The 56,746-nt window shown below is 71.3% G+C and carries 51 protein-coding genes and 5 tRNA genes (1 of these 56 cut by a window edge); 37 read left to right on the forward strand and 19 right to left on the reverse strand.

Going from position 1 to position 56,746, the window contains the following annotated elements; translation table 11 throughout:
• Positions 1–235, forward strand: the end of a protein-coding gene (locus tag ACZ6C1_RS02300; protein WP_469236862.1) for a hypothetical protein. Its footprint begins 1,106 nt before the window's first position; only the last 235 of its 1,341 coding nucleotides appear in the window; its start codon lies beyond the left edge, outside the window; it ends in the stop codon at positions 233–235.
• Between the two features lies 1 nt (position 236).
• On the forward strand, positions 237–617 hold the full coding sequence (locus ACZ6C1_RS02305) for a nuclear transport factor 2 family protein (RefSeq protein WP_469236864.1): 381 nt from the start codon (positions 237–239) through the stop codon (positions 615–617).
• Here the strand turns inward: ACZ6C1_RS02305 and ACZ6C1_RS02310 are convergent.
• Complete coding sequence (locus ACZ6C1_RS02310; protein ID WP_469236866.1) at positions 595–1,344, reverse strand: transglutaminase domain-containing protein; 750 nt, start codon at positions 1,342–1,344, stop codon at positions 595–597. The genes ACZ6C1_RS02305 and ACZ6C1_RS02310 overlap by 23 nt on opposite strands.
• Between ACZ6C1_RS02310 and ACZ6C1_RS02315 the strand changes: the two genes are divergently transcribed.
• Complete coding sequence (locus ACZ6C1_RS02315) at positions 1,343–2,578, forward strand: acyltransferase family protein (protein ID WP_469236867.1); 1,236 nt, start codon at positions 1,343–1,345, stop codon at positions 2,576–2,578. The genes ACZ6C1_RS02310 and ACZ6C1_RS02315 overlap by 2 nt on opposite strands.
• Here the strand turns inward: ACZ6C1_RS02315 and ACZ6C1_RS02320 are convergent.
• Both ACZ6C1_RS02320 and ACZ6C1_RS02325 read right to left on the reverse strand, forming a co-directional pair.
• The gene (locus tag ACZ6C1_RS02320) at positions 2,562–4,052 is read right to left on the reverse strand and encodes a D-glucuronyl C5-epimerase family protein (RefSeq protein ID WP_469236868.1); all 1,491 of its coding nucleotides are present in this window, start codon (positions 4,050–4,052) and stop codon (positions 2,562–2,564) included. The two genes, ACZ6C1_RS02315 and ACZ6C1_RS02320, sit on opposite strands and share 17 nt — an antisense overlap.
• 661 nt (positions 4,053–4,713) lie before the next feature.
• Entirely contained in the window at positions 4,714–5,193 is a 480-nt protein-coding gene (locus tag ACZ6C1_RS02325) for an Imm1 family immunity protein (RefSeq protein WP_469236871.1), read from the reverse strand.
• 162 nt (positions 5,194–5,355) lie between these two features.
• Here ACZ6C1_RS02325 and ACZ6C1_RS02330 point away from each other — a divergent pair, with 162 nt between their 5' ends.
• Positions 5,356–6,129 (forward strand): class I SAM-dependent methyltransferase, encoded by a 774-nt coding sequence (locus ACZ6C1_RS02330; RefSeq protein ID WP_469236872.1) that lies wholly within the window; start codon positions 5,356–5,358, stop codon positions 6,127–6,129.
• Here ACZ6C1_RS02330 and ACZ6C1_RS02335 read toward each other — a convergent pair.
• Positions 6,113–6,718: a YceI family protein gene (locus ACZ6C1_RS02335; RefSeq protein ID WP_469236873.1), complete on the reverse strand. Its 606-nt coding sequence runs from the start codon at positions 6,716–6,718 to the stop codon at positions 6,113–6,115. The genes ACZ6C1_RS02330 and ACZ6C1_RS02335 overlap by 17 nt on opposite strands.
• A 224-nt stretch (positions 6,719–6,942) precedes the next feature.
• Between ACZ6C1_RS02335 and ACZ6C1_RS02340 the strand changes: the two genes are divergently transcribed.
• The 4 genes from ACZ6C1_RS02340 to ACZ6C1_RS02355 all read left to right on the forward strand — a co-directional run bounded on the left by ACZ6C1_RS02340 (position 6,943) and on the right by ACZ6C1_RS02355 (position 12,870).
• Positions 6,943–8,307 (forward strand): serine/threonine-protein kinase, encoded by a 1,365-nt coding sequence (locus ACZ6C1_RS02340; protein ID WP_469236875.1) that lies wholly within the window; start codon positions 6,943–6,945, stop codon positions 8,305–8,307.
• 208 nt (positions 8,308–8,515) lie between these two features.
• Entirely contained in the window at positions 8,516–9,751 is a 1,236-nt protein-coding gene (locus tag ACZ6C1_RS02345) for an AAA family ATPase (RefSeq protein WP_469236877.1), read from the forward strand.
• A gap of 362 nt (positions 9,752–10,113) precedes the next feature.
• Complete coding sequence (locus ACZ6C1_RS02350) at positions 10,114–11,319, forward strand: vWA domain-containing protein (RefSeq protein ID WP_469237164.1); 1,206 nt, start codon at positions 10,114–10,116, stop codon at positions 11,317–11,319.
• Between the two features lie 117 nt (positions 11,320–11,436).
• Positions 11,437–12,870: a hypothetical protein gene (locus ACZ6C1_RS02355; protein ID WP_469236878.1), complete on the forward strand. Its 1,434-nt coding sequence runs from the start codon at positions 11,437–11,439 to the stop codon at positions 12,868–12,870.
• A gap of 18 nt (positions 12,871–12,888) precedes the next feature.
• Here ACZ6C1_RS02355 and ACZ6C1_RS02360 read toward each other — a convergent pair whose 3' ends face one another.
• Positions 12,889–14,130: a glycoside hydrolase family 64 protein gene (locus tag ACZ6C1_RS02360; RefSeq protein WP_469236880.1), complete on the reverse strand. Its 1,242-nt coding sequence runs from the start codon at positions 14,128–14,130 to the stop codon at positions 12,889–12,891.
• A 224-nt stretch (positions 14,131–14,354) separates the two neighbouring features.
• Here ACZ6C1_RS02360 and ACZ6C1_RS02365 point away from each other — a divergent pair, with 224 nt between their 5' ends.
• The 5 genes from ACZ6C1_RS02365 to ACZ6C1_RS02385 all read left to right on the forward strand — a co-directional run bounded on the left by ACZ6C1_RS02365 (position 14,355) and on the right by ACZ6C1_RS02385 (position 22,718).
• Entirely contained in the window at positions 14,355–18,185 is a 3,831-nt protein-coding gene (locus ACZ6C1_RS02365) for an endo-alpha-N-acetylgalactosaminidase family protein (protein WP_469236881.1), read from the forward strand.
• A gap of 49 nt (positions 18,186–18,234) precedes the next feature.
• Positions 18,235–18,357: a hypothetical protein gene (locus ACZ6C1_RS02370; RefSeq protein ID WP_469236882.1), complete on the forward strand. Its 123-nt coding sequence runs from the start codon at positions 18,235–18,237 to the stop codon at positions 18,355–18,357.
• 14 nt (positions 18,358–18,371) lie between these two features.
• On the forward strand, positions 18,372–20,771 hold the full coding sequence (locus tag ACZ6C1_RS02375; RefSeq protein ID WP_469236883.1) for a polysaccharide lyase 8 family protein: 2,400 nt from the start codon (positions 18,372–18,374) through the stop codon (positions 20,769–20,771).
• Positions 20,772–20,924: 153 nt separating this feature from the next.
• Positions 20,925–22,508, forward strand: a complete 1,584-nt coding sequence (locus ACZ6C1_RS02380) for an acyl-CoA carboxylase subunit beta (RefSeq protein ID WP_469236885.1) — start codon at positions 20,925–20,927, stop codon at positions 22,506–22,508.
• Positions 22,509–22,520: 12 nt separating this feature from the next.
• Entirely contained in the window at positions 22,521–22,718 is a 198-nt protein-coding gene (locus ACZ6C1_RS02385; RefSeq protein WP_469236886.1) for an acyl-CoA carboxylase subunit epsilon, read from the forward strand.
• A gap of 140 nt (positions 22,719–22,858) precedes the next feature.
• Here the strand turns inward: ACZ6C1_RS02385 and ACZ6C1_RS02390 are convergent, their stop codons facing one another.
• The 8 genes from ACZ6C1_RS02390 to ACZ6C1_RS02425 form a co-directional block, all read right to left on the reverse strand.
• On the reverse strand, positions 22,859–23,440 hold the full coding sequence (locus ACZ6C1_RS02390; protein ID WP_069978110.1) for a GTP-binding protein: 582 nt from the start codon (positions 23,438–23,440) through the stop codon (positions 22,859–22,861).
• Positions 23,421–23,999 carry a DUF742 domain-containing protein gene (locus ACZ6C1_RS02395; protein WP_469236888.1) on the reverse strand — a complete coding sequence of 193 codons (579 nt, stop codon included), beginning with the start codon at positions 23,997–23,999 and terminating at the stop codon, positions 23,421–23,423. Before ACZ6C1_RS02395 ends, ACZ6C1_RS02390 begins: the two co-directional genes overlap by 20 nt.
• A gap of 96 nt (positions 24,000–24,095) precedes the next feature.
• The gene (locus ACZ6C1_RS02400) at positions 24,096–24,509 is read right to left on the reverse strand and encodes a roadblock/LC7 domain-containing protein (RefSeq protein ID WP_006127847.1); all 414 of its coding nucleotides are present in this window, start codon (positions 24,507–24,509) and stop codon (positions 24,096–24,098) included.
• A 10-nt stretch (positions 24,510–24,519) separates the two neighbouring features.
• Positions 24,520–27,732 (reverse strand): sensor histidine kinase, encoded by a 3,213-nt coding sequence (locus ACZ6C1_RS02405; RefSeq protein ID WP_469236890.1) that lies wholly within the window; start codon positions 27,730–27,732, stop codon positions 24,520–24,522.
• A gap of 340 nt (positions 27,733–28,072) precedes the next feature.
• Positions 28,073–28,660: a GTP-binding protein gene (locus ACZ6C1_RS02410; protein ID WP_469236891.1), complete on the reverse strand. Its 588-nt coding sequence runs from the start codon at positions 28,658–28,660 to the stop codon at positions 28,073–28,075.
• Positions 28,641–29,048, reverse strand: a complete 408-nt coding sequence (locus ACZ6C1_RS02415) for a DUF742 domain-containing protein (RefSeq protein WP_064070345.1) — start codon at positions 29,046–29,048, stop codon at positions 28,641–28,643. The genes ACZ6C1_RS02410 and ACZ6C1_RS02415 overlap by 20 nt, the downstream gene beginning before the upstream one ends.
• A gap of 119 nt (positions 29,049–29,167) precedes the next feature.
• The gene (locus tag ACZ6C1_RS02420) at positions 29,168–29,581 is read right to left on the reverse strand and encodes a roadblock/LC7 domain-containing protein (RefSeq protein WP_064070344.1); all 414 of its coding nucleotides are present in this window, start codon (positions 29,579–29,581) and stop codon (positions 29,168–29,170) included.
• Between the two features lie 9 nt (positions 29,582–29,590).
• Entirely contained in the window at positions 29,591–33,232 is a 3,642-nt protein-coding gene (locus ACZ6C1_RS02425) for a sensor histidine kinase (RefSeq protein ID WP_469236893.1), read from the reverse strand.
• A 559-nt stretch (positions 33,233–33,791) separates the two neighbouring features.
• On the opposite strand from ACZ6C1_RS02425, the gene ACZ6C1_RS02430 reads away from it, so the two are divergent.
• The 10 genes from ACZ6C1_RS02430 to ACZ6C1_RS02475 all read left to right on the forward strand — a co-directional run bounded on the left by ACZ6C1_RS02430 (position 33,792) and on the right by ACZ6C1_RS02475 (position 38,531).
• Positions 33,792–33,974 carry a hypothetical protein gene (locus tag ACZ6C1_RS02430; RefSeq protein WP_469236894.1) on the forward strand — a complete coding sequence of 61 codons (183 nt, stop codon included), beginning with the start codon at positions 33,792–33,794 and terminating at the stop codon, positions 33,972–33,974.
• Positions 33,975–34,054: 80 nt separating this feature from the next.
• A complete protein-coding gene (locus tag ACZ6C1_RS02435) occupies positions 34,055–34,843 on the forward strand; it encodes a fumarylacetoacetate hydrolase family protein (protein WP_469236895.1) in 789 nt (262 codons plus the stop codon).
• A complete protein-coding gene (gene gltX, locus ACZ6C1_RS02440) occupies positions 34,836–36,308 on the forward strand; it encodes a glutamate--tRNA ligase (RefSeq protein WP_469236896.1) in 1,473 nt (490 codons plus the stop codon). The genes ACZ6C1_RS02435 and gltX overlap by 8 nt, the downstream gene beginning before the upstream one ends.
• Positions 36,309–36,435: 127 nt before the next feature.
• A complete protein-coding gene (locus ACZ6C1_RS02445; RefSeq protein WP_469236897.1) occupies positions 36,436–37,113 on the forward strand; it encodes a DUF4241 domain-containing protein in 678 nt (225 codons plus the stop codon).
• A gap of 108 nt (positions 37,114–37,221) precedes the next feature.
• On the forward strand, positions 37,222–37,941 hold the full coding sequence (locus ACZ6C1_RS02450) for an HAD family hydrolase (protein WP_469236899.1): 720 nt from the start codon (positions 37,222–37,224) through the stop codon (positions 37,939–37,941).
• An 89-nt stretch (positions 37,942–38,030) separates the two neighbouring features.
• Positions 38,031–38,102: transfer RNA gene (locus ACZ6C1_RS02455), tRNA-Gln, on the forward strand.
• A gap of 39 nt (positions 38,103–38,141) precedes the next feature.
• Positions 38,142–38,214 (forward strand) — tRNA-Glu (locus ACZ6C1_RS02460).
• 60 nt (positions 38,215–38,274) lie between these two features.
• A tRNA-Glu gene (locus ACZ6C1_RS02465) sits at positions 38,275–38,350 on the forward strand.
• Between the two features lie 18 nt (positions 38,351–38,368).
• A tRNA-Gln gene (locus ACZ6C1_RS02470) sits at positions 38,369–38,440 on the forward strand.
• Positions 38,441–38,458: 18 nt separating this feature from the next.
• Positions 38,459–38,531, forward strand: a tRNA-Glu gene (locus ACZ6C1_RS02475).
• Positions 38,532–38,667: 136 nt separating this feature from the next.
• On the opposite strand, the gene ndgR is transcribed toward ACZ6C1_RS02475, so the two are convergent.
• The gene (gene ndgR / locus ACZ6C1_RS02480) at positions 38,668–39,384 is read right to left on the reverse strand and encodes an IclR family transcriptional regulator NdgR (RefSeq protein ID WP_017947593.1); all 717 of its coding nucleotides are present in this window, start codon (positions 39,382–39,384) and stop codon (positions 38,668–38,670) included.
• A gap of 188 nt (positions 39,385–39,572) precedes the next feature.
• Between ndgR and leuC the strand changes: the two genes are divergently transcribed.
• The 4 genes from leuC (at position 39,573) to ACZ6C1_RS02500 (ending at position 43,003) form a co-directional block, all read left to right on the forward strand.
• The gene (leuC, locus tag ACZ6C1_RS02485) at positions 39,573–40,997 is read left to right on the forward strand and encodes a 3-isopropylmalate dehydratase large subunit (RefSeq protein ID WP_469236900.1); all 1,425 of its coding nucleotides are present in this window, start codon (positions 39,573–39,575) and stop codon (positions 40,995–40,997) included.
• 6 nt (positions 40,998–41,003) lie between these two features.
• Positions 41,004–41,597 carry a 3-isopropylmalate dehydratase small subunit gene (gene leuD, locus ACZ6C1_RS02490; RefSeq protein ID WP_469236901.1) on the forward strand — a complete coding sequence of 198 codons (594 nt, stop codon included), beginning with the start codon at positions 41,004–41,006 and terminating at the stop codon, positions 41,595–41,597.
• A 366-nt stretch (positions 41,598–41,963) separates the two neighbouring features.
• Entirely contained in the window at positions 41,964–42,191 is a 228-nt protein-coding gene (locus ACZ6C1_RS02495) for an SCO5555 family protein (RefSeq protein WP_469236903.1), read from the forward strand.
• Positions 42,192–42,331: 140 nt separating this feature from the next.
• The gene (locus tag ACZ6C1_RS02500) at positions 42,332–43,003 is read left to right on the forward strand and encodes an HU family DNA-binding protein (RefSeq protein WP_469236904.1); all 672 of its coding nucleotides are present in this window, start codon (positions 42,332–42,334) and stop codon (positions 43,001–43,003) included.
• Positions 43,004–43,089: 86 nt separating this feature from the next.
• Here ACZ6C1_RS02500 and ACZ6C1_RS02505 read toward each other — a convergent pair whose 3' ends face one another.
• Together ACZ6C1_RS02505 and cofC are read right to left on the reverse strand one after the other, a co-directional pair.
• Entirely contained in the window at positions 43,090–43,293 is a 204-nt protein-coding gene (locus ACZ6C1_RS02505; RefSeq protein ID WP_351820428.1) for a hypothetical protein, read from the reverse strand.
• A 10-nt stretch (positions 43,294–43,303) separates the two neighbouring features.
• Complete coding sequence (cofC, locus tag ACZ6C1_RS02510) at positions 43,304–43,942, reverse strand: 2-phospho-L-lactate guanylyltransferase (RefSeq protein ID WP_469237167.1); 639 nt, start codon at positions 43,940–43,942, stop codon at positions 43,304–43,306.
• Positions 43,943–44,179: 237 nt separating this feature from the next.
• On the opposite strand from cofC, the gene ACZ6C1_RS02515 reads away from it, so the two are divergent.
• The 3 genes from ACZ6C1_RS02515 to ACZ6C1_RS02525 all read left to right on the forward strand — a co-directional run bounded on the left by ACZ6C1_RS02515 (position 44,180) and on the right by ACZ6C1_RS02525 (position 47,178).
• Entirely contained in the window at positions 44,180–44,932 is a 753-nt protein-coding gene (locus ACZ6C1_RS02515) for a lysophospholipid acyltransferase family protein (protein WP_469236906.1), read from the forward strand.
• On the forward strand, positions 44,929–45,966 hold the full coding sequence (locus ACZ6C1_RS02520; RefSeq protein WP_469236907.1) for an NAD(P)H-dependent glycerol-3-phosphate dehydrogenase: 1,038 nt from the start codon (positions 44,929–44,931) through the stop codon (positions 45,964–45,966). The genes ACZ6C1_RS02515 and ACZ6C1_RS02520 overlap by 4 nt, the downstream gene beginning before the upstream one ends.
• Positions 45,967–46,029: 63 nt before the next feature.
• On the forward strand, positions 46,030–47,178 hold the full coding sequence (locus ACZ6C1_RS02525) for a D-alanine--D-alanine ligase family protein (protein WP_469236910.1): 1,149 nt from the start codon (positions 46,030–46,032) through the stop codon (positions 47,176–47,178).
• 34 nt (positions 47,179–47,212) lie between these two features.
• On the opposite strand, the gene ACZ6C1_RS02530 is transcribed toward ACZ6C1_RS02525, so the two are convergent.
• A complete protein-coding gene (locus ACZ6C1_RS02530; protein WP_469236912.1) occupies positions 47,213–47,704 on the reverse strand; it encodes a DUF3515 domain-containing protein in 492 nt (163 codons plus the stop codon).
• 20 nt (positions 47,705–47,724) lie between these two features.
• Positions 47,725–47,958 (reverse strand): Lrp/AsnC family transcriptional regulator, encoded by a 234-nt coding sequence (locus ACZ6C1_RS02535; protein ID WP_028802415.1) that lies wholly within the window; start codon positions 47,956–47,958, stop codon positions 47,725–47,727.
• Between the two features lie 203 nt (positions 47,959–48,161).
• Here ACZ6C1_RS02535 and ACZ6C1_RS02540 point away from each other — a divergent pair, with 203 nt between their 5' ends.
• Both ACZ6C1_RS02540 and thiD read left to right on the forward strand, forming a co-directional pair.
• Positions 48,162–49,124, forward strand: a complete 963-nt coding sequence (locus tag ACZ6C1_RS02540; protein WP_469236913.1) for a thiamine-phosphate kinase — start codon at positions 48,162–48,164, stop codon at positions 49,122–49,124.
• Positions 49,121–49,915, forward strand: a complete 795-nt coding sequence (gene thiD / locus ACZ6C1_RS02545) for a bifunctional hydroxymethylpyrimidine kinase/phosphomethylpyrimidine kinase (protein WP_469236915.1) — start codon at positions 49,121–49,123, stop codon at positions 49,913–49,915. The genes ACZ6C1_RS02540 and thiD overlap by 4 nt, the downstream gene beginning before the upstream one ends.
• Before the next feature lie 123 nt (positions 49,916–50,038).
• Here the strand turns inward: thiD and rpmB are convergent, their stop codons facing one another.
• A complete protein-coding gene (rpmB, locus tag ACZ6C1_RS02550) occupies positions 50,039–50,224 on the reverse strand; it encodes a 50S ribosomal protein L28 (RefSeq protein WP_064070327.1) in 186 nt (61 codons plus the stop codon).
• Positions 50,225–50,465: 241 nt separating this feature from the next.
• On the opposite strand from rpmB, the gene ACZ6C1_RS02555 reads away from it, so the two are divergent.
• The 5 genes from ACZ6C1_RS02555 to ACZ6C1_RS02575 all read left to right on the forward strand — a co-directional run bounded on the left by ACZ6C1_RS02555 (position 50,466) and on the right by ACZ6C1_RS02575 (position 56,726).
• Positions 50,466–52,055, forward strand: coding sequence for a DAK2 domain-containing protein (locus tag ACZ6C1_RS02555; RefSeq protein ID WP_469236916.1), 1,590 nt, complete (start codon positions 50,466–50,468; stop codon positions 52,053–52,055).
• 117 nt (positions 52,056–52,172) lie between these two features.
• Positions 52,173–54,362 (forward strand): ATP-dependent DNA helicase RecG, encoded by a 2,190-nt coding sequence (gene recG / locus ACZ6C1_RS02560; protein WP_469236918.1) that lies wholly within the window; start codon positions 52,173–52,175, stop codon positions 54,360–54,362.
• Between the two features lie 112 nt (positions 54,363–54,474).
• On the forward strand, positions 54,475–55,059 hold the full coding sequence (gene rsmD / locus ACZ6C1_RS02565) for a 16S rRNA (guanine(966)-N(2))-methyltransferase RsmD (RefSeq protein WP_469236919.1): 585 nt from the start codon (positions 54,475–54,477) through the stop codon (positions 55,057–55,059).
• A 26-nt stretch (positions 55,060–55,085) separates the two neighbouring features.
• The gene (gene coaD / locus ACZ6C1_RS02570) at positions 55,086–55,565 is read left to right on the forward strand and encodes a pantetheine-phosphate adenylyltransferase (protein WP_469237169.1); all 480 of its coding nucleotides are present in this window, start codon (positions 55,086–55,088) and stop codon (positions 55,563–55,565) included.
• Positions 55,566–55,664: 99 nt separating this feature from the next.
• Positions 55,665–56,726: an ATP synthase F0 subunit B gene (locus ACZ6C1_RS02575; protein WP_469236920.1), complete on the forward strand. Its 1,062-nt coding sequence runs from the start codon at positions 55,665–55,667 to the stop codon at positions 56,724–56,726.
• Positions 56,727–56,746: the final 20 nt, after the last annotated feature.

Consider the following 56,746-nt stretch of genomic DNA (forward strand, 5'->3'; position numbering starts at 1 on the left):
GGCCGGCGGGTACTACGGCGGCGGTCTCCTGCCCGGCCTGCTGATGGGCACCATGCTCGGCTCGATGCTCGCCACCCCGGCGTACGCGTCCGAGTACGGCGGCGCCGGTTACGAGGGCGGCGACTACTCGGGCGGCGACTTCAACGCCTCGGACTTCGGCGGCGGCGGAGACTTCGGGGGCGGCGACTTCGGCGGAGGCGGGTTCGGCGGAGGCGACTTCGGCGGCGGGTTCTGAGGTGCCCGCCGATCCGGGCGACGAACTGGCCGACGTCGTCGCCGAGTGGGCGGCCGCGATCGTCGCGAACGACGCCGAGCGCATCGGCGCGTACATGGCGGACGACTGGGTCATCGTGTCCGGCACGGGTGTCTCCACGCGCGAGCACTTCCTGACCCTCGTCGCGTCCGGGGACCTGACCCACTCGGCGATGGAGCTGGTCGGCGAACCGCGTGTGCGGATCCACGGCGACACGGCGCTCTTCACCGGGCGGATCACCAACACGGCCCACTACCGGGGCGAGCGGTTCGACGCCGACGAGTGGACGACGGACGTGTTCCTGCGGCGGGGCGGCCGCTGGCGGTGCTCGCTCACTCACATCACGCCGGCGTCACCCGACTGAGGAGCACGCCGCCGACCATCCGGGCGGGCGGGCACAGCGTCTGGCCGTGCGTCGCGAACAGCTCGTCACGGGACGAGTACCGGCCGAGGTCGCGGCGGACCATGGCGGACAGGTCGTAGGACGCGCAGCCGTCCGTGCCGCACACCGAGCCGTCCCAGTCCACGGCGGTGGAGGACAGGGCCTCGAACAGTGTCTGGGAGCCGGTGTTGGTGAAGCCCCCCGGATCACGGGCGCCGAGGACGTCGAGCGGGGCGTACAGCTCCGAGACGTTCACCCACTCCCCGTCGATGCGGAACTCGGGCCACGCCAGGACGACCGCCTCCGGCACCAGGCGGCGCAGGCGCGGGAAGCGCGGGTACCAGAACGCGCCGTCGACCAGCAGACCGCGTACACGGGTGGCGACCCCACCCGCGCGGGCCACGGCCTCCAGGACCGCCAGCCGCTGACTGCACGAACCACGGCCACGGGCCAGGGTGCGCGAGGCCGGCTGGGCGTCGTTCATCGCGTACACGGGCCGCACCCGCTCGCTGATGAGACGGTGGGCGGAGAGCACGAGCGCGCGGTCCCCGGCGCCCTCGGCGGCGGCGTACGCGTCCGTCAGCAGGCGCTGGATCCCGGCGTGACGCCAGTCGAGGATCCGGGTCGCCGACAGGGAGCCGGGATCGTCGGACCCTCCGGGCCGCGGGCGCCGGTTTCGCCACCACGGAGTCAAGACGGTGCTCGTCATGGCCGGATGCTACGGCACCCGCCGTGCGGGAGCGGAGGAGATGTCCGTCACCTGCCCCGGAGCCCCGTCCGGGAACGCGGACGCCCCGCATAATCGCCGGATGCGCCCCACCACTCCCCGCGACCACCTGAGCAGCAGGGACCGCCTCCCCTCCCTCACCGGGCTCCGCTTCTGGGCGGCCCTGCTCGTGGTGCTGTACCACCTGTCCCGGCAGGCGGGGGAGATCGCCGGGGTGAGCGAGGTCGTCCGGTACGGCCGCAGCGGGGTGACGTTCTTCTTCGTCCTGTCGGGCTTCGTGCTGGCGTGGACGTACGACGGGAAACACATCCCGGCCAAGGTGTTCCTCTGGCGGCGCTTCGCCCGCATCTGGCCGCTCCTGGCCGCCACGACGGTGCTGTCGGTGGCGGCCTGGCTCGCCCTCGGCAAGGACGTGTCCGCGAAGGCCGTCGCCGCCTCGCTGTTCCTCGTGAACGCCTGGACACCCGACCCGGTGATCCTCCGGGGCGGCAACCCGGCGGCCTGGTCGCTCAGCGACGAGGCCTGGTTCTACCTGATCTTCCCGCTGCTGATGGCGCTCCCGGCCGTGCGCTCGGCGCGCGGCCGGCGCTGGATCGCGGTCGCGGCCTGCGCGGGTGTGGTGCTGCTGTGGCTGGGCGGCTCATTGATCGCGGACGGCGGTACGCGGGCGTGGGCGCTGGACTACTTCCCGCTGACGCGGACGCTCCAGTTCCTGCTCGGGGCGGTGACGGGCCTGGCGGTGGCGCGGGGATGGCGGCCGCCGATCGGGCTGTGGCCGGCGGTCGCCCTGGTGCTCGGCTGGCACCTTGCCCTGGTGCCGTGGTCGGCCGCCGTACCGGACGCGCTCTGGTACGGCCCGTACCAGGCCTCGCAACTGCTCGCCACGCCCCTGTTCGCCCTGCTGGTGGCGGCTGCCGCACGGGCCGACCTCGACGGCCGGGCGACCGGCCTCGGCGGTACGTGGGCGGTACGGCTGGGGCACTGGTCGTACGCCTGGTACCTCGTGCACGAGATCGTCATCCGCGTCCTCGTGGGCCGCGCCGACGACACGGCGACGGCCTGGGCGCTGGTGCTCGTGACGAGCCTCGCCCTGTCGGCGTGCGCGTACCACTGGCTCGAGCACCCGCTGGAACGGTGGCTGCGGGCGGTGGGGCCGGGGGCCCCGGGGCCGGCCATGAGGCCGGCCCCGGGGCGGTGGTTCAGCGGCCGTCGGTGAGGACCTGGTTCGCGGGGAGCCAGTAGCCCGCGAGCTCGCCGGCCGAGATGCGGCACATCGCCCGGCCGTTGACGACCGCGCGGCGGTCGAACTGGAACAGCTGCGCCGCCTCGGACTTCAGCGTCTTCGTGGTGCCCGTGGCGTTGTTGGTCCCGAAGTTGTACGCCAGGACCTCACGGCCCGCCGGAATCGTCAGCGTGCGCTGCACGCGGTAGGTGAACGGCTGGTGCTCGCCGCGCAGGAACACGTTCGGCCACGCCTCGCCGATCCACATGCCCTTGTAGGCCCCGGCGCTGATCCGGTACCAGATTCCGGCGCCCTGGATGCGGCGCCGCTTGTCCACCGGTGCCTGGGTGGCCTTGGTGAAGGTGACCTTCTTGGTGCCCAGGATCTTGTCGCTCCCGGCGCCGGTCTTGGAGTTCTCGTAGTACTCGCCGGTGTCTTCCTTGGTCCCGTTCGCGAGCGTGACGACCTTCGTGTCCACCCGGTAGAGCGTGTACGTGCCCGGGGCGATGGCGACGACCGATGCCGCCTTCACGCCCGACGCCGGGGCGTCGTCGATGAGCATGTCCAGCTGGTGGGCGAAGACGGAGCTGTTGGTCTGCCAGTGCAGCTGCATCCACAGCGTGATGTGGTGGTGGTGGTACGTGGGCGCCGGGATGCGGTGGGTCTGGCAGTAGTACGAGAACTTGCGCTCGTTGCGCAGCAGCGGGAAGTAGCGGGCCATGGTGGTGCAGGCGCCGTCGTAGAGCTGCGCGGCCAGTTCATTGCCCGTGAGCTGGTAGTAGTCCCACAGGCCGAACATGGCGAAGATCATGCCGTTGTACGTGTAGTCGCCGGTGCCCGGCGTCTTGAACGGGTACTCCTGGATCCACAGGTAGTCCGAACGGTCCTTGTTCACGACCCACGGGTAGGCGTTGTCGGCCCGCAGCAGCGAGGAGAAGGCGCCGTTGGCGGCGGTGGTGTAGAGGGTACGTTCCTGCTCGGTGATGCCGTCCAGCATCGCGAGCTGGGCGAACAGGCTGATCGCCTCGCCCTGCGCCATTCCCGAGTACCACGGTGCCTTGTAGTCGACGCCGCCGTGCTCGGCGTGCTTGTAGTCCCACGGGTAGGGGAAGTACCAGGCGCCCCGGGTCTGCACCCGCTTGGTGATCAGGCGGTTCGCCTGGTCCTTGGCCCGCTTGAGGAACAGGGCCTTGCGGGTGGGGTCCGTCTCGGTGCGGTAGCTGGTGATGCAGCCGAGACCGAACTGGATCTGGCCCACCGGGTGGTCGTAGCCGACCCCGCCCGGCTTGGTGCTGCCGGGGGCGGGCTTCCAGTACATGTACACACCCTGCGTGTTCAGGTGGTACACCGACGACAGGGGAGGCGTCACGTTCGCCCACGCCGTGGGCCGGTTGCGCCACGGCCGCAGGGACTCGGGGAGGTCCTTGATGATCTTGTAGCCGTTCCGCTTGAACTCGAACGGCAGCACGGTCGGTATGTCCTTCTCGACCGCACGGGGGTCCGGACTGCCGTCCGCATACGGAATGCGCCGCGGCGAGCTCGGTATCGAAGCAGTGCCCTCGTCTAGCGGGTCGGGCAATGGCGGCATGTCTATATCATAAACTCCGCCCACCTGACCAGGCACGCTGAGAGCGAGCGAGCGAGGCATGTTCCCGAACGGGTCGGGCGTGGGCTTGTCGAAGACCCCCGTGGCCACCGCGGTGAAGGTCCCGCCCCCCACGACCGCCGCACCGGCGGCGGTGCCGCCCGCCAGGCGTATGAACCGTCTGCGGCCGACAGCGGCGCGCCTCTTACCGGACATGACTGTGTACCCCCCCAAGGGCATGAGCGATGGTGAATGTGGATCGTATGTGAAAGGTGGGAAGATCCCATAGTCGGTATGGCCTCGCACAACTGCGCTGCCCCGATGGGTACCTGACGGTGCCTCCGATGGCGCGCCACCGCCGCCGGCCGGCCGGGCGCACCATGACCGGCCGCGCGGCCGACCTGAGTGCCGTGCCGGCCCTCACCGGCTCAGCGCTGCGAACCCAGCATCTGAGCCGGCCTGAAGGGCGTCGCCCCCTCGTAACCCGCCATAAGAAAAAGCGGGGCAGAACCTGCCCCGCTTCCTTTGTGGCTTTCCTTGCTGCCTAGGTGTGAGATCCAGCGGATGTCGAGTCCCAGACGCCGGGATCGTCCCACTCCACACATGCAGGGCGCTTCCCGCCGGATGCCACGAATTCCTTGACGGCTTGTCGCACCTTATCGATGGGGATCTCTGCAAAGAGCGGAAAGTCGTATACCGATCTGGCCACAGAGTAGTGCACAGGACCTCGGCCGCGTTCGCGGTGGCCGACGGACACGACGTGACCCACGGGATCGCAGTTGGCGTCCATCGAGGACAGGACTCCGGCCTGCCTGTCCTTGCGTACGCCCGCGATGAGCTCATGGTCGGGCCACCCGGAGGGCAAATTTGGCCGATTCAATGAGAACAGTTGCACCGCCGACTCGCCGACTCCGCTTTCCAGAAGGATGTCGAACAGATCGTCGACATCGTCCGGGGTGTCGATGATCCGCGGATTTTCGAAATGCTCGGTCCGGTAGGTTGCTTCGACTCCGCGTCTCGTCATTTCCGGCCCCTCCTGTTTGGATTGCCTTCGACGCCAAGGCGTCGGCCGCGGCACAGATGCGGGCCATCCTCCAGCTCGGCGAGGAACCGTACGTCCACCATCGACAGCCGCACCCGGCTGCGGGAACCGCGTCCTTCTGTGCAGGGTTCGTAGAGTGACGATATGTCACGAACGTTCGAGGAACTTGTCGCCGAGGCCGACGCGGTCGACGTCTCCGGCTGGGACTTCTCCTGGCTGGAGGGCCGGGCCACCGAGGAGCGGCCCTCGTGGGGGTACCAGCGGTTGATGGGTGAGCGCCTGGCCGCCGCGTCCGCCGGGCTGGACATCCAGACGGGCGGTGGGGAGGTCCTGGCGGGAGTGGAGGCGTACCCGCCCGCCATGGTGGCCACCGAGTCCTGGCCGCCGAACATCGCGCGTGCCACCGAGCTGCTGCACCCGCGCGGGGTCGTCGTGGTCGCGGATCCGGACGAGCCGCCGCTGCCGTTCGCGGACGGGGCGTTCGACCTGGTCACCAGTCGTCATCCGGCGACGGTGTGGTGGCCCGAGATCGCCCGGGTGCTCCGGCCGGGTGGGACGTACTTCGCGCAGCACGTGGGGCCGGAGACCGTCTTCGAACTGATCGAGTTCTTTCTCGGGCCGCTGTCCGGCGATCTACGCCGCAAGCGCCACCCGGAAGAGGAGGCGGCGGAGGCGCGGGCGGCCGGCCTGGAGATCGTCGACGTACGCATGGAGCGGCTCCGGATGGAGTTCTTCGACGTCGGCGCGGTCGTCTACTTCCTGCGGAAGGTGATCTGGACCGTGCCGGGCTTCACGGTGGAGGAGCACCGGGAACGACTGAGGGACCTGCATGGCCTCATCGAGGCCGAAGGTCCCTTTGTCGCTCACTCGTGCCGGACGCTCATCGAGGCCCGTAAGCCCCTTACTCAGCGTTCTTGATCGCGGAAATCTCGAACGTCAGCTTGATCTTGTCGCTGACCAGGACGCCGCCGGTCTCCAGCGCGGCGTTCCAGGTCAGGCCCCACTCGGAGCGGAGCAGCTCGGCCTTGCCCTCGAAGCCGACGCGCTCGTTGCCGAAGGGGTCCGTGGCGGCGCCGTTGAACTCCAGGTCGATGGTGATCGGCTTGGTGACGTCCTTGATGGTCAGGTCGCCGGTGATCCGGTAGTCCGTGCCGCCCAGTGCCTCCGCGCTCGTGGAGCGGAAGGTCATCAGCGGGAACCGCTCGGCGTCGAAGAAGTCGGCGCTGCGCAGGTGGCCGTCGCGGTCGGCGCTGCCGGTGTCGATGGAGGCGATCTTGACGTCGATGGAGGCGCCGGAGGCCGCCGGGTCGCTGCCGTCGAGGTCCAGGGTGCCCTCGTACTCGGTGAAGGCGCCCCGCACGTTGGTGACCATGGCGTGACGGGCGGTGAAGCCGATGCCGCTGTGGGACGGGTCGATGGTGTACGTCCCGGTCAGGGCGGCCAGGGCCGGGTCCACGGGGGCGGTGACGGTCGCGGTGGCGGTGCTGGTGCGGCTGAAGAGACCCATGATGACGTGCTCCTTTTGATCGCTTTGGTTGAACCTTCAACGACTCCGACTGTAGCCCTATTCCGTTCAACTTTCAACCATCGCGACGCATGAGCCCGAACGAGGTGGTTGCCGCTCGCCGCAAAACAGCACTGACAGATCACCACCGGCGTGGTTAGGATCTCCGCGATGATGAACAACTCCTCGTACGGATTGGGGGAATCGTTCGCCTCGGGTGAGTGCTGATGGCACACCACTCCGCGAACGGGATTCCGCCCCACCTGTTGATGTGGCAGCGCGTGCGCGAGTACGCCGTGCCACCGTCCATGATCGAGACCGCGACCGCACGACGTGCGGTCGGTGACTGGGCGGGGGCCTGCGCCGCCGCCCGGATCGACGTCGATCTCGATCTGCGCGCCGTGCGCGACCGCCACGGCACCGATCTCGTCACCCGCCTCCGCGCGGACCTGCGCCGACTGGCGCCGGATCTGCTCCGCTGGCACATGCCCCGGATCGCCCCCGACGGGCGGCTCCGCCCCGGCCTCACCCTGACGCTGGCCCGGTATCCGGGTCGCCCCGGCAGCACGGTTCACCTCGTCGTGCGGACGCCGCCCGCCCGGGCGGACGCCGGACAGCGGATGTCCCTGGCCCTGTGGGACGGGTCCGGCGGTGACGCCCCCGGGCAGCACCCCCACCCGCATCCCGACCGGCGTTTCCGGCTCGACCTGCACCGGCACCTCTGGGACGCCGGGCGGAGCGACGAGCTGGCCCAGCGGTGCGGCGGTGACCGCGACGGACCCTGGGCCGTGACGCGTTGGGCCGCCGAGGCCGAGCTGCTGCTACGGGCCGAGGGCCGCCCTCGTGGGGCCTTCGCCGTGCGGCTCGGCGCACGGAACCTCGCCCCGCTGGAGCTCGTCGCCCCCGACGACAGCCACGCCCCGGTGTTCCGGCCGCTGCCCGAGGCACTGCCACCGCAGGACGTCGCCGCGCTCCCGGTGCTGCCGGAGGCGGCGGCCCGGGTCCTCCCGGACCTGGCGCTGCTCCGTGAGGGGCTCCTCACCGCCGGGCGGCTGCATCCGCTCGTCGCCGCGGCGCTGGAGTCGTCCGGTCCGCCACCCGTGGCCGCCCTCGTGCCCGAACCCAATGATCCGCACCGGGTGGAGTGCCGGGGCGAGATCCACCGGATCGCCCTGCGCGACGGCGTACTGACGGCGGTCGACCACGACCCGGACCAGCTACGGCGGGAGGACCTGCTGGTGGCGCTCGGCGGGCCGCCGCTGCCCTGCCTGCGGGCCATCGATGCGGTCCACCGCAGCCCCGAAGCCCTGCCCGCGGTCCGGGAACGGCTCCGCCATGGCGACGTCACCGGCGCGCTGGACGTCGTCGAGGGACTGCTCGGTCCCGGCGCCGTCCTGCGCGACGGGCCGCTCCGGGACGTACTGGAGACGGCCGCGACCCGCCGAGTCGACCACGGGCTGTTCCGCTCCGGGCTGCTCGACGTGCACCCGGGCGCCGGTGGTCACCGTCCGCGGCTCGACCGCCGTACCCCTCTCGTCATCCGCCGCAAGCGCGGCAACCGGTCCCGGCCCCGCAGCGGCCTGAGCACCTGACCGCGTCCGCAGACGCGCGACGGCCGGGGCGGGGCCGTGCAGGGTCGCCCCCGCAGAGGTTGGCGGCGACGCTCGGCTCCCCTGACGGGTCGGGCACCCCGCCGACCTCGAGGAGGCGAGCCCGGAGGGGCCACGCCCACACCCACCGGCTGCCGCGTCCCGCGCCGTCCCGTTCCGTTCCGTCATCCCACACACCCAGGTGATGCTCATGACTTCCCAGACCCAACTCGCCCTCGCCGAGGGCCTGCTCACCCTCCTGCGCACGACCACCACCGAACCGCGCCCCGACGAGCAGCTCGAAGCGCTCACCCTCGCCGTCGCCGCCGACCTGCCCGTACTGCTCTGGGGTGAGCCGGGCATCGGCAAGACCGCGGCCCTCACCCAGCTCGCGACTTCCCTCGACCTGCCGCTGACGACCGTGATCGCCAGCGTTCACGAGCCGTCCGACTTCTCCGGGCTGCCCATCGTGGGCGACGACCCAGCCACGCAGGGCGTACCGATGGCTCCGCCACAGTGGGCCGTGGAGCTGGTTCGGGCCGGGCGGGGCCTGCTGTTCCTCGACGAGCTGTCCACCGCCACCCCGGCCGTCCAGGCCGCACTCCTCCGAGTCGTCCTGGAGCGCAAGGTCGGTGCGCTGCAACTGCCCCCCGGGGTACGGATCGTGGCCGCCGCCAACCCGCGCGCGTCGGCGGCGGACGGGTGGGAGCTGAGCCCGCCGCTGGCCAACCGGTTCGTGCACCTGTACTGGGTGCACGACCGGGAGGTGGTGGTGCGAGGGCTGGGCGGCGTATGGCCCCGGGCGGAGCTGCCCCGGCTGGACCCGGAACGGCTCCCGGACGCGGTCGCCCTCGCCCGGCGCGCGGTCTGCGGCTTCCTGAAGGCCCGGCCGACGCTGATCCACCGGCTGCCGAGCAGTGAGACGCGGCGCGGCGGTGCCTGGCCCTCGCCCCGGAGCTGGGAGGCCGCGCTGACCCTGCTGGCCTTCGGCACGGCGGCCTCCGTCTCCCGGGACGTGCTGGCCCTGCTGGTGCGGGGCGCGGTGGGTGACGGGCCGGGCCTGGAACTCCTCGCCCACCTGGACCGGATGGACCTGCCCGACCCGGAGTCGCTGCTGGCCGACCCGGCCGCCGCCGAGCTGCCGGAGCGGGGCGACCTGCGGCAGGCGGCTCTGGAGGCGGTGGTCGCCGCCGTCGGCGCGCGGCCGGAGCGCGAGCGGTGGGAGGCGGGCTGGGCGGTGCTCATCCGGGCGCTGGAGACCGGCGCCCCCGACCTGCTGGTCGCCCCGGCGACGGCACTGGCCGGGCTGCGGCGCGACGACTGGGAAGTGCCGGAGGCGGTGGAGCGGCTGACCGGAATCGTCGGCCTCGCCCGGCGGGCGGACCGGTCGGTGGGACGGGTCACCGCGGCGGCCGGCGCCGGGCGGACGACGGGAGCGGGCCGATGACGGGAGCCGTACGTCAACCCGCGCCACCACGCCCGGAGCCGAGCCCGCCGCCGGGTACGACGTCCCAGCCGCCGCCGCAGCAGCCCCAGCCGCAGCCGCCGCCGGGCCCGACGCCCAGGCTCGCGCCACCGCGCCCCCTGCCCCGTCCGATGGCCCCGCCCGCGCCGCCGCGCCCGGTGCGGGTCACCCTGCCGGAGCCCCAGGGCGGCACCGGCACCACCCATGGCGCCCACCCCGGCCGCCCCGACAGCGGACCCGCCCACCCCGCCCGCCCCGACAGCGGACCCGCCCACCCCGCCCGCCCCGACAGCGGACCCGCCCACCCCGGCGAGGCGTCCGTCCGTCCCGTACTCCGGCTGGACATGGAGAAGCTGCTGGCCGCCCGGTTGCACGCGGTGAAGGTCCGCCCCTACCTGGCCGACGCCCTCTTCGCGCTGCACGTCGTGGAGGACCGGTCGGTGCCGACGATGGCCGTGGACGCGTACTGGCGCTGTTACGTCTCGCCCGGCTTCGTGGCGCGCATGCCGGTGGAGGAGCTGGCCGGCGTCTGGGTGCACGAGGTCTCCCACCTGCTGCGGGACCACCACGGGCGGGGCGAGCGGTATGCGCGGGAGCACGAGGAGTACGGGCCGGGTCAGAGGCTGCGGCGGAACATCGCCGCCGACTTCGAGATCAACGACGACATCTACGGTGACGGTCTGCCCCGGCCCAAGGGGGTGGTGCTGCCGTCGCTGCTGCGGCTGCCCGAGGGGCTGCTGATGGAGGAGTACCTGCGCAGGGCGTCGATGTCGGGGCTCGCCGCGGAGCTGGCCTGGCTGGACTGCGGCAGCGGCGCCGACGGACAGGAGCGGCCGTGGGAACTGGGGCCCGACGGGGCGCACGGGCTGAGCCGGCAGCAGCGGGACGCGGTCCGTTTCCGGGTGGCGGAGGGGATCAAGGGCCGGCCGGGTGACGCGCCGGACGGGTGGCGTCGCTGGGCGGACGAGGCGTTCCACCCGCCGCAGCCGTGGCGGCAGTTGCTGGGGGCGGCGGTCCGCTCGGCGGCCGGTGCGCCGGGGGAGGGGGAGGACCACAGCTACCGGCGTCCGTCCCGGCGCTCGGCGAGCGTGCCGGGAGTGCTGCTGCCGAGCCTGCGCCGCAATCCGCCCCGGGTCTGCGTGGTGATCGACACCTCGGGGTCGGTGAGCGACGCCGAGCTGGGCAGCGCGCTGCTGGAGGTCGCGGCGATCTCGCGGGCGGTGGGCGGGAGGCGGGACCTGGTCTCGGTGATCTCCTGCGACGCGGCGGCCGGGGTCGCCGTCCCGCTCTGCCGCGCCGAGAACATCGAGCTGCTCGGGGGCGGGGGAACGGATCTGCGTTCGGGTTTCACCCGGGCGCTGCGCTCCCGCCCCCGCCCGGACGTGATCGTCGCCCTGACGGACGGTCAGACCCCGTGGCCCTCCGCCCCACCGCCCTGCCGTACCGTCGTCGGTCTCTTCCCCCGCCCGGCCGGCGGTGTCGACGAGAACGACCCCCACTACGTCCCGGACACCCCGCCGTCCTGGGCGCGGGTCGTCACCATCGGATGAGCGCGCCGGCCTGTGTGGGGGGACCGTAGAGATCGACTCCCGCGTCATCGGGTGTCCCCGCCGGGCGCCTATGCTGCCGTGAGCATTTCAAGATCACGCGTGGAAGCAACGGGGAACATGAACAAGTACACAGTGATGGCCGTCGGCCTCGTCCTGTCACTCGGACTCGTCGCGGGCTGCGGCTCCTCCGACGGCGAGGGTTCCGCCAAGCCGAAGGACGGCAGCGCGGCCGGCCCGGACGGCGGCGCCGCGCCCAAGGGCCCCGCCTACAGCGGCCCCGCGATACCCGGTCTCGCCGCCAAGCCCGCGTGGAGTCTGGCGGGCGCCAAGGCCAACGCCATCGACCTGGGCGACACCTTCCTCTTCGTCAAGCGCGCCGAGGGCACGTACGCCCTGGGTGAGAAGTACGGGACGGATGACCCGGTCGACGGCTCGGTCGGCACGCTCCACTTCACCAATGATCCCGAACCGGCCACCCTGGAGTTCCGGGACGTGAAGACCGGTGAGGTGCGCAAGACCCTCAAGGTGACGACCGACCGTGTCGCCGCCACGACCTGGCACAACGGCGTCCCCGCGGTCGCGGTGTTCGCCGGCGCCACCACGGAGTCCGACGGGCTGAGCGCGGAGAAGACGACCACCACGGTCACCGTCTACGGAAGCGACGGCGCCGAGCTGGGCAAGGCCGAGCGCGAGGGCGACAAGTTCCACGTCCGTGAGGGCCACGTCATCGAGCAGGACGGCGACGAGAGCCTGAAGCTCACGCCCATCGACGGCGGGGCCGCCCGGAAGGTCACCTGCACCGGGCAGTTGGCGAGCTGCTCCTACGACCCGCGCAACCACGACATCGACGGCGGGCAGGCGCACGCTCCCCTGATCACCGGCGCGTACACCTTCCACGTGGAGAACGCGACCACCTACGCACAGGACCCTGAGCAGCTCGTCATGTCCGACCTCGCCACCGGCAAGAAGGTGTGGAGCACCGCCGACGTCACGCCGCCCGCCGGTGTGGAGCTCGACGACGACGGCAAGCGCACCAGCGGTGCCGTTCGCGTGCTCGACGTGCGTGACGGCCGTGTCCTGACCGCCTGGGGGAAGGGCGCCCTCTCGCCGGACACGTGGGTGACGGCGACGTACGACATCGCCTCCGGCAAGCAGGTCGGCGGGTCCACCACCTACGCGTACGCGGACAGCCCCCACGACACCGTCAACACCGAGGGTTCGTCCGTGTTCTCCCCCGACCGCACCCTCGCCGCCGCCGAGACGGAGAAGGGCACCGCCGTGTGGCAGCCCGCCGACGGCAAGGAGGTGTGGGCACAGAAGGAGGAGGAGAACGCGATGAAGCCGCTGCGCTTCTCCCCGAGCGGCGTCCTGTACGGGGTCACCAAGGAGGACGACTTCAGCGAGGACGTGTTCCTCGCCGTCGACGGCCGTACCAAGAAGGTGCTCGCCAAGAGCCTGCCCGAGGAGAACCTGCCCCTCTTCTCGAAGTCGACGGGCTACGCCTACATCAGCACCGAGAAGGGGTTCTTCGTGTTCCCCTCCGCCGGCTGACCGGGCCGGCCGGCCGGGTCACGACCCGACCGACACCGTGAAGCGGCGCGGGTTGCCGTCGTGCGCGGCGCCCGAGACGTCCGGCCGGCCGTCCGGCCGGACGTCGTCGTACGGGAAGGCGTACCCGATCGGTGTGTTCGCGTGGACCACGCGCGAGAAATGGTTGGTCGACGGGTCGCGGTAGTAGTCCGAGGGGGCCGGTCCGTTCGGCTGGTCGGGGTGGGTCAGCAGAGTCGTCCGGTTGAACCCGGCCGCGAGGCGGGCGAGCAGCGCTTTGCGGTCGTCCGAGTCGCCGGGGTTGTTGGCGAACGGGCCGTGGTTGCAGGTGAAGACGTCCCTGGAGGTGGGGCGGGTGAATCTGTGGCCGCCGGTGAAGGTCAGGACGTCTCCGTTGACGCGGCCCACCCGTACGCCGCGTCCGCCCTGGAGGTCGATGCGCAGGTCGGTGGTGCGGTACTTCTGCCAGACGCGGTCGATGTAGCCGGTGAAGGCGTTGCGGAACGGCATCTGGTCGGGGCGGTCGAAGTACGGTGCCATGAGGTTCTGCGGTGAGATCACCCGGAGGACCGAGCCGTTCGAGGCACGGATGACCAGCTTGTCCCACGGCTGGCCGTCCCGCGCCGCCTGGGCGACGAGCCCGTCCGCGATGCGCTGGAGGGCGCCGGCCGGCAGCGGGGCGACGGTGTGGGTGGCGTCCCCGGTGAGCGTCAGGCCGATGGGCAGGGCGGTGACCAGGTCGACGTAGCTGATGTTCGCGTACAACTGCTGCGGGTTGAAGGTGAATTCGGCGAAGGACCAGACGCGGCCGTAGTTGGGGTCGGCGGGCGTGGCGAAGGCGGGCTCGACGAGGGCGGGGCCGGGGTTGAGGAAGAAGTCGAGCTTGTTGTCCCGGACGAAGTACACCCGGGCGCCGTACATCTGAGGCAGCGTCAGTACCACCGGGCCGCTGCCCGCCGGGCGCAGCGGTATCGCGCAGTCGACCGGGAGCCGGGTCATCGGGGCGGCGGGGGATTCGGGGCGGTAGACGCCACCGCCCGGGCGCAGCAGCACCCAGCGGCCGGTGCCCTGCTCGTGGCCGGTGACGTACGCGTGGACGGTGCCGGGCAGGGACCGGTTCACCAGGGCCAGTTCGCAGGTCGCGGGCGCGGCGGAGGCGGTCGTGCCGGTGCGCAGCCCGAGGGCGGTGGCCGCGGCGGCGGCCGCCGTGCCGGTGAGGAGGGCGCGGCGGGAGAAGGAACGTGGAGCGGTGTGGGACGCCATGAGTGTGCACTCCTGGTGTGGGGGGTGGGGTGCCGCTCACTCTCGCGCCGCTCGGGGGAGGCGTCAAGAGATGTGACTGAGAGCGCTCTCAGATTTTTTGTTCCTTCACAACTTGGCGGCACACAACGGCACTTGGATTTCCCGGAGGGCGTTGTTGGACTGGCGTCGCCGCACCGGGTCCGTTTCGTTGACGGTGCCGCGGGGCGACCGTTACGCCAGTGGCCATGTCGCCACGATTCCGCTCCCGGCGTGCGGTGTGCGCCCTCGTCACCGCCTCGGCCGCCGTGTTCGCCCCGGCGGGCCCGGCCACCGCCGGACCGCCACCCGCCGCCACTGCCCAGGACCTGCTCATCGGCTCGCCGCAGCTCTCCGTCGCCGTCGCCCGGGACTTCCCCCGCGTCGTCTCGTACACCGACCGCGCGACCGGGGCGCGGCTCCTCGGCAGTACGCGTCCGGTCACCGCCGTCACCCTCAACGGAACGGCGTACGCGGTCCGGCTCCCTGCCGAGCCGGTCGTCACGGCCACCAGCGCCCGCTACACGCTCGCCTTCCCCGCCCTGCCGGGGGTCGAGGCCGACGCCACGCTCAGTGTGTCCGGGCGGGCCACCACCTTCAGGGTCACGGCCGTCCGCGACACCGAGGCCTTCCGGGTCGGCACCCTCGACATCCCCGGGCACGACCTGGTGTCCGTCGGCTCCGACGAGCCAGGCGCCGCCACCGCGTTCACCCGGCTCGACCCCGACTCGACGCGCACCGCCGACGTCTTCCGTGCGGTGACGGCGGCGACGGCCACCGATCCGGCGCCGGTGGGGGCCTCGTACGCGATACTCAACACCAGCGCGCTCGCCGCCGCCGTCGAGTCGAACTCCAGCTACGACAAGCCCGCCGGACCCACGAACGGTGACGACGCCCGCTTCTGGCACCAGGCCCGCGAGGCGGCGGACGGCAGCGTACGCGTCGGTGTGTGGTCCGGGCAGTGGACCTACCGGGGTGCGGGCGCGCCGCGGCCCGAGAGCGGCGACGGCCTGCCGTGGGCCAAGGTCGTCGTCACGCCCGACGCGAACGGGGACGGGCGGGCCGACTGGCAGGACGGGGCGATCGCCTTCCGTACGATCGGGATCACGGCACCCGGGGCCGCGCAGACGCCCGGCCGGGTCGTCACCCACATCCCGTTCAACTTCGCCAGCCAGGCCACCCACCCCTTCGCCCGGACCCTCGACGACGTGAAGCGCGTGTCGCTGGCCACGGACGGACTCGGCCAGCTGGCGGTGCTGAAGGGGTACGGCTCCGAGGGCCACGACTCCGCCCACCCCGACTACGGCGGCAACCACAACAAGCGGGCGGGCGGCCTCAAGGACCTCAACGCGCTGCTGCGGAGCGGGAAGAAGTGGGGCGCCACCTTCGGCGTGCACGTCAACGCCACCGAGGCGTATCCGGAGGCCCGCAACTTCAGCGAAACCCTCGTCGACCGGACGAAGCCCGGCTGGAACTGGCTCAACCAGAGTTACTCCATCGACCAGCGCCGGGACATCAACAGCGGTGACCTCGCCCGCCGGTTCCGGCAACTGCGGGACGAGACCGACCGCAATCTGAGCTTCCTCTACATCGACGTCTACCACACGCACGGCTGGATCGCCGACAAGACCGTCCAGGCCGTGCGGGCACAGGGCTGGAACGTCGGCACCGAGTGGTCCGACAAGTTCGAGCGTGCCTCCCTCTGGTCCCACTGGGCCAACGACCTCGATTACGGCGGCGCCACCAACAAGGGCCTCAATTCACGGATCATCCGGTTCATCCGCAACGGCGAGAAGGACGTCTGGAACGACCACCCGGTCCTCGGGCAGACCGCCCTGGAGGACTTCGAGGGCTGGACCGGCGAGACCGACTTCACCGCCTTCACGGCGAACATCTGGCAGAAGAACCTGCCGGCCAAGTACCTCCAGCGGCAGAGGATCCTCCGCTGGAACGAAACGGCGGAGGGCGCCGACATCGCCTTCACCGGCGGGGTGCGCGGCACCGTCGAGGACGGCAGGCGGACCTTCTACGCGGGCGGCCGCAAGGTCCTGGACGGCGACCGGTACCTGCTGCCCTGGGACGGCAAGCTGTACCACTACGACAGGAGCGGCGGTACGAGCACCTGGGCGGTGCCCGGCGGCACGTACACCCTCTACCGGCTCACCGACAACGGGCGGGTCGCGGCCGGGACGGTCCGGACCGGGACGGACGGGCGGATCACGCTGACCTCCGCCGCCGGGCAGGCGTACGTCCTGTACCGGAACGGCGCACCCGCCGCCGTGGATCCGGCGTGGGGCGAGGGCACGCCGGTGAAGGACCCGGGCTTCAACGACGCGCGGCTCGGCGCCTGGACCAAGGCCGGGACGGTCGCCCGCGACACCGACGAGCAGGGGCGCAACAGCGCGGTGCTCAGCGGGGCGGCCCGCGCCGGGATCGCCCAGCGGATCACGGGCCTGACCCCGGGCGAGCGGTACAGCGCGTCCGCCTGGATCGAGGTCCTGCCCGGGGCGTCCCGGCGTACGACGCTGGCGGCGGGCGGCGCGTCCGTGACCGTGGAGCGCTCCCCGGTGCCCAACCGGATCGCGGCCTCCGACTGGCACGGCACCTCGATGCAGCGCGCCAAGGTCCACTTCACCGCGCCGGGCAGCGGCGAGGTGACCCTGTCGGTCACGGCCGAGGGCGGCAGCGCGGCGAGGGTGCGGGTGGACGACGTACGCCTCGTCGAGAACGCGCCCACGGTCGAGGCGGGCGTGTACGAGGACTTCGAAGCCGTCGACCAGGGGTGGGGGCCGTTCCTGAAGGGCGACGCGGGCGGCACCAACGACCCGCGCACCCATGTGGGCCAACTGCACGCTCCCTACACGCAGGCGGGCTGGAACGGCAAGCTCGTCGACGACGTGCTGGAGGGCGGCGAGTCCCTCAAGTCCCACGACGAGAACACCGGCCTCGTCTACCGCACCGCGCCCTGGACCGTCCGCATGAAGGACGGGCACGGATACCGGGTGGAGTACGACTACCAGTCCAGTCACGCGGGCGCCTACGAGTGGGTGACCGGATACGACCGGCCGAACGGCACCTCCGCCGAGACCCGCCGCACCCCGATCGGTGAGCGGCGCACCACGGGTCGCTTCAGCGAGACCGTGACAGCCGGCTGCGGCGACACCTGGACCGGGCTGCGCAAGCGCGGCGACGCCCCGGACGGCGCCGACTTCGTGCTCGACCGGTTCACGGTCACCGACCTCGGCCCGGCCCCCGGGCGCCCGGCCTGCGGCACGCTCGCCCTCACCGCCGGTGAGACGCTGGAGCCGGGCCGGGCCGGCGACGTCACGGCGACCTTCACCAACGACGAGACGGCCACCGTGAGCCCGTCCGTCACGCTCGCTCTGCCGGAGGGCTGGACCGCCGAACCCGCCGGTCCCCTGAGCCCGGGCCCGGTGGCCCCCGGTGGCGCGGTGACCGCGACCTGGCGGGTGACGCCGCCGGCGGCCGCCGCGCACCGGGCGTACGAGCTCGGGGCCTCGGCCTCGTACACGGCCGGCGGCGGTCCGAGGACGCTGACCGCCGCCACCTCGGTCCGCACCCTGCCGCCGCCGCCTCTCGCCGACGCCTGGGCGAGCGACCTGGACTGGGCATCGGCCCGCAGCGGCTGGGGCCCCGTCGAGCGGGACATGTCCAACGGCGGGACGGCGGCGGGCGACGGCACCCCGCTGCGGATCGGGGGAGTGGCGTACGCCAAGGGCCTGGGCACCCACGCCCCGGCGGCCGTGCGCTACTACCTGGGCGGCGGGTGCACCTCGTTCACCGCCGAGGTGGGCCTGGACGACGCCCAGGCGACGCGCGGGTCCGTGCGGTTCACCGTCACGGCCGACGGGACCGAGAAGGCCGAGTCCCCGGTCCTGAGGGCGAGCGACACCGCCTGGTCGCTGACCGCCGATGTCACCGGTGCGTCGTACGTCGACCTGGTCGCCGACGACGGCGGCGACGGCAACGGCAACGACCACGCCGACTGGGGCGACGCCCGCTTCCACTGCGGCGGCTGAGCCCTCATGAGCCACCCCGAGCCCTCTTCCCACTGAGGTGAACCGCCCCATGCCGGCGGGGACGTCCGGGGACCCCTCCGTCCAGGTGATGGCGACGGGGGAGTCGCTGAAGCCGAGCGTCCCGCCGGGCACGCTGGGGGCGGTCCACAAGGCGGTGGTTCAGCTCGGGTAGAGCCCTTGTATGTCATGTTCACTACGACCCCCTCCCGGGAGGTTTTCGTGCCATCGACAGTGCCACCCGCCGCTTCCGCCTGGTCCCGCCGCCTCTTCCTCGCCACCACATCCACCGCAGCCCTGGGACTCGCCCTGCCCACACACGCACACGCAACCGCATCCGCCTCGGCGTCCGATGACTTCGAGGCGCTACGGCTCCGCTGGCTCGACCTCCAGCTCGGCACCGGCTACGACCCGGTCGCCGAGCCGTACGCCTCCCGCCTCGCCGAGACCGGCGACCTCGCCGCCCGCTACCGCGCCTCCATGGCCCCCACCGACACCTCCCTGTGGCCGGGTCACGGCTTCAACCCACCCTCCGGGATCACCCAGAGCTACCACCGCCTGTGGACCATGACCCAGGCCTACGCCCAGCACGGCACCGGCCACACCGGCGACCCCGGCCTCCTCGCCGACGTCCTGCGCGGGCTCGACCACCTCTCCGAGCGGATCTACAACCCCTCCACCACCCGCTACGGCAACTGGTGGGAGTGGCAGATCGGCAGCCCCCGCCTCCTCATGGACATCGTCGCCACCCTGTACGACGCCGTCGGCCCCGCCCGGATCGAGGCCGCCTGTGCCGCCGTCGACCACTTCATCCCCGACGCGACGCTCCGCGACTACAGCGGCACGTCCACCGGGGCCAACCGCGTCGACCTGTGCCGCTCCGTCGCGGTGCGCGGAGTCGTCGGCCGGTCGCCGGCCAAGCTCTCACTCGCCCGGGACGCGCTCTCACCGGTCTTCCCGTACGTCACCAAGGGCGACGGGCTCTACGCCGACGGGTCGTTCGTCCAGCACACCTGGGTCGCCTACTCGGGTACGTACGGACAGGTCATGCTCGACGGGCTGGGCCGGCTCTTCGCCCTCCTGGCCGGATCACCGTGGGCGGTCACCGACCCCAACCGGCAGATCGTCCTCGACAGCGTCGAGCACGCCTACGCCCCGCTCCTCCGCAACGGCCTGATGATGGACAGCGTCAACGGCCGCGCGATCAGCCGGGGCATCCTGCGCAACGACCCGCGCGGGACCATGCGCAGCGACCACTTCCACGGCCAGGGCGTCATCGCGGCCATCGCGCTGCTCGCCGGCGGGGCCTCGGCCGCCGAGCGCGACCGGTGGCACGCGCGCGTGAAGGGCTGGATCGAACGGGACACGGTCTCGCCGATCCTCACCGCCCCCCAGTTCGGCGTCGCCGACCTCGCCCGGCTCCACGCGGTGGCCGCCTCACCCGTGCCCGCCGCGCCCGAGCCGGTCGGCCACACCCTGTTCGCTGCCATGGACCGGGCCGTGCACCGCCGTCCGGGGTGGGCGGCCAACATCGCCATGGCGTCGGAGCGAATCTCCTCCTACGAGTGCGGCAACGGCGAGAACCCGCGCGGCTGGCACACCGGTGCCGGAATGCTCTACTGGTGGGGCCCGGGCCCTCGGTCCGACGCCCAGTACACCGACTGGTTCTGGCCGACGGTCGACCCCTACCGGCTGCCCGGCACCACCGTGTCGACCAAGCGGCTGCCCGACCGGGCGGGTGGCGAATGGGGCGCGCCGAAACCGGCCGTGCAGTGGGTCGGGGGAGTGACGGACGGCGAGTTCGCCGCCGTCGGGCAGCACCTGAAGGGCCTCGGCTCCACCCTGGAGGCCCGCAAGTCCTGGTTCTGCGCCGCCGACACGGTCATCTGCCTCGGTGCGGGGATCGACTGCACCGACGGCGTCCCCGTCGAGACGATCGTCGACAACCGGAACCTCGGGGAGGCGGGCGAGGAGCGGTTCACGACCGGGCCCGGCTCGCACTGGGCCCACCTGGAGGGGCACGGCGGCTGGGTGTTCCCGGGCGGCACGGGGCATCTGCGGACCCTGCGCGAGGACCGCACCGGCGCCTGGCGGGACATCAACACCACGTCCAGCGCCGAGCGCCGCACCCGCCGGTACCAGACCCTCTGGCTCGACCACGGCACCGATCCGGCGGACGCCTCGTACGCCTACCTACTGCTGCCGGGCGCCTCGCGCCGGACGGTCGTGGCCCGCGCGTACGACCGCCACTGGCTGGAGATCCTCGACAACACCGCCGCCCGCCAGGCCGTCACCGTGCCCTCGCTGGGCCTGACCGCCGCGAACTTCTGGCAGCCCGGTACGGTGGGCCCGCTCACCACGACCGCCCCTGCATGCGTCCTCGTCCGCAGACGCGGGCGCACGGTGACGGTCTGCGTCGGCGAGCCGCCGCGAACCGGGCGGCCCCTGGAGGTCACCTGGCACCTCCCGGTGCGTCGGGTCATCGCCCGCGATCCGTCCGTCGAGGTCCTCGCGACCGGCCGTACGCTCGGGCTGCGCGTGACACCCGGCACGGCGGGCGCGGCACACCGCTGCACGGTGACCGTCTGACCCCTTGTTCGGTCTCCACAACTCCTGGGGGTCCTGGGCTGGCACTTCGCCTGCACCGCGGAATGGTTCTGTCCAGGGCTCACAGGAGATGGGTCGGGACACTGTACAGAGTCGACGGCCGGTTTTCCTTGGTCGGCTTCGTAGGGTCGATGCATGACCGTTGTGGACGAAACCCAGGGCGAGCCGACCGACGCCCGGGGGCGTGTGGCCGAGCTGCACGCCCTGCGCGAGGAGGCCCTGCGCGGCCCGAGTGACCGTGCGACCGAGGCGCAGCACGCCAAGGGCAAGCTGACCGCCCGCGAGCGCATCGAGCTGCTGCTGGACCCGGGCTCGTTCCAGGAGGTCGAGCAGCTCCGCCGGCACCGGGCGACCGGCTTCGGCCTGGAGGCCAAGCGGCCGTACACCGACGGCGTCATCACCGGCTGGGGCACGGTCGAGGGCCGGACCGTCTTCGTCTACGCGCACGACTTCCGGATCTTCGGCGGCGCGCTCGGTGAAGCCCACGCCACCAAGATCCACAAGATCATGGACATGGCCATCGCGGCCGGGGCGCCGCTGGTCTCGCTGAACGACGGCGCGGGCGCCCGTATCCAGGAGGGCGTCTCCGCGCTCGCCGGTTACGGCGGCATCTTCCAGCGCAACACGCGCGCCTCGGGCGTCATCCCGCAGATCAGCGTGATGCTCGGCCCGTGCGCCGGTGGCGCCGCCTACAGCCCCGCCCTGACGGACTTCGTCTTCATGGTCCGCGAGACCTCGCAGATGTTCATCACCGGCCCGGACGTCGTCAAGGCGGTCACCGGTGAGGAGATCAGCCAGAACGGCCTCGGCGGCGCCGACGTGCACGCCGAGACGTCCGGTGTCGCGCACTTCGCGTACGACGACGAGGAGACCTGCATCGCGGAGGTCCGCTACCTCCTGTCGATGCTGCCCTCCAACAACCGCGAGAACCCGCCCGCCCACCCGAGCGAGGACCCGGCCGACCGGCGCTCGGACGTCCTGCTGGACCTGGTCCCGGCGGACGGCAACCGCCCCTACGACATGGCCAAGGTCATCGAGGAGCTCGTCGACGACGGCGACTACCTGGAGATCCACGAGCGCTGGGCGCGCAACATCATCTGCGCGCTGGCCCGCCTGGACGGCCAGGTCGTCGGCATCGTCGCCAACCAGCCGCAGACGCTGGCGGGTGTGCTGGACATCGAGGCCAGCGAGAAGGCCGCCCGCTTCGTCCAGATGTGCGATGCTTTCAACATCCCGATCGTCACCCTGCTGGACGTGCCCGGCTTCCTGCCGGGCGTCGACCAGGAGCACGGCGGCATCATCCGCCACGGCGCCAAGCTCCTGTACGCGTACTGCAACGCCACGGTGCCGCGCATCTCGCTGATCCTGCGCAAGGCCTACGGAGGCGCGTACATCGTGATGGACAGCCAGTCCATCGGCGCCGACCTCACCTACGCCTGGCCGACGAACGAGATCGCCGTGATGGGCGCCGAGGGCGCCGCCAACGTCATCTTCCGCCGCCAGATCGCCGACGCCGAGGACCCGGAGGCCATGCGCGCCCGCATGGTCAAGGAGTACAAGGCCGAGCTGATGCACCCGTACTACGCCGCGGAGCGCGGCCTGGTCGACGACGTCATCGATCCGTCCGAGACCCGCTCGGTGCTCATCGCGTCCCTGGCGATGCTCCGTACGAAGCACGCCGACCTGCCGTCCCGCAAGCACGGCAACCCGCCCCAGTAACAGGAGCCTCACGTGACCGACTCCCACCTGCTCCGCGTAGAAAAGGGCCAGGCCGACCCCGAGGAGCTCGCGGCCATCACCGCCGTCCTCCTGGCCCGCGCCTCCGCCCGCCCGGCGGCCACCCCGGCCCGCCGCCTCCGCTCCACCGCCGGCTGGCGCCGCCTCGAGCGCCAGCCCGGCTTCCGCGCCCCGCACTCCTGGCAGCGCTGACACACGCCCCGAAGGGCCCCGCACCGGTTCCGGTGCGGGGCCCTTCGCCGTCCTCGGGCCCCCGACTCCACGGTCGGCGGCCTCCGCGCACGACAAAGGCCCGCACACCGTCAGGTGTGCGGGCCTCGATGTCGGGGGGCCTACCGGAGGCGGGCCATCAGCGCGTGCTCCACGAGCGTGATCAGCGCGCTCTTGGCGTCGGCGCGGTGGCGGGCGTCCGTGGTGATGATCGGGGTGTCCGGTCCGATCTGGAGCGCCTCGCGGACCTCGTCCGGCGTGTACGGCTGGTGGCCGTCGAAGCCGTTCAGCGCGATCACGAACGGCAGGCCGCTGTTCTCGAAGTAGTCCACCGCCGGGAAGCAGTCGGCGAGACGGCGGGTGTCCACGAGGACGACGGCGCCGATGGCGCCGCGGACCAGGTCGTCCCACATGAACCAGAAGCGGTCCTGTCCGGGCGTACCGAACAGGTACAGGATGAGGTCCTGGTCCAGGGTGATGCGGCCGAAGTCCATGGCGACCGTGGTGGTCGTCTTGTCGCCGGTGTGGGTGAGGTCGTCGATGCCCGCGGACGCAGACGTCATGACGGCCTCGGTACGCAGCGGGTTGATCTCCGAGACGGCGCCGACGAACGTGGTCTTGCCCACGCCGAATCCGCCCGCCACCACGATCTTCGCGCTGGTGGTTGAGCGGGCTGCACCGCCGCTAGAGCTTGCGAAGTCCACTGAGCACCCTTTCGAGCAGTGTCACGTCTGGCTGGCCGCCGGCGGACTCGTCGCCGCCGGGCTGGTGGATGGCGACAAGTCCGGCCTCCGCCAGGTCGGCGACGAGGATCCGGGCAACGCCGAGGGGGATGGAGAGGAGTGCCGAGATCTCGGCGACCGACTTGATCTCGAAGCACAGCCGGCAGATCCGCTGATGCTCGGGCAACTGCCCTTGCAGCCGAGCCGGATCGGCCGTGGTGGACACCAGCGCCTCGATGGCGAGCTGGTATCGGGGCCTCGTCCGGCCGCCGGTCATGGCGTACGGACGGACCAGCGGATTGTGATTGCCCGACGTGGGCGCAGGCTCCTGACGCCGTCGCTGCTGCACCGGCTGGATGCGCGGCGCCTGCGGCTGGACGTAACTGGGACCCGGCTGCGGCTGCTGGTAGGGCTGCTGCGGCTGGTGCATGCCGCCCTGACCGCTCGGCGCGGAGGGGAAGTTGAAGCGGTTCTGGGCGTTCTCACCCTGTGACTGGTGCGCACCGTCGTATGGATGGTGTCCGCCTGGGGGTGTTGCCACTTTTCCTCCTCGACTGCCGTTCACCGGTTCCATGTCCCTGTGGAGCCGCGCCACCGCACCCTATGGTGCGGTGGCGAGAAACGCACGGTCTGTTTGCTAGTTGAGAAGACTTCCCTGGAGTTCGGCGCGGAGGTCCGGGGTGAGGACGCTGCCCGCGCGGTCCACCAGCAGGGCCATCTCGTAGCCGACCAGACCGATGTCGGCGTCCGGGTGGGCGAGGACGGCGAGCGAGGAGCCGTCCGAGATCGACATGATGAAGAGGAAGCCGCGCTCCATCTCCACCACCGTCTGGTTGACCGCGCCACCCTCGAAGATCCGGGACGCTCCAGCCGTCAGCGACGTCAGACCCGACGCCACCGCCGCGAGCTGGTCGGCACGGTCACGGGGGAAACCCTCGGACATCGCCAGCAGGAGTCCGTCGGCGGAGACCACCACCGTGTGGGACACCCCGGGGGTGTTGTCCACGAAGTTGGTGATCAACCAGTTCAGATTCTGCGCCGCCTGGCTCATCGGGCTCACACTAACGCTCCTGGTTGTAGGTACTACCCGGGCCGAGGCCCGATCCGTTCGTGTCCGTTCCCGCGTTGCGCCCCTGCTGGACGCCGCGTCGCAGGTTGCTCAACCTGCCACGCACGTCCTCCGGGGCGCGGGAGACCTGTGGGCCGCCCTGCGGGGTCTGCTCCGCCGTGCCTTCGACCAGGTTGGCCTTGGGCACGCGCCGCGGGAGTCCGGACGGGGTGACCCCTCCGGCCTTCGGCTCGCGGAGCTTCTCGGCCCGCTGCCAGCGCTCGTCGTTCGTCGAGCGCCAGCCCTCGGAACCGCTGTCCTCGCTGCTGCTCTGCGAGACCCGCTGGACCGGCTGCGTCTGCTCCGCCTGAGGAACCTGCTGCTGCTGCGGGGCCGGAGCCTGCTGCTGGCTGCCGCGGCGCGGCAGACCGGCATCGGTCAGCTCGTGACCGGCGCTCGGGGTGGGGCCCGAGGAGAAGCCTACGCGTTCGCGGCCGTTCGTGGGAGCGCCCTGCGTAGATTCCGATTCCGCCGCGTAGCCGGACTCGTAACCGCCCTCGTACGAGCCCTGATCAGCCCACTCGCCCTGGTGGGACTGGGCCTCGAACTGGTTGTCGTACTGCGGCTGCTGGGTCTCCTGAGCCGGAAAAGCGGATTCCGCATAGGAGGGCTCAGCGTACTCGCCCGTCGCGTAGTCGCCGTTGTACTGGTCATACGCGGGCTGCTGCTGCTCATAGCCCTCGTAACCGTCCTGGGCGTACGCGTTCTGCTGCTCGTACTGCTGCGGCTCGTACTGCTGCGGCTCGTAGCCGTAGTCCTCCTGGCCGCCCTGCTGCTCGTACGCGGAGCCCTGCTGCTCCTGGGCCACCTCGTCGCGGTACATGGGCCGGTCGGCCTCGGAGCCGCCCTGGAGCTGCGCGCCCAGCGCCGCACGGCGCTCCTCGCGCATCCGGGAGCGGTTCACCGGGTCCAGCGTGGTGCCCTCGCCCTCCGGCTGCTCGTAGCGGGAGTCGTCGAAGCCCAGCTCCGCGGCCGTCCGCAGCGGCGCCGCCTCGAACGCCTGCTGCTCCGGGATGATCTGGGAGACGGTGAAGTCGTCCTGCATGGCCGGGTCGCCACCACCACCGTGGGTGATCGCGTCCGGAAGCATGACCAGCGACGTGGTACCGGCCTGCTCGCCCGAGGGACGGAGCTGGACGCGGATGCCGTGCCGGTCGGCGAGGCGGCCGACCACGAACAGGCCCATGCGCTGCGAGATCGCGGCGTCCACGGTCGGTGGGTTGGCCAGCTTGTGGTTGATGTCGGCGAAGTCCTCGGCGGTCAGGCCGATGCCCTTGTCGTGGATCTCGACCATCACGCGGCCGTCGGGGAGACGGGTCGCGGTGACGCGGACCTTGGTCTGCGGCGAGGAGAAGGTGGTGGCGTTCTCCAGCAGCTCGGCCAGCAGGTGCACGAGGTCGGTCACGGCCTGGCCGTGGATCTCCGACTCGGGTACGCCGGTGAGCTCGATGCGCTCGTACTGCTCCACCTCGGAGGAGGCGGCACGCAGCACGTCCACCAGCGGGACCGGCTGGTTCCAGCGGCGGCCGGGCTCCTCGCCCGCGAGGATGAGGAGGTTCTCGCCGTTGCGGCGCATACGGGTGGCCAGGTGGTCCAGGCGGAAGAGGTTCTCCAGCTGGTCCGGGTCGGCCTCGTTGTTCTCCAGCTCGGTGATCAGGGTCAGCTGGCCCTCGATCAGCGACTGGTTGCGCTGCGACAGGTTGGTGAAGATCGCGTTGACGTTGCCCCGCAGCAGGGCCTGCTCGGCGGCGAGCCGGACGGCCTCGCGGTGCACCTGGTCGAAGGCGCGGGCGACCTCGCCGATCTCGTCCTGCGAGTCGATCGGGATGGGCTGTACGCGGGTGTCGACACGGCCCGGGTCGGTACGGGAAAGCTGGTCGACCAGCATCGGCAGGCGCTGCTCGGCGATCCCGAAGGCGGCGGTGCGCAGCCGGCTCATCGAGGTGCTCATCTGCCGGGCCATCATCCCGGCCAGGATGAACGCGGTGAGCAGGGCGACCACGACGATGGCGCCGATCACGATGGCGTCGGTCTTGGCGTCGGAGGAGATCTCGGCGGCCTCGTCCACGGCCTTGTTCACGAGATCGGTGCTGACCTCGCCGTAACCGTCGTACTTGGACGTGGAGGCGCCCAGCCAGGTGTCCTTGGTGATGCCCTTGGCCGCGAGCTCCTTGATCTCGTCGGCGTCGCGGGCGGTGCCGATGTCCTGCGCCATCGGCGCGAGGACCGAGCCGAACTCGTCCTTGCGCAGGGTGATGCCCGCTGCCTGGAGCTGCTTGTCACCCTCGACGGCCCGGCGCAGCATGACCGCCTTGAGCTTCGACACGTCCTCCTCGGTACCACCCGAGTTGTACTCGCCGAGGGCGATCTGCTCCAGGTAGTTGTACGAGTTGAACGCCCGGCTCTGCTCGGCGAACGTCTTGTCGTCCTTGCTCGGCCGCACCAGGAGGTGTGTACCGATCGAACGCTGGAGCGACTGGGCGGCCTGGGCGAGCTGGACGGCGTAGACCATACGGCCGTAGGAGGTGACGTTCCCGGTGCCGAGGCCGAGCTCGTTGGAGAACTCCATCAGGTAGTGCTGGACGCCGGTGTAGTTCTCTTCGGTCTTCACCGGGTCCGCGGCCTTGGCGTAGGCGCTGTCCCGCAGTGCTTCGAGCTTCGGCTCCTCGGCCCGGAACTGCTCCAGCCGGCGCTCCAGGCCCTGCCCGGAGGGCATGTCCTTGACGGCCTCGTCGAACTTCTTCTTGGCGGCCTCGGTCGCGGCGTACGCCTTGGTGACCTTCTCGTCGTCGCGCTTGTTGAGGAGCAGCGGCTCGGCCGTGAGGTCACGCTCGTTGAGCAGCGCCTGGCCGTACTCCGAGGCGGCGCGCACGATGAGCGCCGTCTTCTCGGCGTCCTGCGCCTCCTGCCAGGTGTCGATGGCCGCCTTCACCTGGAAGCCGCCCATGACGAGCCCGACGAGCACGGGTATGAGGAGGATGGCGTTCAGGCGGGTCGCCACGCGCCAGTTGCGCGGGGACAGCTTGCTGGAGCTGCCCGAACCGCCACTGCCGCCGGAGGCGGGTGGTGTTCCGGGCGTATCGGCAGGCGGCACCGCTGTGCGTGCGGGCGGGGTGAAGTTGCCCCGCGCCTGCTGCTCTGCGGCGCTTTTCGTGCTTCGCCTCACTCGACCAACAACCTCTCGGCGCCGGCACCTACGTTGTGCCGTTTTTCTGTTCAGGGCCGTACTACTCGGGAGTTCGTCGCATTGCAGCACGTAAAGCGGCCGCGTTCCAAACCCCTCGATCGGGTCGTTACCAGTGGTTCAGACCTCAGATAAAACGGGCATAAAGAGCGAGCCCCGCCAAAAGGCGGGGCTCATGTGAGCACAGCGGCACCATACGGATGCGTCTCGTGTCCGAGGCCCCGCAATTCTCTGTCGAAACGTTATGAACACCGCGGCCGACCGTGTCAAAGGACACACCCGGCCCCGGTTTCCCGCTACGACAACTGCCGTATGGCCACGTCTACTTGAGGCGGGCCATCAGCGCGTGCTCCACGAGCGTGATCAGCGCGCTCTTGGCGTCGGCGCGGTGGCGGGCGTCCGTGGTGATGATCGGGGTGTCCGGTCCGATCTGGAGCGCCTCGCGAACCTCGTCCGGCGTGTACGGCTGATGTCCCTCGAAACCGTTGAGGGCGACGACGAACGGCAGGCCGCTGTTCTCGAAGTAGTCCACCGCCGGGAAGCAGTCGGCCAGCCTTCTCGTGTCGACCAGCACGACCGCGCCGATGGCGCCGCGGACCAGGTCGTCCCACATGAACCAGAAGCGGTCCTGGCCCGGCGTACCGAACAGGTACAGGATCAGGTCCTGGTCCAGGGTGATACGGCCGAAGTCCATGGCGACCGTGGTGGTCTTCTTGTCGCCGGTGTGCGTGAGGTCGTCGATGCCCGCTGAGGCGGACGTCATGACGGCCTCGGTACGCAGCGGGTTGATCTCCGAGACGGCGCCGACGAACGTGGTCTTGCCCACGCCGAATCCGCCCGCCACCACGATCTTCGCGCTGGTGGTCGAGCGGGCGCCTCCCGCACCGCCGCTAGAGCTTCCGAAGTCCACTGAGCACCCTTTCGAGCAGTGTCACGTCCGGCGTGCCGCCGGCTTCTCCATTGCCCGGCTGGTGGATCGCCACCATGCCCGCCTCCGCCAGGTCGGCGACGAGGATCCGGGCGACGCCCAGCGGCATCGACAGCAGCGCCGACACCTCCGCCACCGACTTCACCTCACGGCACAGGTGGCAGATCCGCTGGTGCTCGGGAAGCAGGCTTCCCAGGTGGGCCGGGTCGGCCGTGGTGCTGACCAGCGCTTCTATGGCGAGCTGGTAGCGCGGCCTCGTCCGGCCGCCGGTCATGGCATAAGGCCGGACCAGCGGCTGGTCGCCTTCAACGCCGTACCCGGCGTCCGTGGGGACGCCGTACGGATCGTGAGAGGCGGGGGGCGGGGTCATTGATCCTCCAGTGACAGCAGGTGGTCTGCCTGTCGTCTGACTGGCCGGTGGGGGGCCGGAGGGGGCGGCCGACGGTGAACAAGGCAAGAGGGGGGAGGTACGGATTGGGGCGTACCGCCTCAGTGGAGCAGGCTGCCCTGCAGTTCCGCGCGCAGGTCAGGGGTGAGGACGCTGCCCGCGCGGTCGACGAGCAGGGCCATCTCGTATCCGACGAGGCCGATGTCGGCATCCGGGTGCGCGAGCACGGCCAGGGAGGAGCCGTCCGAGATGGACATCAGGAAGAGGAAGCCGCGCTCCATCTCCACCACGGTCTGGGCGACGGCGCCGCCCTCGAAGATCCGGGACGCCCCCGCGGTCAGCGAGGTCAGTCCGGACGCCACGGCCGCGAGCTGGTCGGCGCGGTCGCGGGGGAACCCTTCGGACATCGCCAGCAGGAGCCCGTCGGCGGAGACCACCACCGTGTGGGACACCCCGGGGGTGTTGTCCACGAAGTTGGTGATCAGCCAATTCAGGTTCTGGGCCGCTTGGCTCATCGGTCTCAACTAACGCTCCTGCTGGTGAGTGGGGCCGATATGGAAACTGCCCGTGGTGGAGCTGCCTGCCTGACGCCCCTGCTGGATGCCGCGGCGGAGGTTGGTCAGGCGGCCGCGTACGTCATCAGGCGCACGCGAGACCTGCGGACCGGACTGGTGGGTGGACTCCTGAGCGGTTCCCGGCACCAGATTGGCACGCGGGACCCGGCGGGGGAGGCCGGAGGTGGTGACGCCGCCGGCGGCGGGCTTGCGGACCCGCTCGGCCTGGCGTACCAGCTCGTCGTTGGGGGTGGTGCGCCACGATCCGGTCGTGGCGGCCGGGTCGGTGCCCTGACCGGCGTTCCGGTCGGCGCCCTGGCCGTCACGGCGGGGCGCCGGCGACGGTGCGGGTCGCTGCTGCGCGGGCCGGGAGGGCTGCGCCGGCTGCTGCGGTACGGCCGGGGTGGGCATCGTCTGGTCGTGGGCGGGGTACTGACCGGCGCCGCCCCGCTGGGGCTGGGCCTGCTGCTGCGGCTGCTGGGCCTGACCGTTCTGGTGAAACCAGTTGGTCTCCAGCGTGTCGTACAGCGGCGTACGGCCGTCCCCGGCATGGGGCGCGGGAGGCAGCGCCTCGTTCTGCGGGCGCCCGGCGTTGTAGTCCGGGCGGGCGAACTGGGCCGTGGACGCGGGGTCCTGAGGGCTCTGCCGGTCGGCCGACGGACGGGCGTGCTGCCCGGTGGTCTCCGGCTCCTCGTGACCGCGCGGCACGTCGGCGCCCCAGCTCGTGGTCTGGGGGCGCTGGGGGCGCTGCGGCTGAGCGGGCTGCTGCTGTGGTGCCGCCTGCTGCTGCGGCTGGCGCGGCTGCTGCGGGACGCCGCCCGGGAGTTCGGCGCGCGGACCGCCCGAGGGCGGCAACTGCTGCTTGCCGGGCCGGCCCGCCTGGTCGGCGGGGCCGTTCTGCCAGACGTCCGAGCGGGTCGGGATACCGCTGTCGCGCGTACCCCGGCCGCCGCCCGAGCCGCCGAAGGCGCCCGCGACACCGGAACCCTGACGCTGCGGGTCCTGCGGCTGCTGCTGGGGCTGCTGCGGCTGTCCGGCCGGAGCCCCCTGGCCCTGGCCCGGCCGGCCCTGGCGACCGGGCTGACCGCCCTGCGGTCCGCCCTGGAGCCCGCCCTGCCGCGGGGCCGCGTCGTCACGGCCGGGAAGCGCGGCCCGGGGACCGGAGCCCGCGCCGACCTGGCCACGGGCACCGCCGGCACCCGCGCCGAGACCCTGCCGGCCCGCGGGCGCACCGCCCGGGCCGCCCGCGCCACCGGGGCCACCGGCCAGACCGGGACGGCCGCCACCGGCGGCACCGGGGCCACCGGTCAGCCGGCCACCGGGACCCTGCGGCATGGCGCCCTGACCGCCCTGACCGGGCTTGCCGGGAAGCTTCTTGCCGCCCTGGGCGACGTCCACCGGGAGCATGACCAGCGCGGTCGTACCGCCCGAGTCGGAGGGACGAAGCTGGATGCGGATGCCGTGTCGCAGGGACAGGCGGCCGACCACGAACAGACCCATGCGCCGGGAGACCGACACGTCCACGGTGGGCGGCGACGCGAGCCGCTCGTTGATCGCGGCGAGGTCCTCGGGCGACAGACCGATACCGGTGTCGTGGATCTCGACGAGCACGCGCCCGTCGGGCAGCGCGTGACCGGTGACGCGCACCTTGGTCTGCGGCGAGGAGAACGACGTGGCGTTCTCCAGCAGCTCGGCGAGCAGGTGCACGAGGTCGTTGACCACGCGGCCCGCGACCTCGGTCGCAGGCACGGAGGCGAGTTCGATGCGCTCGTACTGCTCCACCTCGGAGGCGGCGGCACGGAGCACGTCGACGAGCGGGACGGGCCTGGTCCACCGGCGGCCCGGCTCCTCACCCGCGAGGACGAGCAGGTTCTCACCGTTACGGCGCATACGCGTGGCGAGGTGGTCGAGCTTGAACAGCGAGGAGAGCTGGTCCGGGTCGGCCTCGCGGGACTCCAGCTCGGAGATCAGCGACAGCTGACGCTGGATGAGACCCTGCGACCGGCGCGAGAGGTTGGTGAACATCGCGTTGACGTTGCCCCGCAGCAGGGCCTGCTCGGCGGCGAGGCGGACCGCCTCGCGGTGCACGTCGTCGAAGGCCGCGGCCACCTGGCCGATCTCGTCCCGGGAGTGCACACCCACCGACTCCACAGACGTGTCCACGTCCTGCGGGTCGGCCTCGGAGAGCTGCTTGACCAGCTCGGGCAGCCGCTCCTGGGCGACCTTGGTGGCCGTGTCCTGGAGACGCCGCAGCGAGCGGATCATGGAGCGGGCCACCACGAAGGCGCCGACGAGCGAGACACCGAGGACGAGCAGGATCAGGGCACCGTTGATGATCGCGTCGCGCTGCTCCTCCTGGCGCAGCTCACGGGCGGTGCTGTCCATGTCGCCCAGCAGCGATGCCTCGATCTTGTTCATCGCCTCCATCTTGGGCTCGAAGGCGTCGGTCCAGTCCAGGTGACCGCGGGGGTCCTGCTGCTCCATGCCCTTGTCGGTACGGAGCACCTGGTCCGCGTAGGTGTCGGCCTGCGCGATGGCCGGGTTGTTCGGGCCCAGGGGCGCCAGCAGCTCGTTCGGGTCTCCGCCCAGGGAGATGTAGATGCGCTCGAAGGAGGCGCGGGCCTGCCGTTCGTTCTCCCGGGCGGCCGCGCCGTACTCGCGGTCGTTCGGGTCCATCGACCGCTGGTCCTGGCTGGTCGTCGGCAGAGCGGCGGCGATGATCGCGCGCTGGATGGAGGCGTACTCCTTGGCCGCCGAGAACGCGGCCAGCGCACGGGTCCGCTTGATCATCTCGGGGTTGGAGGTCGCCTGCGCCATGTCCTGGGAGAGGCTGAGCAGCGAGTTGATCAGACGGCTGTAGCGCTCGACCGTCTGGAAGTCCTGGCGGCCGTCCTTGTACGCGCCGGTGCGGATGCTGCCCAGGGTCACGACCTGGTTGGCGATCTCGTTCACATTGGCGTGGATGCTCTGCAGGGCCTCGTCGCCCTGCGTGTCACCGATGTCGGAGGTGGCGTGGAGGAAGGCGTCCCGCGCCCGGTCCGTCTCCTTCTGCGGCTCGGTGACCTTGAGGTTCTTGGGGCTGATGCCGTTGGACAGCGGACCGGCCGTCAGGTCGCGCTCCTCCTGGAGCGCCTGGGCGAGGTTGGTCGCTTCCTGGGTGAGCTTGGTGAGCAGCTGCATGTGATCCAGCTGCTCCATGTCGTTCATGGACTCGTTGATACGGATGCCGCCCAGGGTGGTCGCCGCGACCACGGGGAGGGCGAGCAGCGACACCAGACGCGTGCTGATGCGCCAGTTGCGTAGGGCTATTCGCGAACCGGCGTCGGTGGGGCTCTTCACCGCCGGTGCGGCCTTGGTGCCCTTCCCGGCCTTCGTGCCCTTCGCAGCCCTGGACTTGCCGGCTGCGGACTTGGCGTCGCCGCCCTGTCCGGCACCCGGACGTCCGGCACGGTCGCCGCCGTCTCCGGCGGCCGCCGGTCCCGGGTTCTGGGCGTGCTGGGGCGAGGAGCCGCGGTCGGTCCCGCCGCGCGGCTCCTGCTCCGCCGCAGCTTCCCCTCGGCCCTGGCGGGCCTGGGGCGACCCGTTGCCATCCCTCTTGAAACGTCCCTGCACTAGCGTCGCAACCTCTGGACCAGGCGTCCCCCCGCGCGAACGGACAGGACGGTGTCGGCGTCGTGGAGCGCGAGCGCGCTCCAGTGGTGGTCGTGAGTGACCGGCGCAGATCCCCCTTCCTCACCGCCGCTCGGCGCTGTGTTGCGCCCCAGCGCGCCGGTCTGGAATAGCGGCGGTGCGTGGAATTCCAGCACAGTGCCGGATCTCCAACAAGGCCGACGGTTCGCACCCCGAAGGGGGTCACGGGCCGTGAGTGACGAGTCACGGCCCGTAGAGGTCGATCAGGGAGGAATCGGGCGTTCTCGTACGAGTCGCTGATGGGGCCCCTAGGGGGAGGGGGTGTCCCAGTCGCGATGATCAGCAGCGGAATGCTGCATTCAGGTACGCAATGTCCGATTCCCCGGCCCGCGATGGGTGCCCTTTATGTCGGGATCGTCCCTGGCTGCGTGAGCAAACTCACATATAGATCGATGCCATCTACCGGCAATCGCGGGGAATCCCATGTTTAGCCTGACGCTTTACATAGTCCGCCGCTCTGTAATGAGGTCTGAACCCACCGATGAAGACGACGATGACCATGCGCAGCATCGCCAACCCCCGCCGCACCACCCTCATGCACCTGGCCGACGCCGGTGAGCTGGACCAGGGCGTGCGGCCGGAGCACTCGGTCGACCTCCCCGCCAGCACCGCCAACCCGCGCCGTACGACCCTGATGGACGCTCCCGTCCCGGCCGCGCGCTGACAACGGCGGGCGGCGTGCGCCTCCCGCGTTAGCCTGGAGCGTCAGACTCCAGCCAGCGGAAGTAAGGGGCACGGCATCCCGTGCGCATCGCCAGGTTCTCCATCGACGGCAATGTCGCCTTCGGCGCGGTCGAGGGCGACAGCGCCCCCGGCGAAGAGGGCGCGCTCGTCCTCGACATCATCAAGGGTATTCCGTACGCCGACTTCGAACTCAGCGGGACCAAGGTCCCGCTGAGCAAGGTCCGGCTGCTGCCGCCCGTCCTGCCCAACAAGGTCGTGGCCATCGGCCGCAACTACGCGGAGCACGCCGCGGAGCTCGGCAACGAGGTCCCCGACGTCCCCGTCGCCTTCTTCAAGCCCACCACCTCGGTGATCGGCTCCGGCGACGCCATCGAATACCCCTCCTTCTCGAACGAGCTGCACCACGAGGCCGAGCTCGCCGTCGTCATCGGCCGTATGTGCCGCGAGGTCCCGCGCGAGCGCGTCAAGGACGTCGTCTTCGGCTACACCTGCGCCAACGACGTCACCGCCCGCGACGTCCAGCAGCGCGAGAAGCAGTGGGCCCGCGCCAAGGGCTTCGACACCTCCTGCCCCCTGGGCCCCTGGGTGGAGACCGACCTCGACCCCTCCGACGTCACGATCCAGTGCACCGTCAACGGAGAACAGCGGCAGCTCGGTCGGACGAGCGACATGGTCCGCTCCATCGAGGACCTGGTCGTCCACATCACCGAGGCCATGACGCTGCTCCCGGGCGACGTCATCCTCACCGGCACCCCGGCCGGAGTCGGACCGCTCAACGTCGGCGACGAGGTCGCCGTCACCATCGAAGGCATCGGCACTCTCACCAACAAGGTGATCAAGCGTGGCTAACGCGATCCGCGTACGTTTCTGTCCCTCGCCGACCGGCAACCCCCACGTGGGTCTGGTCCGCACCGCCCTGTTCAACTGGGCCTTCGCCCGGCACAACCAGGGCACCATGGTCTTCCGCATCGAGGACACCGACGCGGCCCGCGACTCGGAGGAGTCCTACCAGCAGCTCCTCGACTCGATGCGCTGGCTCGGGCTCGACTGGGACGAGGGCCCCGAGGTCGGCGGTCCCCACACCCCGTACCGCCAGTCGCAGCGCATGGACATCTACAAGGACGTCGCCGACAAGCTGCTCGCCGGCGGCTACGCGTACCGCTGCTACTGCACCGCCACCGAGCTGGACGAACGCCGCGAGGCCGCCCGCGCCGCCGGAAAGCCCTCCGGCTACGACGGCACGTGCCGCGACCTGACCGGCGAGCAGAGGGCCGCGTACGAGGCGGAGGGCCGCGAGTCCATCGTCCGCTTCCGCATGCCCGACGAGCCGATCACCTTCACCGACCTGGTCCGCGGCGAGCTCACCTTCACCCCGGACAACGTCCCGGACTACGGCATCGTCCGCGCCAACGGCGCCCCCCTCTACACGCTCGTCAACCCCGTCGACGACGCGCTGATGGAGATCACCCACGTCCTGCGCGGCGAGGACCTGCTGTCCTCCACCCCCCGCCAGATCGCCCTCTACAAGGCGCTGATCGAGCTCGGCATCGCCAAGACGATCCCCGCCTTCGGCCACCTGCCGTACGTCATGGGCGAGGGCAACAAGAAGCTCTCCAAGCGCGACCCCCAGGCGTCCCTCAACCTCTACCGGGAGCGCGGCTTCCTCCCCGAGGGCCTGCTCAACTACCTGTCCCTGCTCGGCTGGTCCTTCTCCGCCGACCAGGACGTCTTCACCATCCCCGAGATGATCGCGAAGTTCGACGTCGCGGACGTCAACGCCAACCCGGCCCGCTTCGACCTGAAGAAGGCCGAGGCGATCAACGCCGACCACATCCGCATGCTGGACGTGAAGGCGTTCGCCACCGCCTGCGAGCCCTGGCTGAAGGCCCCGCACGCCCCCTGGGCGCCGGAGGACTTCGACCAGACCGCCTGGGAGGCCATCGCCCCGCACGCCCAGACCCGCCTGACCGTCCTCTCCGACATCACCGCCAACGTCGACTTCCTGTTCCTCAAGGAGCCGGTCTCCGACGAGGCGTCCTGGCAGAAGGCCATGAAGGAGGGCTCCGACGCCCTGCTGCGCACCGCCCGCGAGAAGCTGTCGGACGCGGACTGGACCAGCCCCGAGTCGCTGAAGAACGCCGTCCTCGCCGCCGGCGAGGAGCACGGCCTCAAGCTCGGCAAGGCCCAGGCCCCGGTCCGCGTCGCGGTCACGGGCCGCACGGTCGGCCTGCCGCTCTTCGAGTCCCTGGAGATCCTGGGCAAGGACCGCGCCCTGGCCCGCATCGACGCCGCGCTGGCGAAGCTCGCCGCGTAACCGCGCACGTCCCGCGCAGGGGGCGGCCACCGGACTTCCGGTGGCCGCCCCCTGCGGCGTTGTCGGTGCCCCGCACTAGGCTCCGGCGCGACACAGCCACTCGCTCACGCCCTGGGGGACCAGCACCATGCCCATGACCGCTCCCGACCTGTCCCGGTACTTCACGCCGGGGCACTCCTTCCCGTACGAGTCGGGCGAGACCGGGACCGTCTCCGTCACGTCCGGCGGCAAGCTGTGGCTCCCCAGCGGCCGCCTGGTGGCCTGCGACCCGTTCGTCTGCCTGGGCAGCGGGGACGCCCAGCCCTTCGCCACCGAGGTCCCGCCGGGCCGGTACGCCGTGGAGGCCGCCGTCGTCACGATCACCGTGCCCGGTGAGCCGCCCTCGGACCGCCCCCACACGCGCGTGGCCGCCGCGCGCCTGGTGATCCAGGACGCGCCCACCGTGTCCTGGGAGCTCGCCCTCCAGCCCGGCCAGGACCTCGTGGAACTGGGTGAGGACGAGTTCTTCGGCTACGGCGTGGACGCCGGCACCGGCTGCTTCTACGACGCGGCGTGCGACGGATCCTTCCCCGCCTGTGAGGACGACGAGGGTCCGCTGTGGGACGCCTTCGAGACGACCGACTGGTCCCCGGGCCCGCACCTGATCACCGACCCGGACACCGGCCACACCATCGCCGCCTTCACCTCCGGCTGGGGCGACGGCGCCTACCCCACCTGGGTCGGCAGGGACGCCACCGGTGCCGTCACCTGCTTCGTCACCGACTTCTTCGTCGTACCGGACGAACCGCGAACAGCCGCCGCGTAGGCTCGGCACATGCCGATCCGCGCCGTCCTGTGGGACATCGACGCTGCATTCTTCGGGGGATGACCCCCGAACCCCCAGCAAGGGGCCCCGCGGCGGTACCGTCGGCACATGCCGATCCGCGCCGTCCTGTGGGACATCGACGACACGATCTTCGACTACGCGAGCGCCGACCGCGCCGGCATGCGGAACCACCTGCGGGCCGAGGGCCTCGTGGACGGGTACGAATCCGTCGACCAGGCCCTCACGCGGTGGAAGGAACTCACCGGCATCCACTGGCGGCGTTTCGAGGCCGGTGGTGTCGGGTTCGAGGAGCAGCGGCGCGACCGGGTGCGGGACTTCCTGGGGACGGCACTGACCGACGCGGAGGCGGACGCCTGGTTCCGGCGCTACCTGAGGCACTACGAGGCGGCCTGGGAGCTCTTCCCCGACACCCTGCCCGCCCTGGAGCTGCTGGCCGCCGACTACCGGCACGCCGCCCTGTCGAACTCGTCCGTCCACAACCAGGAGCACAAGCTGCGCGTCCTGGGCGTGCGCGACCGCTTCGAGGTGCTGCTCTGCGCGGCCGAGCTGGGCGTGGCCAAGCCCGACCCCGCGGCCTTCCACGCCGCCTGCGACGCCCTCCGGCTTCCTCCGGCGGACGTCGCGTACGTCGGTGATCACCCGGACATCGATGCCCGCGGTGCCGTGGAGGCCGGGCTCACCGGCATCTGGCTGGACCGCGACGGCAGGGGCGGGCGGCCCGAGCTCACCCGGATCACGGGCCTCGACCAGCTCCCCGCGCTGCTGCGCCGCGATACCCGTTTTGGAGCCCCGGACTCCTTCGGGTAATGTTCTTCCTGCGCCGAGGGGAGCGGGCCGAAAGGCCGGAACCCGGAAGCGTAACCCGAACAAAATCCCCACCGGGGGTTGCGTTTTGGTGGCCTATGGTGTAATTGGCAGCACGACTGATTCTGGTTCAGTTAGTCTAGGTTCGAGTCCTGGTAGGCCAGCTCGCAGAGCTTATCTGCATCGCGGATGGCATCCGCAAAGCCCCCGTTGTGTAGCGGCCTAGCACGCCGCCCTCTCAAGGCGGTAGCGCCGGTTCGAATCCGGTCGGGGGTACAGATCCTTCCCGCGTGACCGCCTGGGTAGCTCCCATGGTCACGATGCAGGATCGCTAGGGCCCCCGTTGTGTAGCGGCCTAGCACGCCGCCCTCTCAAGGCGGTAGCGCCGGTTCGAATCCGGTCGGGGGTACCAACTGGTCTAAGCCACCAGTGGCCTATGGTGTAATTGGCAGCACGACTGATTCTGGTTCAGTTAGTCTAGGTTCGAGTCCTGGTAGGCCAGCGGATCATCACTGATCTTGCCCCCGTTGTGTAGCGGCCTAGCACGCCGCCCTCTCAAGGCGGTAGCGCCGGTTCGAATCCGGTCGGGGGTACGCATGGAAGAAGCCCTCCCCAGCAGGGGAGGGCTTCTTCGCGTTCACGGCCGGGAAGACTCGTGGAGGAACAACTCCGGCCCACCGCTGCGGCGTTGAAGCGGTGAGCCGGGAGTCGGCAGCAGGGACGAAGGGGTCAGCCGGAGCGGCGCAGCGCGTCGGACAGGCGGGCGGCGGCGTCGATGACCGCCTGGGCGTGCATCCGGCCCGGGTGGCGGGTCAGGCGCTCGATCGGCCCGGAGACCGACACGGCGGCCACCACGCGGTTCGAGGGGCCCCGCACGGGCGCGGAGACGGAGGCCACGCCCGGCTCGCGCTCACCGATCGACTGGGCCCAGCCACGGCGCCGTACGCCCGACAGGGCGGTCGCCGTGAAGCGGGCCCCCTGGAGGCCCCGGTGCAGCCGCTCCGGCTCCTCCCAGGCCATCAGGATCTGGGCCGACGAGCCGGCCTTCATGGTGAGCGTGGAGCCGACCGGCACGGTGTCCCGAAGACCGGACAGCCGTTCCGCCGCGGCGACGCAGATGCGCATGTCGCCCTGGCGCCGGTAGAGCTGCGCGCTCTCCCCGGTCACGTCACGCAGATGAGTCAGTACCGGTCCGGCCGTGGCCAGCAGGCGGTCCTCACCGGCCGCGGCGGCGAGCTCCGCCAGCCGCGGACCCAGGATGAACCGGCCCTGCATGTCCCTCGCCACCATCCGGTGGTGTTCCAGTGCCACGGCAAGGCGATGTGCCGTGGGTCGTGCGAGCCCTGTCGCCGCGACCAGCCCGGCGAGGGTGGCCGGACCGGACTCCAGGGCGCTCAATACCAGAGCTGCCTTGTCGAGAACGCCGACGCCGCTAGAGTTGTCCATGCAACGATATTCACGTCTCACTCTGTGAAACGCAAGTTCAATTTTTCCGGGAACTTGCCACCCTGTACGTACGGCCCCAGGACCAACGGGTCCGTTGTCGACGTCCAGCACGTGAAACGTGGGATCACGGACGTGGGCCCACAGATCTCTAGAAGAGCCGGCACACCACGCCGGTCGGAGGGAAAGCGATGGGTAGGACTCTCGCGGAGAAGGTCTGGGACGACCATGTCGTCCGGCGCGCCGAAGGCGAGCCCGACCTGCTCTTCATCGATCTGCACCTGCTGCACGAGGTGACCAGCCCCCAGGCCTTCGACGGTCTGCGCAAGAGCCGCCGCCAGGTGCGGCGCCTCGACCTCACCATCGCGACCGAGGACCACAACACCCCCACGCTCGACATCGACAAGCCGATCGCCGACCCGGTCTCCCGGGTCCAGCTGGAGACGCTGCGCAAGAACTGCGCCGATTTCGGAGTCCGCCTGCACCCGCTGGGCGACGTCGAGCAGGGCGTCGTCCACGTCGTGGGACCGCAGCTGGGCCTGACCCAGCCGGGCACCACCGTGGTCTGCGGCGACTCGCACACCTCCACGCACGGCGCCTTCGGCGCGCTCGCCTTCGGCATCGGCACCTCCCAGGTCGAGCACGTCCTGGCCACCCAGACGCTGCCCATGGCCCGCCCCAAGACCATGGCCATCACGGTCGACGGCGAGCTGCCCGAGGACGTCACCGCCAAGGACCTGATCCTGGCGATCATCGCGAAGATCGGCACCGGCGGCGGCCAGGGATACGTCCTGGAGTACCGCGGCTCCGCCATCGAGAAGCTCTCGATGGAAGCCCGGATGACCATCTGCAACATGTCGATCGAGGCCGGTGCCCGCGCGGGCATGATCGCCCCGGACGAGACCACTTTCGCCTACCTCAAGGGCCGCGCCCACGCGCCCGAGGGCGAGGACTGGGACGCGGCGGTCGCCTACTGGAAGACCCTGAAGACGGACGAGGACGCGGTCTTCGACGCCGAGGTCGTCATCGACGCCTCCGAGCTGGCCCCCTTCGTCACCTGGGGCACCAACCCCGGCCAGGGAGCGCCGCTTTCGGCGTCCGTCCCCGACCCGGCTTCGTACGAAGACGCTTCGGAGCGCCTGGCCGCCGAAAACGCCCTGAAGTACATGGGGTTGACCGCCGGACAGCCGCTGCGCGACATCAAGGTCGACACCGTCTTCGTAGGCTCCTGCACCAACGGCCGCATCGAGGACCTGCGCTCCGCCGCCGGCATCCTGGGTGGCCGCAAAGTCGCCGACGGCGTACGGATGCTGGTCGTCCCCGGCTCGGTCCGGGTCGCCCTGCAGGCGGTCGAGGAGGGCCTGGACAAGGTCTTCAAGGAGGCCGGGGCCGAATGGCGGCACGCCGGCTGCTCGATGTGCCTGGGCATGAACCCCGACCAACTGGCGCCCGGCGAGCGTTCCGCCTCCACCTCCAACCGCAACTTCGAGGGCAGGCAGGGCAAGGGCGGCCGCACCCACCTGGTGTCGCCCCAGGTCGCCGCCGCCACCGCCGTGCTGGGCCACCTGGCCTCGCCCGCCGACCTGTCCGAAGCCCCCGCGACCGCCGGAGTCTGAGCAACCATGGAAGCTTTCACCACCCACACCGGCCGGGCCGTCCCGCTGCGCCGCAGCAACGTCGACACCGACCAGATCATCCCGGCCCACTGGCTGAAGAAGGTCACCCGCGACGGCTTCGAGGACGGCCTGTTCGAGGCCTGGCGCAAGGACCCCGAGTTCGTCCTCAACCGTCCCGAGCGCCAGGGCGCCACGGTCCTGGTCGCCGGCCCCGACTTCGGCACCGGCTCCTCGCGCGAGCACGCCGTCTGGGCGCTGCAGAACTACGGCTTCAAGGCCGTCATCTCCTCCCGCTTCGCCGACATCTTCCGCGGCAACTCGCTGAAGAACGGCCTGCTCACCGTGGTCCTCGACCAGCCGACGGTGGACGCGCTGTGGGAGCTGACCGAGGCCGACCCGCAGGCGGAGATCACCGTCGACCTGGAAGCGCGCGAAGTGCGTGCCGAGGGCATCACCGCCGCCTTCGAACTCGACGAGAACGCCCGCTGGCGGCTGCTGAACGGCCTGGACGACATCAGCATCACGCTGCAGAACGAGGCGGACATCGCCGCGTACGAGGCGAAGCGCCCGGCGTACAAGCCCCGCACCCTGCAGGTCTGACCCCTCCGGCGCCCCCCGCGCCACCCCCCGGTGCCCCCGGCCGATCCACGGCCGGGGGCACCGTCGTGTACGCGTACTCAACTTCGCCGTGAGAGCCCTGGAGACGATGGCCGAAAGTGCCCTTGTCCGTCGCCGTGAGAGCACCCGAGGGGCCATCCGGCTGACACCGTTCACATGCTGTGGTCCACCCCTCCGGAGGCCTGCGGACAGGGGTCTCGGGCACCCCAACTGACGTGATGGCCTGGGGATTTGTGGTTTGAGGACCCGTCGGCGGGTGAAGCTGTACGGAGGTCCTGAAACGCCGCCGCAGTACGCCAGTTACCCCCTACGGAGGCGACAACTCGCCCCAGATGGCACAATCGGTGCATGGAACGCGACAGCCAACTCGAGCTCTATCAGGCCGTCGCAGCCCGACTGAAAGAAGCGCACACCCGAGTGCGCGAACTGCAAGTCCCGGAGGGCGTAAGGATGACGCTGTCCCGGAAGCTGCTGGCCGTCACGGCCGTGGCGAAGCACGATCTCGCAGGCGCGGCACGGCGGCTGGACCGGTTGATGAAGGACCTCGACGAGGGCCGATTCCCTGAAGGGGACTGACACTCGAACTCCGCGGCGGCCGACTTCGTTGCGGCACTAGGGTGATTAGCCCGTTTCGTGTTTGATTTGCGGTATATATCTGCCTAACGTGCGAAAAGCTTGAACACTTTCGTTCCGGCAATGTCTCCGAAGGGGAAGACGTGAACAAGGCGCAGCTCGTAGAAGCGATTGCCGACAAGATGGGCGGCCGCCAGCAGGCCGCCGATGCTGTCGACGCGGTACTCGACGCGATCGTCCGTGCCGTGGTCGCCGGTGACCGGGTCTCGGTCACCGGCTTCGGCTCGTTCGAGAAGGTCGACCGTCCGGCCCGCTACGCCCGTAACCCGCAGACGGGCGAGCGCGTGCGGGTCAAGAAGACCTCCGTTCCGCGCTTCCGTGCAGGTCAGGGCTTCAAGGACCTGGTCAGCGGCTCGAAGAAGCTCCCCAAGGGCGGCGAGGTCGCCGTCAAGAAGGCGCCCAAGGGCAGCCTTTCGGGCCCGCCGCCCACCATCGCCAAGGCGGCGGGCAAGAAGGCGGCCGCCAAGAAGACCACCGCCGCGGCGGCGAAGAAGGCCACCGCCAAGAAGGCCACGCCGGCGAAGAAGACCACCACCGCGGCGGCCAAGAAGACCACCGCCAAGAAGGCCACGCCGGCCAAGAAGACCACGGCCACGAAGGCCACCCCGGCCAAGAAGACCACCACCGCGGCGGCCAAGAAGACCACCGCGAAGAAGACCGCGCCGGCGAAGAAGGCCACGGCGAAGAAGGCGCCCGCCAAGAAGACCACGGCGCGGAAGACCACCGCCAAGAAGACCGCCTCGCGCAGCAAGTAAGCGGCACGAGGCCCCAGGGCCACTCACACGCCGGGCCGGGCTCCCGAGAGGGAGCCCGGCCCGCGGTGCGTACGCGCGACCGACCGCTAGAACGTCTGGAGCGTCACCAGCGTGATGCGCAGGGCGTCGCCCTGCCCCTCCGTCTCGATCCGGACCCGCTGCCCCGGCCGCAGCAGCCGCAGCCCGCCCGCCTCGAAGGCCGCGGCGGAGAAGTCCACCGGGGTGCCGTCGTCGAGCAGCACACTCCCGCTGCGGGATTCTGGGTCGTACGTGTACGCGGTCGCCTGCATGAGCGGCAGCTTATCCGGCCGCCCCGCCCACCGCTCGGGCGTCCACCGCCCACCTCTCGGCCGTCCGCGGCCCCACCCCCAGGCCCAGGGCGGCCCGCAGATCGTCACCCGTGTCCACGTCCTGCCGTACGGAGCGGACGTCGTCCAGCAGGATTTCCACCGCGCCCGACAACAAATGACGGCGCCGTGACGCCCCGCCGAAAGCCGGACGCAATTCCACGCCGGGGGCCGCCGACAGCAATGTCGTGCCGATTTCGGCGGCATCCGCCAGAAAAGCCCGCGGGAATTCCGAGGCGACGGCCAATACCCGGGACAGTTCCGCCGGCCGCAGCGCCGGCAGGTCGGCGTTGAGCGTCGCCACGGGTGCGTCCGGGCGCCGCGCCCGTACGGCCCCGGCCCCGTGCGCGAGTGCGGCGTTCAGTCCGGCGGCCGGAGCGTCCGGCACGATACGGGCCCCCAGCGCGCCCAGCGTCAGCGCCGCCACCGGATCGTCCGTGACGACGGACACATCCCGCACCGCCGGGCAGGCCAGCGCCGCCGCCACCGTGTCCTGCGCGAAAGCCAGCGCCAGCCGTGGCCGCACCAGCGGGCCGGCGGCGCCGGCGAGCCTGCTCTTCGCCCGGACAAGGGGCTTCAGCGGGACGACCAGGGACCAGAGGCCGGTCGGGTCGGCGTTCGTGGCGTGCTCTCCTTCCGTGCGGCGGCCCCGTGGTGGCCGCGCCGGGGCCGCGCTGCGGCTCGTGCCGGACCCGCCCCATTGTGGCGCGGCACCGGCGTGACCCGGAGCGAAGGTGTCCGAGGCGGGGCGTACGGTGTTCTCGACAGACCAGGGGCCTGGGGCGACACTTGACCCCCGGCAAGCCCAGTCCCAGAGGAAGGTGTCCGAGTGTCCCGCCGCAGAATCGGCTTCTGGTACCGCCTTGCGGCGGTCATCGCAAAACCACCACTGGTGGTTCTGTTCAAGCGGGACTGGCGGGGAATGGAGCACATCCCGGCCGACGGCGGATTCATCACCGCGGTCAACCACAACTCGTACCTCGACCCGTTGTCGTACGCGCACTTCCAGTACAACACCGGACGAGTTCCTCGCTTCCTGGCGAAAGCGGCCCTGTTCAAGGGGTCGTTCGTCGGAATGATGCTGCGGGGCACCGGACAGATCCCCGTCTACCGGGAGACGACCAACGCGCTGGACGCCTTCCGTGCCGCCGTCGCCGCCATCGAACGGGGCGAATGCGTCGCCTTCTACCCCGAGGGGACCCTCACCCGGGACCCCGACATGTGGCCCATGGCGGGCAAGACCGGCGCCGCGCGCGTCGCCCTCCTCACCAAGGTGCCGGTCATCCCGGTCGCCCAGTGGGGCGCCAACTTGGCGATGCCGCCGTACGCCAAGGAGAACAAGATCCGCCTCTTCCCGCGCAAGACCCTGATCGTGCAGGCCGGCCCGCCCGTCGACCTCAGCCGGTTCTACGACAAGGAACCCACGCCCGAGGTGCTGCGCGAGGCGACCGAGGTCATCATGGCCGCGATCACCTCCCTCCTGGAGGAGGTCCGGGACGAGAAGGCCCCCGCCACGCCGTACGACCACCGCAAGGCCCGCCTGGAACAGCGGCGCAAGGCCGCAGGGGAGGAAGCGAAGTGACACGCCCCGACACGGCAGGCCCCGCGGGCCGCCCCGTCAAGGCAGCCGTCTTCGGCACCGGATCCTGGGGTACGGCCTTCGGCATGGTGCTCGCCGACGCCGGCTGCCAGGTGACCCTCTGGGGCCGCCGCCAGGAGCTCGCCGACGCCATCAACACCAGCCGCACCAACCCCGACTACTTCCCGGGCACCGAACTGCCCGAGTCGGTACGCGCCACCACCGACCCCGCCGAAGCCGCGCACGACGCCGACTTCACCGTGCTGGCCGTCCCCTCCCAGACGCTCCGCGGCAACCTCGCCGAATGGGCACCGAAGCTGGCCCCGGGCACCGTCCTCGTCTCCCTGATGAAGGGCATCGAACTGGGCAGCGCCAAGCGGATGAGCGAAGTCGTCCGGGAGGTCGCCGACGTCCCCGAGGACCGGGTCGCCGTGGTCACCGGCCCCAACCTCGCCAAGGAGATCGTCGCCCGCATGCCCGCCGCGGCCGTCGTCGCCTGCCGGGACGAGGCCGTCGCCCAGCGCCTCCAGGCCGCCTGCCACACCCCGTACTTCCGCCCCTACACCAACACCGACGTGGTGGGCTGCGAACTCGGCGGCGCGGTGAAGAACGTCATCGGGCTGGCCGTCGGCATCGCGGACGGCATGGGCCTCGGCGACAACGCCAAGGGCTCGCTGATCACCCGCGGCCTGGCCGAAACCACCCGCCTCGGACTGGCGATGGGCGCCGATCCGCTGACCTTCTCGGGGCTCGCCGGCCTCGGTGACCTGGTCGCGACCTGCTCCTCGCCGCTCTCCCGCAACCACACCTTCGGTTTCAACCTCGGCAAGGGCATGACTCTCCAGGAGACCATCGCGGTCACCAAGCAGACCGCCGAGGGCGTCAAGTCCTGTGAATCCGTACTCGATCTGGCCCGCCGCCACGGCGTCGACATGCCCATCACGGAGACCGTCGTCGGCATCGTCCACGAGGGCAAGCCGCCGATGGTCGCGCTCAAGGAGTTGATGTCGCGCGCCGCCAAGCCCGAGCGGCGCTGACACCGAACAGGCGGCCACGTGGTCGCTGACGCAACCGGAGGGAGCAGGTACGCTCATCGCGATATGAGCAGCGAGAACCTCCCCACCAGCACCGGGCGCAAGCCGCGCGTGGCCGTCGTCTTCGGCGGCCGCAGCTCCGAGCACGCCATCTCCGTCGTCACGGCCGGCGCCGTCCTGCGCGCCATCGACCGGGACAAGTACGACGTGCTGCCGATCGGCATCACCACCGACGGCCGCTGGGCGCTGACCGCCGACGAACCGGAGCGGATGGCCATCGCCGACCGCACGCTGCCGAGCGTCGCCGACCTCGCCGAGTCCGACGAGGGCAGCGTCGTGCTCTCCGTCGACCCCGGCAGCCGCGAGGTCGTCTACAGCGAGCCCGGCTCGGTCCCCAAGGTCCTCGGCGACGTCGACGTCGTCTTCCCGATGCTGCACGGCCCCTACGGCGAGGACGGCACCCTCCAGGGGCTGCTGGAGCTCGCCGGGGTGCCGTACGTGGGCGCCGGTGTGCTCTCCTCGGCCGTCGGCCAGGACAAGGAGTACATGAAGCGGGTCTTCGTCTCCTTCGGGCTGCCGGTCGGCCCGTACGAGGTGATCCGCCCCCGCGAGTGGGAGCAGGATCCTTCCTCCGCCCGCGAGAAGGTCGTCCACTTCGCCGCCGAGCACGGCTGGCCGCTGTTCGTGAAGCCCGCCCGCGGCGGCTCCTCGATGGGCATCACCAAGGTCGACGACCTCTCCGGACTGGACGCCGCGATCGCCGAGGCCCGGCGCCACGACCCCAAGGTCATCGTCGAGTCGCTGCTCAGCGGCCGGGAGATCGAGTGCGGGGTGCTGGAGTTCGAGGACGGCCCGCGCGCGTCCGTACCCGCCTGGATCCCGCCCGTCACCGACCACGACTTCTACGACTTCGAGGCCAAGTACATCGACTCGGCCTCCGGTGTCGTCCCCGCCCCCATCACCCCCGAGCAGACGGCCGAGATCCAGCGGCTCGCCATCGCCGCGTTCGAGGCGGCGTCCTGCGAGGGCCTGGTCCGCGCGGACTTCTTCCTCACGGACGACGGCGAATTCGTCATCAACGAGATCAACACCATGCCGGGCTTCACGCCGATCTCCATGTACCCGCGCATGTGGCAGGAGAGCGGCGTCAGCTACCCGGAGCTCGTCGACCGGCTGATCCAGGCGGCCCTCCGCCGCCCGACCGGCCTCCGCTAGCACCACCCCCGCCCACGGGCGGGGAGAACAGGCGCTACAGGCTCGGGGGGACCGTCTTCTTCACCGCGTCGGCGAGGGCGGCGAGCGGGGTGGCGTCGTGCGCGAAGCGCTTGCCCATCGTCACCTCCACGTACGTCTTGCGGTACGTGGAGGTGAAGCGCGGACCGTCGCCCTCGCGCTGCTCCAGCATCCAGTTCACACCGCCCGCCTCGATGGCCTTCGCGCGGGGATCGCTCATCCTGGCGGGCCGGGGGACGCCGCAGCGCAGTACGATCGCCCCGTCCCCCCACCCGGCGGTCAGATCGGAACCCGGCTCCGGATCATTCCGGTCGAGTCCCGCGACGGTCTCCGGGAGCTCCTCGTGCAGCGCGCCGCAGAGGGCGGCCTCTTCCGACGGCGGACTGGGAACCGCGACGGATGCCTTCGCGTCCGTCGAGGAACAGCCCGCGGCCGCCATCAGGACGGTGGCGGCCACGGCGGCGACGGGCAGGGCGGGCAGGCGGCGAAGCCGGGGCGAAGATGTCACCGGCCCAGGGTAGACGGGGGCTACAGGTGTACGACCGGGCAGGTCAGGGTCCGTGTGATTCCGTCCACTTGCTGGACCTTCGCGACCACCATGCGGCCGAGCTCGTCGACCGTGTCGGCCTGGGCGCGCACGATCACGTCGTACGGACCCGTGACGTCCTCGGCCTGGATCACCCCCGGGATCTTGGAGATGGTCTCGGCGACCGTCGACGCCTTGCCCACCTCGGTCTGAATAAGGATGTACGCCTGTACCACGGAACCTCCAGGGCGGCCACGAGGATCTTGTGGAGAAGAAAGGGACGCCACGGTACCGCGTCGCCGCGGGCAGCGGGGAGACCCGCGCGGCCGGTGGCGCGCGAGGCCGCCGCACGAAGCACCGAGTTGACGGTCTACTTGACGGTACCTACAGCAGTGACGGGTCGCGACCGCAACCGCACTGGGGCAGAAGGGGCACAGCGATGAAGGGCACTGTCGGCGAGTTGGGGGAGTTCGGGCTGATCAGGGAGCTCACCTCCCGCCTCACCTCCACCCCGGCGGTACGGATCGGGCCCGGCGACGACGCCGCGGTCGTGGCCGCACCCGACCGGCGCGTGGTGGCCAGCACGGACATCCTGCTGGAGGGACGGCACTTCCGCCGCGACTGGTCCACCGCGTACGACGTCGGCCGCAAGGCCGCCGCGCAGAACCTCGCGGACATCGCCGCCATGGGCGCCGTACCGACCGCGCTGCTGCTCGGCCTGGTCGTCCCCGCCGAACTCCCGGTCACCTGGCCGACCGAGCTGATGGACGGGCTGCGCGACGAGTGCCAGGTCGCGGGCGCGGCCGTCGTCGGCGGCGACGTCGTACGCGGCGACACGATCACCGTGTCCATCACGGCACTGGGCGACCTGCGCAACCACGAACCGGTCACCCGGGGCGGGGCGCAGCCCGGCGACGTGGTCGCGTACACCGGCTGGCTGGGCTGGTCGGCGGCCGGCTACGCGGTCCTCTCGCGCGGGTTCCGCTCGCCGCGCGCCTTCGTCGAGGCCCACCGGCGGCCCGAACCGCCCTACCACGCGGGCCCCGCCGCCGCCGGGCTCGGCGCGACCGCCATGTGCGACGTCAGCGACGGCCTGATCGCCGACCTCGGGCACATCGCCGAGGCCAGCAAGGTCCGCATCGACCTGCGCTCCGGCCTCATCGACATCCCGACCCAAATGAACGACATCGGCCAGGCCGTCGGCGTCGACCCGATGCAGTGGGTCCTCACCGGGGGCGAGGACCACGCGATCGTCGCGACCTTCCCGCCGGACGTGAAGCTGCCGGCCCGGTGGAAGGTCATCGGCGAGGTCCTCAACCCCTCCGCGCTGCCGCAGGTGACCGTCGACGGGGCCCCCTGGCACTCCACGGGCGGCTGGGACCACTTCGGGGAGGCGGAGTGAGCCGGGGCGCGCCACCGAACGTCCTGACCGTCGCCGGGTCCGACTCCGGCGGCGGCGCCGGCATCCAGGCGGACCTGAAGACCATGCTGGCGCTGGGCGTGCACGGCATGAGCGTGATCACCGCCGTCACCGCCCAGAACTCGCTGGGCGTCCAAGGGGCCTGGGAGCTGCCCGTGGAGGCGGTGCGGGCCCAGTACCGCAGCGTCGTCGACGACATCGGCGTACAGGCCGTGAAGACCGGCATGCTGGCGTCGGCGCCGCTCGTGGAGGCGGTCGCCGAACTGCTGGCCGGGACGGACGCCCCCGTGGTCGTCGACCCGGTCGGGGTGTCCAAACACGGCGACCCGCTGCTGGCCGCCTCGGCGCTCGACTCCGTACGGGAGCGGCTGCTGCCGGTCGCCACCGTGGCGACGCCGAACCTGGACGAGGTGGCCCAGCTCACCGGCGTGACCGTGGAGGACGAGGCGGACCTGCGGCGGGCCGCCGACGCGGTGCTGGAGTACGGGCCGCGCTGGGCGCTCGTCAAGGGCGGGCACCTGGCCGGGGACGCGGTGGACCTGCTGACCGACGGGACCGAGGAGCACTGGCTGCGGGCCCCCCGGCACGACAACCGGCACACCCACGGGACGGGCTGCACGCTCGCCTCGGCGGTCGCAGCGGGCCTCGCCAAGGGCCTGGCGGTGCCGGAGGCGGTACGGGAGGCCAAGGAGTACGTCACGGGCGCGATCGCGGCCGGCTTCTCGCTGGGCGACGGGATCGGGCCCGTGGATCACGGCTGGCGCTTCCGCTGACGCGGGAGCGGGCGCGTACACGGGCCCTGGCCGGGTCCGGGTACGGCAAAAAGCCGGTCCACCGAGGTGGACCGGCTTTCAAGGCAACCGCAGAGGCTGCGCTACGACGAACCGTCGTCGGCGTTAGCGCGAGACCTTGCCGGCCTTGATGCACGAGGTGCAAGCGTTGAGCCGCTTCGGCGTCCCACTGACCACGGCACGCACGCGCTGGATGTTCGGGTTCCAGCGACGAGACGTACGGCGGTGCGAGTGCGAGATGTTGTTGCCGAAGCCCGGCCCCTTGCCGCAGACGTCGCAGTTGGCAGCCACGGGTCACTCCAAAGACTTCAGATGCACTTACAGTGAAATCCGGCGAGCCGGAATCAGATCTGGTGACTGAAGTGGCGTTGCCGGGGGAATGGCCCGACTTTCATCGGGCAACCGGAGCAGCATACAACGACTGCTTCGGTTCAACGAAACTACCACGGTTCGCCCGGCCCCCGCCCGGGGCCCCGGTCCCGCCCGGGGTCTACGCTGCGGTGCAGTCAGCGCTGCTCGAGGAGGACACCAGGTGCCGCAGACCCTGCCGCAGGCGCTCGATTCCGCAGTGGTCCGTAGCTGGTGCTCACTGGCGCTGGAGGCGCTCGGCCGGGAGCGCGAGGAGATCGACGCGATCAACGTCTACCCGGTCGCGGACGGGGACACCGGCACCAACCTGTACCTGACGGTCGAGTCCGCGTCCCAGGCGGTGGAGGCCGTCTTCGCGGCCATCGCCGCTCCCGACTTCGCCGACGCCGTACGGGCCATGGCGCACGGCGCCCTGCTCGGCGCCCGCGGGAACTCGGGCACGATCCTGTCCCAGCTGCTCCGGGGCATGAGCGAGGTCCTCGCCGAAGGGCGTGACGGAGACCACCTCGCCAAGGCACTGCGCAGGGCGTCCGTGTCCGCCCGGGAGGCGGTCGCGCACCCCGTCGAGGGCACGATCCTGACCGTCGCGGCAGCGGCCGCGTCCGCCGCCGCGGGCGGCGAGGACGTGGTGACCGTCGCCCGCGCCGCGTACGCGGGCGCCCGCGCCGCCCTGGAGGCGACGCCCGCCCAGCTCCCCGTCCTGGAACGGGCGGGCGTCGTGGACGCGGGCGGGCGAGGACTCGTCACGATGCTGGGCGCTCTGGTCGAGGCGGTCTGCGGAGAGGCGCCCGCGCGGGCCCCGCGTGCCCCCAGAGCGAGCGTCGTCCCCTCGGCGGACCCCTGCTCGGAGGACGGGCCCGCCTACGAGGTCATCTACCTGCTGGAGGCGGACCACGCCGCCGTGGCCCGGCTCCGCGACCGGCTCGACGCGCTCGGCGACTCCCTGGTCGTGGTCGGCGGCGACGGGTTGTGGAACGTCCACGTCCACGTCGACGACGCCGGTGCGGCGGTGGAGGCGGGCATCGAGGCGGGGCGCCCGTACCGGATCCGGATCACGCACTTCGGTACGGAGACAGCTCCCGAGGAACGCGCGGGGCGCGCCGTGGTGGCGGTCCTGCCCGGGGAGGGACTCGCCCGCCTGTGCGCCGAGGCGGGTGCCACGACGGTGCTGACCCGGCCCGGCGAGCCCCCGGCCAGCGGCGAGCTCGTCGACGCCATCCGGCGGGCCCACGCGCGCGAGGTCGTCCTCCTGCCGAACGACGCCGCCCTGCGCCACACCGCGGCCGCCGCCGCCGAACAGGCGCGTGCGGAGGGCATCCGCGTCGCCCTCGTCCCCACGCGCGCCGCCGTCCAGGGCATCGCCGCCCTGGCCGTCCACGAACCGGACCGGCGCTTCGACGAGGACGTCGTCGCCATGACCGCCGCCGCGGGCGCCACCCGCTACGGCGAACTGGCCGTCGCCGAGCACCAGTCGTTCACCTCCGCGGGCGTGTGCCAGGCCGGTGACGTCCTCGGCCTGATCGACGGCGACGTCGCGGTGATCGGTCACGACGTGGCCACCACGGCCGAGACGGTCCTGGACCGCATGCTCTCGGCGGGCGGCGAACTGGTCACCCTCGTCCTCGCAGACGACGCCCCCGACGCCCTCGCGGAGCGCCTGGAGACCCACGTGCGCGAGACCCACCTCGCGGTCGACACGGTCACCTACCCCGGCGGCCCCCAGGCCCCTCTCCTGCTGATCGGCGTCGAGTAGCGCGTCGAGCGGCGCGCTGGACAACGGGTCGAGCGGCGCGCGCTGAACGCGTCGAACGGCGCGTCCCCGGCGCGCGTCGTCCACAGCTGCGCACGCCTGTCAGTGCCGTGGTGTGCAATGGAAGACGTGTCAGCTCTCGACGAACCACTGAAGAAGCAGCTCGGCGCCGCCACCGCCAAGGTGATGGCCGAGCACCTCGACCTGCACACCGTCGGTGACCTGCTCCACCACTACCCGCGGCGGTACGCCGAGCGCGGCGAGCTCACCACCCTCGCCGACCTGCCGCTGGACGAGCACGTCACCGTGGTGGCCCGGGTGGCGGACGCGCGCGTGCTGACGTTCAACGGCGCCAAGGGGCGAGGCCAGCGGCTGGAGGTGACCATCACCGACGGCAGCGGGCGGCTGCAACTGGTCTTCTTCGGCAAGGGCGTCCACAAGCCGCACAAGGACCTCCTGCCCGGCACCCGCGCGATGTTCGCCGGCAAGGTCTCCGTCTTCAACCGCAAGACGCAGCTCGCCCACCCCGCGTACGAGCTGCTGCGCGGCGAGGACGGCGAGAGCGCCGTGGACACCTGGGCCGGGGCCCTCATCCCGATCTACCCGGCCACCACCAAGCTGGAGTCCTGGAAGATCGCCAAGGCGGTCGACGCCGTGCTCCCCAGCGCCGCGGACGCCGTCGATCCGCTGCCCCCCGCCCTCCGTGAGGGCCGCGGGCTGACCGACCTCCCCGACGCCCTGCGCAAGATCCACCGCCCGCGCACCAAGGCCGACATCGCCGACGCCCGCGACCGGCTCAAGTGGGACGAGGCGTTCGTCCTCCAGGTCGCCCTCGCCCGCCGCCGGTACGCCGAGACCCAACTGCCCGCCGTGGCACGCAAACCCGTCCCCGGCGGCCTGCTCGACGCCTTCGACGCGAAGCTGCCCTTCACCCTCACCGAAGGGCAGCAAAAGGTCTCCGGGGAGATCTTCGACGACCTCGCCACCGAGCACCCGATGCACCGCCTCCTCCAGGGCGAGGTCGGCTCCGGCAAGACCATGGTGGCCCTGCGGGCGATGCTCGCCGTGGTCGACGCGGGCGGGCAGGCCGCGATGCTCGCCCCCACCGAGGTCCTCGCCCAGCAGCACCACCGGTCGATCACCGAGATGATGGGCGAGCTCGCCGAGGGAGGCATGCTCGGCGGCGCCGAGCACGCCACCAAGGTCGTCCTCCTCACCGGCTCCATGAGCACCGCCGCCCGCCGCCAGGCACTGCTCGACCTGGTCACCGGCGAGGCGGGCATCGTCATCGGCACACACGCGCTGATCGAGGACAAGGTCCAGTTCCACGACCTGGGTCTGGTCGTCGTCGACGAGCAGCACCGCTTCGGCGTCGAGCAGCGCGACGCCCTGCGGGGCAAGGGCAAACAGCCGCCGCACCTGCTGGTCATGACCGCCACGCCCATCCCGCGCACGGTCGCCATGACCGTCTTCGGCGACCTGGAGACCTCCGTCCTCGACCAGCTGCCCGCCGGCCGCTCACCGATCGCCAGCCATGTGGTCCCGGCCGCCGACAAGCCGCACTTCCTGGCCCGCGCCTGGGAGCGGGTCCGCGAGGAGGTGGAGAACGGCCACCAGGCGTACGTGGTCTGCCCCCGCATCGGCGACGACGAGGACGAGCCCAAGAAGAAGTCCCCGGAGGACGAGGCCGAGAAGCGCCCCCCGCTCGCCGTGCTGGACGTGGCCGACCAGCTCGCCAAGGGCCCGCTCGCCGGTCTGCGCGTCGAGGTGCTCCACGGCAGGATGGCCCCCGACGACAAGGACGCCGTCATGCGCCGCTTCGCCGCCGGCGACGCCGACGTCCTGGTCGCGACGACCGTCATCGAGGTCGGCGTGAACGTTCCCAACGCCACCGCCATGGTCATCATGGACGCGGACCGGTTCGGCGTCTCCCAGCTCCACCAGCTACGCGGCCGCGTGGGCCGGGGCTCCGCCCCCGGCCTGTGCCTGCTGGTCACCGAGATGCCCGAGGCGAGCCCCGCCCGGCAGCGGCTGTCCGCCGTCGCCTCCACCCTCGACGGCTTCGAGCTCTCCCGCATCGACCTCGAACAGCGCCGCGAGGGCGATGTCCTCGGCCAGGCCCAGTCCGGCGTCCGCTCCAGCCTCCGCATGCTCGCCGTCATCGACGACGAGGAGATCATCGCCGCCGCCCGCGAGGAGGCGGTGGCCGTCGTCAGCGCCGACCCCGAGCTGGAGCGCCACCCGGAGCTGCGCACCGCACTGGACGCCCTGCTCGACAAGGAGCGCGAGCAGTACCTGGAGAAGGGCTGACCGGTACCGGGAGAAGGGCTGACCGGTACCGGGTGCAGGGCTGACCCGTGCACATCCTGGTGGAGCCCATATCGTGGAGTCACCAGCATCCACAGGACGGCAAGGACCTCAGATGACCCGCGTGATCGCCGGCGCGGCCGGCGGACGCCGCCTGGCCGTGCCACCGGGCAACGGCACCCGCCCCACCTCCGACCGGGCACGTGAGGGGCTGTTCTCCACCTGGGAGGCGCTCCTCGGGACGCTCGACGGCATCCGGATCGCCGATCTGTACGCCGGCTCCGGCGCCGTCGGCCTTGAGGCGCTCTCCCGGGGCGCCTCCCACGCCCTGCTCGTCGAGGCGGACCAGCGGGCCGCCCGCACGGTCCGGGAGAACGTCCGGGCGCTCGGCCTGCCCGGCGCCGAGATCCGCGCCGGCAAAGCCGAACAGATCGTGACAGGACCGGCGCCGGCCGACCCGTACGACGTGGTCTTCCTCGACCCGCCGTACGCCGTCTCCGACGACGATCTTGGCGAGATCCTCCTCACACTCCGCACCAAAGGCTGGCTCGCCGACGATGCGCTCGTCACCGTGGAGCGCAGCACCAGGGGCGGAGAATTCGCCTGGCCGGACGGTTTCGCACCACTGAGGGCCCGTCGCTACGGCGAGGGAACGTTTTGGTACGGTCGCGCCGCCTCTACGTGCGAAGACGCACGATGACCGGTTCGGAGAGCGAGGGAATCCAGTTGCGCCGCGCAGTCTGTCCGGGGTCGTTCGACCCCATCACCAACGGACACCTCGACATCATCGCCCGCGCCTCCAAGCTGTACGACGTCGTCCACGTCGCGGTGATGATCAACCAGTCCAAGAAGGGTCTGTTCACCGTCGAGGAGCGGATGGAACTCATCCGCCAGGTCACGGTCGACTACGGCAACGTGAAGGTGGAGTCCCACCACGGTCTGCTCGTCGACTTCTGCAAGGAGCGCGACATCCCCGCCATCGTGAAGGGGCTGCGCGCCGTCAGCGACTTCGACTACGAGCTCCAGATGGCCCAGATGAACAACGGGCTCTCCGGTGTCGAGACGCTCTTCGTCCCCACCAACCCCACCTACAGCTTCCTGTCCTCCTCCCTGGTCAAGGAGGTCGCCGCCTGGGGCGGTGACGTCTCCCACCTCCTGCCGCCCGTCGTCCACGAGGCCCTCGTCAAGCGCCTCGGCGAGAAGTGACCGGCTGACAGTCCGTCACCCGGTGTCGGGCCGCCACCGACTGGCCTTACAGTCGTCCCGTCCGTCTCCAATCCGGCTGTAGAGAGTGGCGAGCACACGGTGGACGTGCAGAAGAAGCTCGACGAGATCGTCGAGACGGTCGCGAGCGCCCGTTCCATGCCCATGTCGGCCTCCTGCGTGGTCAACCGCGCCGAGCTGCTCGCGATGCTCGACGAGCTGCGCCACGCCCTGCCCGGCTCGCTCGCCCAGGCCCAAGAGCTGATCGGCGGCCGTGAGCAGCTCGTCGAGCAGGCCCGCCAGGAGGCCGAGCGGATCATCGAGGCGGCCCACGCCGAACGCGGCTCGCTGATCTCCGACACCCAGGTCGCCCGGCAGTCCCAGGAGGAGGCCGACCGCATCCTCGCCGAGGCCCGCCGGGAGGCCGAGGAGATCCGCGCGGAGGCCGACGACTACGTCGACTCCAAGCTCGCCAATTTCGAGGTCGTCCTCACCAAGACCATCGGCTCGGTCGACCGCGGCCGCGAGAAGCTCCTCGGCCGGGGCCCGGGGCTGGACGACCAGGGGTACGCGGACGAGGACGCCCCCGAGTACAGCGCCGACCCGCAGACCCTGATCCGGCGCGCGGACGAGTACGTCGACGCCAAGATCAGCGCCTTCGAGGCGGTGCTGACCAAGACCCTGGAGGCGGTCGGGCGCGGCCGTCAGAAGCTGCACGGCCGGATCGCCACCGACGACCTCGGCGCCCACATGGCCGCCCAGGACGCGGCGGGCGGCTCCCGGCAGCACACCAGCGACGCCGACTACCTGGCGGGCCTCGCCGAGCTGGCGGACCCGGAGCCGGGCCGGCAGCCCGCGGCGGCCTACATCCCCGACCAGCAGCAGCCCGACCCGTACGCCTACCAGCCCCAGCACCAGGCGCAGTCCCAGCCCCAGCACCAGCCCCAGGACGGCTACGGCTACCAGCAGGACCCGTACGCGTACCAGGGCTACGACCAGAGCGGGCAGCACGTCCAGGGCTATGGCCAGCAGCCGTACGCGTACGAACAGCAGCCCCAGCAGCCCCAGCCCGGGGCGCTCGACGAGACCAGCTTCTTCGACACGAGCATGATCGACCTGGACCAGCTCCGTCAGTACGAGCAGGGTCACGGGCAGGGGCGCTGACCGGTCCGGATTGGGCTGTG

The organism is Streptomyces sp. NPDC041796, from assembly GCF_055590785.1.

Excerpts from the sequence above, each read along its gene's own strand:
- ACZ6C1_RS02315 (WP_469236867.1), top strand. The coding sequence starts at position 1,343 with ATGGCCGGATGCTACGGCACCCGCCGTGCGGGAGCGGAGGAGATGTCC.
- ACZ6C1_RS02310 (WP_469236866.1), bottom strand. The coding sequence starts at position 1,344 with ATGACGAGCACCGTCTTGACTCCGTGGTGGCGAAACCGGCGCCCGCGG.
- ACZ6C1_RS02325 (WP_469236871.1), bottom strand. The coding sequence starts at position 5,193 with ATGACGAGACGCGGAGTCGAAGCAACCTACCGGACCGAGCATTTCGAA.
- ACZ6C1_RS02330 (WP_469236872.1), top strand. The coding sequence starts at position 5,356 with ATGTCACGAACGTTCGAGGAACTTGTCGCCGAGGCCGACGCGGTCGAC.
- ACZ6C1_RS02335 (WP_469236873.1), bottom strand. The coding sequence starts at position 6,718 with ATGGGTCTCTTCAGCCGCACCAGCACCGCCACCGCGACCGTCACCGCC.
- ACZ6C1_RS02340 (WP_469236875.1), top strand. The coding sequence starts at position 6,943 with ATGGCACACCACTCCGCGAACGGGATTCCGCCCCACCTGTTGATGTGG.
- ACZ6C1_RS02345 (WP_469236877.1), top strand. The coding sequence starts at position 8,516 with ATGACTTCCCAGACCCAACTCGCCCTCGCCGAGGGCCTGCTCACCCTC.
- ACZ6C1_RS02350 (WP_469237164.1), top strand. The coding sequence starts at position 10,114 with ATGGAGAAGCTGCTGGCCGCCCGGTTGCACGCGGTGAAGGTCCGCCCC.
- ACZ6C1_RS02355 (WP_469236878.1), top strand. The coding sequence starts at position 11,437 with ATGAACAAGTACACAGTGATGGCCGTCGGCCTCGTCCTGTCACTCGGA.
- ACZ6C1_RS02360 (WP_469236880.1), bottom strand. The coding sequence starts at position 14,130 with ATGGCGTCCCACACCGCTCCACGTTCCTTCTCCCGCCGCGCCCTCCTC.
- ACZ6C1_RS02365 (WP_469236881.1), top strand. The coding sequence starts at position 14,355 with ATGTCGCCACGATTCCGCTCCCGGCGTGCGGTGTGCGCCCTCGTCACC.
- ACZ6C1_RS02370 (WP_469236882.1), top strand. The coding sequence starts at position 18,235 with ATGCCGGCGGGGACGTCCGGGGACCCCTCCGTCCAGGTGATGGCGACG.
- ACZ6C1_RS02375 (WP_469236883.1), top strand. The coding sequence starts at position 18,372 with ATGTTCACTACGACCCCCTCCCGGGAGGTTTTCGTGCCATCGACAGTG.
- ACZ6C1_RS02380 (WP_469236885.1), top strand. The coding sequence starts at position 20,925 with ATGACCGTTGTGGACGAAACCCAGGGCGAGCCGACCGACGCCCGGGGG.
- ACZ6C1_RS02400 (WP_006127847.1), bottom strand. The coding sequence starts at position 24,509 with ATGAGCCAGGCGGCGCAGAATCTGAACTGGTTGATCACCAACTTCGTG.
- ACZ6C1_RS02415 (WP_064070345.1), bottom strand. The coding sequence starts at position 29,048 with ATGACCCCGCCCCCCGCCTCTCACGATCCGTACGGCGTCCCCACGGAC.
- ACZ6C1_RS02420 (WP_064070344.1), bottom strand. The coding sequence starts at position 29,581 with ATGAGCCAAGCGGCCCAGAACCTGAATTGGCTGATCACCAACTTCGTG.
- ACZ6C1_RS02430 (WP_469236894.1), top strand. The coding sequence starts at position 33,792 with ATGAAGACGACGATGACCATGCGCAGCATCGCCAACCCCCGCCGCACC.
- ACZ6C1_RS02445 (WP_469236897.1), top strand. The coding sequence starts at position 36,436 with ATGCCCATGACCGCTCCCGACCTGTCCCGGTACTTCACGCCGGGGCAC.
- ACZ6C1_RS02450 (WP_469236899.1), top strand. The coding sequence starts at position 37,222 with ATGCCGATCCGCGCCGTCCTGTGGGACATCGACGACACGATCTTCGAC.
- ndgR (WP_017947593.1), bottom strand. The coding sequence starts at position 39,384 with ATGGACAACTCTAGCGGCGTCGGCGTTCTCGACAAGGCAGCTCTGGTA.
- leuC (WP_469236900.1), top strand. The coding sequence starts at position 39,573 with ATGGGTAGGACTCTCGCGGAGAAGGTCTGGGACGACCATGTCGTCCGG.
- leuD (WP_469236901.1), top strand. The coding sequence starts at position 41,004 with ATGGAAGCTTTCACCACCCACACCGGCCGGGCCGTCCCGCTGCGCCGC.
- ACZ6C1_RS02495 (WP_469236903.1), top strand. The coding sequence starts at position 41,964 with ATGGAACGCGACAGCCAACTCGAGCTCTATCAGGCCGTCGCAGCCCGA.
- ACZ6C1_RS02505 (WP_351820428.1), bottom strand. The coding sequence starts at position 43,293 with ATGCAGGCGACCGCGTACACGTACGACCCAGAATCCCGCAGCGGGAGT.
- ACZ6C1_RS02525 (WP_469236910.1), top strand. The coding sequence starts at position 46,030 with ATGAGCAGCGAGAACCTCCCCACCAGCACCGGGCGCAAGCCGCGCGTG.
- ACZ6C1_RS02540 (WP_469236913.1), top strand. The coding sequence starts at position 48,162 with ATGAAGGGCACTGTCGGCGAGTTGGGGGAGTTCGGGCTGATCAGGGAG.
- recG (WP_469236918.1), top strand. The coding sequence starts at position 52,173 with ATGGAAGACGTGTCAGCTCTCGACGAACCACTGAAGAAGCAGCTCGGC.
- rsmD (WP_469236919.1), top strand. The coding sequence starts at position 54,475 with ATGACCCGCGTGATCGCCGGCGCGGCCGGCGGACGCCGCCTGGCCGTG.